The sequence below is a fragment of the Gluconacetobacter entanii genome (assembly GCF_003206495.1).
Taxonomy (GTDB): Bacteria; Pseudomonadota; Alphaproteobacteria; order Acetobacterales; family Acetobacteraceae; genus Novacetimonas; species Novacetimonas entanii.
This window is the reverse complement of the sequence record NZ_NKUF01000010.1, coordinates 1-53,923: the sequence shown is the minus strand read 5'-3', so window position 1 is coordinate 53,923 and position 53,923 is coordinate 1. Positions and strand designations below refer to the sequence as shown.

The window sequence follows — 53,923 nt, the reverse complement described above, 5'->3', positions numbered from 1 at the left end:
TCTGCACTCGCCGCACGGCTTTGCGCCTGTTGGCGCTGCCCTTCTTTTTGCGGGAGACGGCGCGTTGCGCCTTGCGGAGCGCACGCATGGCCTTCTTCCCGAAGTCGCCCGGCGCGACAGTCTCGCCATTACTCATGGCGGCGAACACGGCCACGCCCATGTCGATCCCGACTGCTGGCAAGCCAGACGGGGCAGGCCCTTCCACTTCGCGCTCCCACTGGACAGACGCGAACCACTTCCCGGCCCGCCGGGATAGGGTGATGTTGCGGATCATACCGGGCAGAGCATACCAGCCCCGGAAAGCAACCCATCCGAGTTTGGGGAGCTTGATGCGCCCGGTCTTCTTTCCGGTCCGCTCTACACGCAGCGAGGCCGGATCGGGAAAACGGAAACTGTCGTGCTGGCCCTTTCGACGGGGCGATGGATAGCCAGACCGCCCGGAGAAGAAGCTCTGATAGGCGCGGTCGAGATCACGCAGGGCCTGTTGTAGCGGGTGGATCGGCGCTTCGCGCAACCAGTCCACATCGCGGCGCAGATCGGTGAGTTCACGACATTGACCAGCAAACGAAATTGATTTGCCGGTTCTATCCTTATGGCGCTGCCACCAATCCCGCCTCTGTTCCAGCGCGAGATTGTAGACCGCGCGACATGCTCCGGCGATCCGGGCCAGCGCAAGCCTCTGCTCCGCGTCCGGGTAGAGCCGGTAGATGTTGGCCTTGCGCTGGATCATCTCTAAAAGATGACATGAGTCTATGGCTGATGACAACGATTATAGGCGTGGAAGACACTGTGTTTTTGCGCTTCATGCCCATTTGGTCTTCGTGACAAAATATCGCCGCCGTGTCTTCACCGCCGCGATCCTGAAGGATATGCAAATTGTCTTCGAAAAAGTTTGCACAGACTTCGAAACCCATCTGGTAGAATTCGATGGGGAGGATGATCACGTGCATCTTCTTGTGCACTATCCGCCCAAGGTGGCTTTGTCGGTTCTCGTGAACAGCCTCAAAGGGGTCTCTAGCCGCAGGTTGCGGCAGATGCATCCAACGCTGACGCGCCGCTATTGGCGCGGAGTTCTCTGGTCGCCCAGTTATTTTGCAGCGTCCTGTGGTGGCGCGCCGCTTTCTATCATCCGGCAGTATATCGAACAGCAGAGAACCCCTGACTAAATGGTCGGAACGGCCCTATCTCCGGCCTGAACGCCGGAGCTTGCGGGCCTGAAAAACGGGTCATGATGCCGCAGTGGTCGTCGTGCTGACCACTACACTGGAACCGCCCTGCAAGTTGACCACGAAGAAGCGGTTGATGCCCTGGTAGCGCACCTGAACATCGGCGCGGACATACCCCAGCTCGGTGCGGCTCTGCGGGTTGTTGGACGTGTCGCAGACCACGGCATAATCAGCCGTGCCGCCGAGGATGCCGCTGCTGACAATGTTGGACAGCGTGCCCAGCAGCACGGCGCGGATATCACCGAACAGCGTGTCGTTGATGACGTCGCCCGCAAACGACCCCATGCCAGAATTGATGGTTTCGGCGATGTAGTTTGTCAGGCGCGTGTAGCTGTCATCGTCAATGGCATCATTCGATGACGTATTGATGCCTCCACGCACGGCCCAGTAGCTGCCGCCCGGTGCCGGGTTGCAGATCACATCGATCCCGGCCTCGAACAGCGCGCCCAGTTCCGCGTCGGAATAGGTCTGCGTCGTGCCGCTGGACACCAGCCCGGCCTTCTGGCTGCCGATCACGCCGGAAAGCTGTTTGTTCAGGCTGGACTGTTCGGGAGACAGGCCGCCGAACAGGCCCGCAACGAACGCCTGCGGGGGCACCAGCATATCGCCGTTGGTGTCATCATCCCACCACAGCCAGTCGCCGAACATCAGTTTGACGCCATAGCTGTCCAGACCGGCGGCGTCCTTCATGCTGACTGCATTACTGATCGTGTCGCCAGATGGGCCGCACGCGATCATATACAGCCCTTCACCAAGGCCAAACGTCGCCTGCGTGGTCCATGCCGTGTTGTCGCTCAGGCCGTGCAGGACGCCAAGCGCACAGCCCTGCCCGCGCAGGGCATACATGCCGGTGCGGGTTGCGCCGTCCGTGCCGATGAACTGTGCCGTGGTGGGGGTGCCGCCGTCTGCACCGCCGGACAGGGTTGCACTGCCTGCCGCCAGATCGGGAACGGTTGTCGGAACCGTCGCCACGACCAGTGCGGACGTGTCAGCCGCGATTGCGGCGGCAATGGCCGTCCACGTCGCGCCGGTATAGGACCGGCTGCCCAGCGTGGCGTGGCTTGTGGTCAGCGTGTATAGGGTCGTGACGATGCTGTTCTGGGTCAGCGTGGCCGTGATGGCGTTGCCCGCGCTTCCCGTATATTTCGCGGTCAGTGTGGCGCCAGCCAGCGTGCCGGTGGCGGCGGCGTCCGTGCCATCGCTCACGCGCACACAGCGGAAATCGGATGCCCCGTTCAGGATGGCGATATTCACCGCCGTGCCGATGTCGGTGGCAAGCGCCTGCTTAGGGCCGAACGCTGCAAGCTGGTCGCCCATGGACCCGACAATCACGGGCGTGTTGACCGGCCACCATGCAGCCGTGCCGACCAGACCGACGCGCCCACTGGAAACGCCGTTGAGCGCCAGCGTGGTCGGCTTCTGGATCTGCACATACAGGTTCGGCACAATCAGGCTGTTCGTGCTCAGGTCGCCCGCCTGATAAATCTGCGGCATGGATTATTTCTCCTGCTTGAGCGCCACGCGCACGGTGAACCGGCCAAGGGTGCCATTGGCTTTCAGCTTGGCGATGGTCGCAGCGTTGGTGATCTGCGTGCCGAGCGGGTATCCGTATCCCGGCATCATCACGACATAGGCAGCGTCCGGTTTGGTCGTGGTCTGGGCAGCCGTGGGGGTTGCCGCGGCAGGGGATGCCGCAGTCTGGGGACTGGTCGTCATTTCTGTTCCTTGCGGAAGGGTCAGGAAGTGGCCAGAAGCGGCCCGTCTCCTGTGGTTATGGTCCGGTCGCCCGGCAGGCTGAACACCTCGGTGCCAAACAGCATCTGCGCCATGTTCTCGCGCAGGTCGGTGTCGTAGGTGGCAATGAACCGGAACGGTCGCATGAAAATCCCGCTGTTCTGCGCGGCGTCATTGTTCCAGTTGCCTCGGCTCTCGATCTGGAATGTCGAGCCGTTGGCGTCGGTTAGCCAGTCGATGAAGGCCATGCCATTGTCGATCGCCGTTCCAAGCGCATCGCGGGCCTTGGTCGATGCTGACCAGACCGTGACCTGGAATAGCTGTTGCTGCCGTCGCGCGACACGGACGGCCGGAGCATATCCACCTGCAGCGCCTGACAGATCGGTAGCACCTGGCACTGCGATCGTGGCCCCGCTCGACGTGGCGCCGGGGATCTGCGCAGCCAGTGCGGCAGCAATCGTGGTGGCCGTATCCGTGGCCTGCACGGCATAGGCCGCTACAGACCGGTCTGGAATGGTTGTGCCGTTTGACCGGATGCGCAGGCCGACAATGCCCGACGGGGTTGCATTGGCCTGTAGCGTAACTGTAGCCGTGTTGCCCTCGGTCGTGATCGACACGGTAGCCGGGATCGTGACCTCCTGCCGCCACGGTCTGCCCAGCGGTTCGTCAATACGCCGCCAGCCGCCCTTCAGGTCCATAACGGTGATGAAGTCAACGCCATTCCCCAGCGCGCAATCTGCGCCGGTATAGTCGGCCTGCGTGATCCATCCCCGGAATATCTTGGTGGGACGCCCCGTGACCGACGGATTGGCTTTCCCGCTCGGGTACGCGATCACCTCCATCTGCGACACAATAGCGCGGGAAATCGAGACGATATCGGCCATATCAAAGCTGCCTTGCGCCCATCAGGCACCTGTTGCCATACTGGCTCGGCTCAACCGCTGTCAGGGTGTAGGTAGTGCCAAGATCGGTCGTGACGGCCATCTGCACAGCCGGGATGAAATTGGGCATCAGGGGCAGGAACATTTCGTATTCCTCCGCCTTGATCGAACCAGGAATACCGTCGCCGGTCGGGCTGCCTTTTCTCTTGATCTGGATAAAGGCAGGCCAGCCCGAAGCCAGCGTGGTCTGTGCGCTGGTATCGCCTGCCGTGCCGTAGTCGTCCGATGCGCCTACGTCCGTGCAGACTGAATCATCGCCATCAGTGCTGCCCTGCCCCGGCTGTCCCGCGATGCTGATTGTGCGGTTGCACAGCATGCACAGTGGCGGCCGGAATGGCTCAAGGCGCGCCACGAAGTAGTTCTCACCCGCGCAGGTCAGCAGGTCGCCCGACTGCACGTCCGTGGTATCGAACAGGCCGAACACGGCGGGCTTGTCCCACAGGGCCGGGCCATCGAACCCGAACTTCCGGTCGTTGTTGAACGCTGCCAGAAGCGTCGCGTAAGCCGTAGTCATCGGCGCAGCCAGCGAGGCCGGGCGGTATTGCGTGGTCGTGGCCCCCAGCCGCAGGGCGGCCTTGGCATAGCCACTCGCCACCTTCTGCTGGACAAGGGCCTGATACATCAGTGACGCCGCCCCCTGGTCGAGGTGCGGTTGAGCAGCGAGACCATCTGCCGGTCAATCGCCTTGGCCTGGGCGGTCTTCTTGAACGCCGCCGTGGTCATGCCGACCAGTGCGGCGTTCTGGCCGTCTTCCTTGCGGTCGGTATTGGAGCGCAGATACTGCGCCATGGTCATGCGCTTTGCGGGGCGTGCCATCTATTTTCTCCGGCGTATGATGCTGTTCGCCTTGGCGTTGATCTTCGCCTGCGAGGATTTGGACAGGGTGCCCGCCTTCACCTGCTGCGTGGCGCGGGCCTTGGCGGCTATCGCGTGCGTGCGATCAGGCATCGGATAGCGCCGGGAACCAGGCAGCCCGAACGCGGATTTCGGCAGGGCCTTACGCCTGCGGGTGGTCAGCGTCGCCATCGGCAGCCTCCTGTTTCGTGGGACGGTTCTGCGGCCAGTTGTCGGGATGGTCGGGGTCCGTGCTCGGCTGGATCGCAGCCGACGTGAGCGCCACGCCCAGCGGACCGGACATCGGCGCGGGAACCGGCGGCCCTTCCAGATAGGCGGGCTGACCATCGGGGATCGGACCCTTGCGATTTTCGCGCGGGGTGACGTTTCCCATGCGATCAACCAGATATCCGACCTGTGCATAGGTGCCGGTTACCTCAACCACGCGCCCGGCATCCGGTCCGAAGGGCTGCGGCTGGCGCGCGAAGGCGGATTTGATGGCGACGATGACACCGGCCTTCACCTGCGCCCATAGTCGCGTCGGACGCGGGATATTGCTGTCAACAGCGAACATGCTGCCTCCTAGATTACAATGCGGTTCTGCGGGCGCAGTCCGGGTCCGGGCGGCACGCCAAGGAATGCGCACAACTGGCGACGCCACCGGTTGTAGAGGCCGAAACGGTCCTGAACTTCGAAGCGGTTGTGGTGCCACACCGCGGCCTGATCGGTGTCCAGATTGTCGGATGCGCCCATGATGGCCGTCTCCAGCGTCTGGCACTGCGTCAGGAAATTGCGGGCCTGCACGCATTCATCTGGCGCAAGGTTGCGCATGCGCCATTCGTTGAAGCCATAGACCCGAAAGAAGCGCCACGACTGCTGTCCGCTGTTGATGCCGCCCATCGCGGGGTAGCCCATATACCGGCGGCACTGCACCAGCTCGTCGTCGGTCAGTGGTGTATCGGCTACGGATGGGGGTGTGACGGTTCCTGACATTCCACCGGCTCTAGTTCCGCCCCACGCTCGCGCAGGTGGGCGATTTCGTCGGGATTGGTGATGACCTCACCGGCAGCCCAGTGATATCGACCCCGATTGAAACGGGTCTCGATATACCCGTGGGCACGCATCAGGCGGACGTGGGTGGCATTGCTGCCCTCCCCCTGCACCTTGCGGGGCCGCGCCATTACGCGCTGGCGCCAAGGCTTTCGATCACCACGCCGCGCTTGAGGTAGCTGTTGGTCGCGGTCGGGATGATCGTGGTGTCGGCCGTGATGTCGGTCGGCAGCGCAAAGCCGCCGATCCACGACCAGGACTGTGCGATGATCTGCCCCAGACGGTCGAGTGCAGGACGCGTCACCATGCACACGCCGTCCACGTCGGTCAGTTCGCCGCCGTTCAGATCCGCCGTGTAGTGGTTGCCCATGTTCTCGTAGTCACCCTCGATCAGCGCGCCCTGCCCGCAGATGACCGCGCGATGGATCGCCCCGGCGCCAAGGCTGGCCTGCTGCGGCGCTTCGGTCGTGGGAATGAAGCGGATACCCAGCAGGTCGAAAATCTGCCCGGTCTGGTAGGTGTCCGACCCATACTGACCGCGATACAGCAGCTTGAAATCCGGGTCACGGAACAGGCCGAGCAACTGCGCATTGTCGAGATAGCAGTGGTATACACCACCTTCGAGCGTCGGCACATTGTTGTCGCGCAGGGCAGACAGGGCGGCAAGCATCGCCTGAATGGTCAGGTAGTCGCCCGTCACCACGTTTCCATTGGCATCCTTCATGCCATTCGCCAGAAGCGCCAGCGTGGTCGCGCGGCCATTGGGCCGCAGGACCAGCGGAGCGGTCGCCGCGACCACGGCCATACCTTCGGTACCATCAGCCACCGCCACATTGCCGCTGAACGTCAGCGTGCCGGAAATGCCCTGCGGAGCGGTGGAGGTATTCGTCGCGTCCGCGGCCACTCCGGTCAGCGTATAGGCATTGGCACCGACCGTAACCGTCATGCCCGACGTGGTGCTTACGGGAATGACCTGCCCCTCGGACGAAATGACATTCTGGAACCCACGGATATCGTCCACCGTAATCGTAGTGCCAGCGGCGCCCAGCGTGGTTGTCACGCGGGTATTGCCGCCGAGGTAGCCACCGACGCCGTTTTCCGCGCCACCGAACAGTGCATTGCGGGCCAGACGGTCGAGGGTCTGACGCGCGTTGATGCCCAGGCGCGCCGCATTGGCGAGAAACTGGTTGGCGATGCCGACCCCTTCGGTGACCTGGTTCAGGTCCATCGTGTTGCCATACTGGTCGATGGTCAGCGTGTACTGTTCCACCGACCATTCGACCGGCGACATGCCGTTGTCGAAGTTGGTGTTGCTGCTGGGGTTCAGCGGCGTGGTCGCGGGCGGCAGCAGGCCGGCACGGGTATCGGTGATTGTCTGACCGATGCGGGCCGGGAAGTCCATGCGATCCGCGATCGAGCGGAAACCAAGGCGGGATTCAAGCGCGTCCTGGAACGCGCGCGACAGGTAGCCCTGCTGAATGATGGGCTGCAGCGAGGCGGGGAAATTGGCAATGGCCATGATTGTATTGTCCTTGTGATGCCGGATGGCGGCCCGGCATCAGCCAGGCGGTGAGGCCCACATCAGCGGGCGATGGGATGGTCAGACGGTTGCGGGCCAGCGCAGGCCGAGCGCACGGGCGTTGGCGGCGACATCCTTGGCGTCGGCCTTGGTCGCATCGAACTGGGCCGGATCGCCCGGCTTGGGCGCGGGCGTTGTCCTGGTCGTGCCGGTCTCGGTTCCGGGCTTGGGCGGTTCAGCGAACAGGTAGCCCCGGCTTTCCTTCGCCGAGGCCATCACCGCATCAAGGCCCTCGATCTGCCCGTCCTCGCCCATCTTGACGGTGCCGAGGTCGATCAACTTGACCACGTCCTCGGGATTGACTGCGCCAAGACGGACGGCGGCGGCCTTGGCTTCGGCGCGGATGACGGCCTTGCTGGCCTGCTCCTGCGCGCCCTTCGTTGCGGCTTCGGCATCGGCCTTGGCCTGCTCCACGGCGGCGTTCGCATCGGCCAGAGCCTTTTCGCCGTCGGCCTTCTGCCTGTCGAACTGCGCCTTGAGGCCGTCGCGCGACTTGATCGCCTCGTCGCGCTCACCACGGATGGTATCGCGTTCGGCGCGGGCGGATTTCAGTTCGCCGCGCAGCGTCACGAGGTCGGCGCGCGCCTTTTCCAGTTCGCGCACCATGTTGGGATCGATGGGCGTATTCGTCGGTTCGGTCATCTGACCCTCTGGTTTTGTGATTGATCCGGCATCAGTCGGGAAGCGTCAGGCCGTGACCTGACGTGTCTCTGTGCTCCCTGATCCGGCAGCCTTGCGGTCGGTCTTGGCGGCGCTGGCAGCCGCCTGCCGTTTGGCGATCAGGACCGGATCGGACAGTTCGTCCAGAACCCGGTTCCATTCGTCCTGCGGGCTGGCGGTGCCGACCTTGGCGGCATAGATGCTGCAGGCGGTCTCGTTGCTCATGAACCCGGACGCCACAGCCGTTGCGAGGCCCTGCGCAAGCTGCAGCAGTTCGGGGTCCGTGCTGGGAAAGTAGGGCGGCCATTGCAGGGCAAGCCCCGCATCATCCAGCGCCACATGATCCTGTCCGCCGATCCTGATGCCGCCTTTCAGCGCATGCGAAAACCGGCAGATCATGCGATACAGCGCCAGCAGCCCATATTCGCCGTATGACAGGCGCAGGCGATCGGCTAGCCACACCAGCGACTGGCACATCATTTCCATGGCACGCCCGGACTGCGCGGCGCTGATCTTGTCCGCATGCGCCCGGTTGCCGTGGATCTGCTCCAGCACGATGGCGCGCAGCTCACGATACTGGTTCAGCATCGCGCCCGAAGCATCGCCATTGATCTCCAGCAGTTTCGCATCGCCATCGAGGGGCAATGTCAGCGCGGATGCCGAACCGCCCGTCGTGCCGCCGTCGCCGTCAGCACCCGCCGGATCGCCTGCACTGGCCTTGATCACCAGCTTCGGATCGGCGCTGTATTTCAGGCCGCGACCGGACTGCGACAGCAGGTAATCGCACTCGATCACCGTATCGATCGCGCGCTCGAACGTGCACGGACCATCCACGGTGCCCGGCTGCGCCATGTTCGCCATCCAGACCCACGGCACGAACCCGAGGCCATGTTGCGTCGTGCGCCTGGTGTCCACGCGTTCCGGCAGGCCATCAGCCACGCGGGTCGGGACGTAGACCCGGCATTCCTGCGTTCCCCATTCGCGCCGCCACCAGAACACAGTCTGCGCATCATCTGCCGGGATTTTCCATCCCTGCGCGGACAGATCAGCCCCCTTGACCTTGTAGCATTCGGTCACGCGCACCAGGGCGTTCGTGGCGTCCCATTCCGGGGTCAGGTATCGGGTGTCGTGCATGGACACGCATGGAACGCGGTCCACCACCTCGACCAGCAGGGCGGATGATCCGACCGATCCGGCAATGACCGCCTCGATCATCACGGCCGGCAGGGCGCATTCCCGGTCCAGCGCGGCCATGACTTCACCCACTGACTGCTCATCAGCGATCAGCGACGGCCAGTGCATTTCACCGAACACCAGCGAGGCGCTTTCGTCCACCACGGTTGCACACAGGTTGGTACGGACGGATGGCCTGCGCTGGTCCAGCGGGATGTATTCCCCTGCCCCGTTATATTCGCTGCTGAACGGGTTTTCGATGTCGTCGTATTGCGTGCAGTCGCGCACCCGCATCAGCGCCGTCAGGCGGTTTGCGCGCACTGGCAGATCCTGATCCTTGGGATAGGTGTCCTTGAGTTGCTTCCAGTCCATGCGGCCCCGTGGCCGCTATCGGCCCAGATTGAAACGTGTTGGTGTCAGGCGTGCACGCTGCGGTGGGCACTTGACGCTGAACATCAGGTATCCGGTAGCATCAACGATGTGGTCATATCCGCTGTGCTTGTCAGGTTCGCCGGTGCCTTCGCGATAGGTCTGGCGCTCGTATGCCTCTATCGACTTCGCGCACTTTGGATCCACGAACGCAGACCGATGTCCGTCCGCTGAACAGAACATCGAATTGGTGACGTTGATCCGGTCGCGAACGAGCGGATGTGAAGCGGATGCGATGACGTTGAAGCCTTTCGCGCGCAGGATGCTGATATCCGTCCTCCCCTGCGCCGATGTCTTGCGCTGTGCGCCGGCCGGATCGGGATAGATCGTGATGTGTGAAACCTGATCGCCGCGTCGGTATCGCCGCGTTATCTCATCGGCCATTTCGTCCGTATTCGACGTCGGCAGGATGATTTCATCGACCTGGCCAAGCGTGCCGTCATCTTCGCGTTGCCATACCGTGGCGGACATCGGGTTGATGTTGAAGTCCATTCCCACCAGCAACGGACGCCCAATGATAAATGGACACGGCCTGACATTATCTGCCCGGCTGAACGCATAAATCACCCGGCCCGCGTAAGTCTCAAACGAGGCATCGTATTCCTGCCGGAACTGCCGGATGTCCATGTCACGGCGTGCGGCCTCGATTTCGGACGCCGGGATATTACCCCCAGCAAGTGACGTGTACAGGCACGACCACCAACCGTCCTCATGTTGCGGCCCCGGCTGCCCGCGCAGATAAGCGTCGCGGAAATGGTTGAAGCCTTTTGGCGTTCCGATGAACAGGCCATGGCCGCCAGCCGTTGACAGCATCGGGCGGATGGTTTCGCGCCATGCTTCAGGCTTGGTGTCGGCCCATTCATCACCAAGGAAAAACCACAGGCCAGAGCCGCGCAGGTTATCGTAATTGTCCAGCCCAACGATGCGGACGATATGCCCGCTTTTCATGGTCAGGTTGCATTCAGACTCATTCGGCTTCTTGGCCAGCCAATTTTCAGGAAACGCCTTTTTGAGACGGTTCCACATGACGCGCTTGGCCTGCTTGAACGTCGGAGCCCCATACCAGATTTCGTTTTCCGTGCCGATGTCGTGCTTGACCGCCATACGGACAGCGCGGCGCATTTCTTCCTGCGCCTCGAACGTCTTGCCAAACCGGCGGCCGCATACCGCAACCCGAAAACGACATTCAGGCCGCCAACCGTGCTGGTAAATATTCCACTGCGGACGTGTCAGCTTGGGACGTTCGGCCTTCCTAAGCCTCGCCACGATCTATCTGGTCCGGATCCGGGTCGTTTGCCATCTGGTCAAGAGCGTCATCGTCCTGCGGTTCCGGCCTATCCAAGCCAAGGTGCCGCGCCAGATGCCCAAGCGCCTGAATCTTGCTGTGCAGTTTGACCTTTATGGTTTTCCCGCCCTCACCCACCGTTTCGGATATCTCGGAAATGGCGCGGCGCGTATACTCGGATAGATAGGCCGTCCGTCGAACTGCAACGCCTTTGCCATTGACGGAAACAACCTCTGTCACATACGAAAACCCGATGCGCGCCATTTCACGCAGCACGTTTTCTTTTGTGATGGCGTATCGTTCCACAACCTTGTCCATTCGCACGGCGGCACGTTTCCGAGCCCGCTCGATAATCTGTACAACTCGCGTGTTTTTTAAAGTCCGGGAACCATTGGTCCATGCTGTTTTTTCATTGGCATTTGCGCTGTAGGCAGCACGGTAGGCCGCAACAACATTTTCACCGTTCGACAGGTATTCTTCCACGAACCGGCGCTGCTTTGGCGTCAGGTGCGCCATATCGGGCCTTTGTCATTTCAAAAGCACTCCCCGTCTTATCCCCTTCGTCTTGCGGGCTGACAGGATTTACCCACGCCGGCCGGACATCGCGTCCACAGGCACCGATCGGTTAGGGAGAGCGGGGTTATCGACTGCGTGCCACAGCCGGAAGATGATCAGCCGCCCGAACCATGGACCAGTGATGGCCGCATACGAAAAAACCTCCTGGAATGGCGGCTGACACAGTTGTTCTATCGTGGTTATATCCGTGGCATATCTGCCTGCAACATTCAAGTAATTTCTTTCCGCCGCGTGCGCACTTTCTCATAAAAATCCGCCAACTGCTCCAGTATCAGGGCGCACTGAGCGGATACGCGGCCACGAGATACGCTTGGAGACAGGCGTGGGTAGAGCGCAGGCCCCATCGCGGAGAACGATTTTTCCTCGACCAGCATGAGGCGCAGGCGATGATGTGCGCACATACCGAGCGCATCCCGCACGTCGGCGATACGTCCCACAGCTTTTGCACGGACGACCTGCCACGACACACTGTCGTGCCGAGTGCAGGTGTCGTTCTCGTGGTCAGGCGCGAACTCGACGTAGCCGTAGTGACCGAATACGAAATCCCGATACCACCGCTCTGCCGCATCAGCCGCGCCCTGGTCGATATCGCCAGCGTTGAGCAACGCCTGCACGGTCGTGCGCACACGCGGCACGCCCCCCTTTGTCACCCACTCCGACCGGCGCTGGCGTTCTGGCGTGACGACGGTGTCGAGGGTGCGCTGGACCTCTTTGGTGATGGTCTGGGTCATTCTTCGTCCTTCGCCTTCACATCCGGCAGAAAACCAATCACAGGCGCACCTTTCCATCCGTGCTCAAACACAAACCATGCGTAGGCAATAGCGCCACCCTTGGCGGGAATATCTGAATCGCCCGGCGGCATCGACATGCGACGAGACGAAACCCACACGCGCGCCAGCGGTACTGTAGCGAACCAATCGCGCCGCGCTATGCCCTCCAGAAACGCCAGACGTAACAGCACGCAGACGCGATCCGATGTGTGAGCAAGCGCGCAGTCAATAAACTCCCGCGCATCGCCGTAGGGGGGATTGCTGACGATGCTGTCAGGTCCGATCATGGGGATCGTGACCCGAAAATCATCAACCACCTCCACCGGCCATGTGCCACGATCAACCACATCAGCCGCAAAGGTCTTGCATCCGAGACTTGCCAACTGCCTAGGGACGTTTCCCCCACCACAGCACGGGTCCATCACGCCCCCAATGAAGCGCCGCTCGACAGAGAGCAGCGCATCAACTGCCCACGCGGGTTCGACATACCAGTCTGCCGCATTGCGTTCATATCCTGACGCCCTCATTCCCCATACCACCAGACAACGCCCCAAGCGACGGCGGAGACTGGCGCAAGCACGAGAATGAACAGGGTCCAGATGGCGGCTATTACGAGGGCGTCAGTCAATTTACAGTAATGCATCGATGGCTCGCTCATAAAACCTCGCCTGCTTGCGCCAAGCATCCCGATCCCGCTTAAGCCTCTCAATTTCCGACCACGGCCACACGCGGCGTTTCAGGAAGCGGATCATTGCATTTTCACCAGAAACCAAGCGATGGCCCACGCGACCCCGATAGCGCCGATTGCGCCAGAAACGTTCTCACCAATCGACGCGATGGCCTGCCATTCGTTCATCACCCCAACCCTCCGAATCCAATCTGCACGGCGCGCGGTTCTGGCCGGCCTTCCTTCTTTCTAAACGCCACGCCACCGACGTGCCAGTGCCCGCAAAACGAACACCCGAACACGTCCACGCGGATGTCTTGCGCGCGCATCTTGCGGGCCTGCCTGACGGCCACGGATCGCCGCGCGAACGGTGCGTGCCCCTCGCAGTCGTGGGGACGTTGGGCGCGGTAGGTCATGGCAATTCCCCCACTTCACCGTCGAACTGCTCCGCCTGGTGCTGACACCATTGCATGTGCGCGGGAATGGTCATTTCGAACTCCGGGATACGCACACGGAATGCGCCTACACCAACCAACCTTTCCCCACATGGCCTGATCAATCCACTTTCCAGCAAAGCCTTGATCGTCGCGGATGAAGCGGATGGAGAATTGTTCCCGCACCCAATCTCGTCCAGCACCGGACGCTGCGCTTTCGTCTTCCCCGGATGCGGTGTCCGCGTCATATTCGCCCGCACAGCGACCTTACCGCCCATCACGGTCAAAATCCTCGTCCAACACGTTACGTCGCCCTCCTGCGCAAACCTCGACGGCCTGAGCGGCATGTTGTGGCTACCATTCCGCCGCAGATCGCGGACGGCGCGTCGAAGCCAACATTCATGTCCGCCTCCATCGCGAGTTGATTGGTACTCATTTCCGCACCTCTGACGTGCCTGATTTCGGGAAAAACTCCTCGACGATAGGCAGGTTCTGGGTGGCGAAGCGCGTGACAGCCGCCGATAGCATCCCAGCGAACGACGCCGCCATCGGACTGGCCTGCACCTCACGCACCGACCGGCGAACAACGGCGGGATCGGCCCACGCCGCATTGTCCACGTCCGGCCGCGCTTTCCGCCCGGTGATATCCTCGAACGCCAGCGGGGACTGTTCGCGGATGAGCTGCAACGTCCGCGCTTTGCGGCTTTGCGCATCGCGGGGATCGACGCTGTGCTCGCCTTCCCCGATCCAGTTGGTCATGGAGCTCCGGTCGTAGTAGCGACGCCATTCCCGGTCCATGCCGGTCAGTTCCTGCCGATCGCCGTGCGATGGCCCTGCGATCTGGCGCGCCCGCCCGTCCATGCGCCGCAGCTTGGCTGCCTCCCAGTGCTCGGACAGAAGCTTGCGCATCGTGGCAAACGGCGGCCACCACTCGCAGTTGTCCGCGACGTAGTGCATCGCATCGGTCGAAAACGCTGGCTTCGGAAAGCTGCGGATCAGCATTTCGGCGTAGAGCGCGATCTGTTCGTCGGTTCCGTCCTCGCCGTTCCTGCGCACCAGGCACGACAGGCGGTTGAGCCACGCGGAGATGGCGTGCGCCAGTTCCGGGTTCTGCGTGGCGCGGATATCTGAAATCTCGTTCACAGGCCCATTTCCTTCCAGCCTTCCTCAGCCGACGCATCGAGGTCCACGCCATCCAGCGCCCATCTTCGTGTCCGGTCCGCAGTTCGTCCGCTGCCACGCGCCTTCACAGCCGCGGTGATCCACGCAATCGGGTCAGCGGGCCGCGTATCAGCCGACTCCTGGATGATCCCGTTGAGCACCGCGCAGTCGTCGCGCACATCCCGCAGCCACTTCCCGATCAGCGACTTCGTGGCCCGTGGGGGCTTTCCCGTCATCGAACACACGATCTGCGACCCGATGCCGAACAGCACCGATCGCTGGTCGGGGGGCGTGGGTGGTTTCGCTTCGGGGGCAACCGGCGTTGGCGCTGGAGTATCTTCGTCAGGCGACGACGGCGCAGCCGGTGTCCCGAACGAAGTGAGGGTAATATCTGAACGTAGTGAAGATATATCCTTACACCTTTCCATCGGCCCATGTGTTTCGATGTTTTGTCGGTGTTCATTCGGTGTTTGAGCATCGAATGACTGTTGCTCGGATGCCACCCGTTCGCCGATAGGTTTGTGTCTCCTCACAGTCTTATCACCGACAGAGCCGGGGTTTTTCTTGCTGCATGTGTGCGACTTCGCATCCAGAGCAACGAATTTCTCGACTTCTGGCGTGATAGCATGCACAGGTTTGGGGCGCTCAGGACGCTGGAATTTACGGAAATTCTTGACGGCTCCAAATGCTTTTCCGTCAGCCTCATAGCGCATAATCGCTCCCGTCCCTTCCAATTCTTCCAGAAGGGAAGTTGCATCGACGCCATCGGCGGGAAGAAGCCGCATTTTGAGCGTAAGCGGCTTCCATTGAAAAATACCGTTGTCATCTGCCTCATTCCAGAGGCCGATCAAAAACAGTCGCGCCAACGGCGAAACAGACACGAAACTTTCATCCGTCCATAGAGTTGGATGCACACTTCTGATCCGGGCCATCAGTTCAGCCCTCCTATAGCCATGCCATTTTCAATCGCGAACTGAATGGCCCAGTCAGGATCTATCCCCGCATCTGCCGCCAGCGCGCGAAGCAGTTCGACTGGCATTGGGATGTTGCGCGTGTCGCAATCTTCTGGCGTGAGGGGCTCTGGTAAATCGGTCATGAAAGATCCATCGCAATATCACTACGAAGCCGCTCGCAGCCCGCTTGGGTCAGGCATAAATCGTAGATTTTTTCAGGAAAGCGGGCATATTGCTCAGATCCGGGCAGGCAGAAAAATGTGCGCCTGAACTCCCGGAGCGTCATGTCCGCATGATGCACTACCGCATATTGCTTACTGACAATGTGGTGGCACATCGCCGCGACACTTACGTCATGCCTAAAGCAGAAATCAGCGACAGAAATATAACTCATGCCACCACCTCAGTAATCGTAACAACTGTCCGCTGCTCACACAGCCGACACTTCACGGCGCGCACCTCAAGCTGCATGTGCGCTGGCCCGTCATCCACGACGAAGCCCAGCCCTCGCTTGTTCTTCACACGCTGCCGTGCGCCCGGCGTACGGACGTTCAGCAGGCGCGGCGTGGTCATGGCATCGACCAGGAACTTCGCACCGCCATACAGGCCATCCTTGTCAGGCGTTCCCGCCGAATACCGCTCGATCACGACACGCGCTTTCTGGAATGGCTCTGGGTGGCGTAGGTGGAGCGCGGCGCACGCGACAGCCCGCGCCATCTTCCTACGCATCCCTGTCAGCGCAAACCGGCTCTGCCCAATGCTATGATTGAGCAGCGGGAAAGGTTTGGGGAGGGTGAAGGTGATCGTGTTCATTCCCCAGTCCTCAAAAAATACTCTTTCCGGCGTAGTCCAATGAATTTCAAAATTGCATCGGACAAGGGTTTGCGCCCACACAGCATGTCACTGAGGTATTGAGGCGTGATCCCTACTTCCTGCGCAAAAATACGCTGATTACCGTATTCCTTGATTTTCTCCCGAAGGATACGGAAGGCATCAATACGGTCGAGTTGTTCGCTCACTCCCCAGCCTCCCTCTTCAATTCATCGGCCCGGCGCTCAAGCCGATCAGCCCTCTCGCTCAGGTATTCGGCCCATCGACGCAGGGAGATTGCGCGTCGGAGTGCGCGGCTGGCGCGCCATCGGGCGATGGTAGCGCGTCGCAGGAGGATATATCGCCCCATTGGGTGTCCCATTCTTGACTGAGGGCGCGGTAAATAGCGGCCTGATGCTCGGCCTGCTGTTCTGCACGCACCATGTGTTTGCGGTAGGTTTTCTGGACAGCCAGGAACACATGCGCCGGTATGCAGTGACAGGCGGCTGAAAACTTCTTTCAGGCCAACGCGGGCGCCGAATGTTCCGGCGATCGCATGAAGTTTCGCCTGAATGTTGCTCGCGATTGCTTCAGGCGTGTTCATTTCCACCCTTTCTGCTCTCACGGAAAACTTTTCTCTCTTTACGGACAATTGCTGCTCCATCTTCCGAACAGCGATGAACGGAACTGGAGGAAACAGCATTGGAGGAACCCCACGCATATGACGACAAGGTGCGGTTCATCGGGATGAAGGAACCCACCATCAGCCGCACCCTACGCACGCTGGCCCGCACCTGGGCCATCCTGAACCCAGGCGCCACCACCGAGGAACGGCAATTCCTCGCGGCAATCGTGGCTGCGGAGCTGGCGGGGCGGTAGGGCATTGTCAGGCGAATGCACACGAGCGCGCCTGCGCTCCGCAGTCGTCACACAGCCGGTTAAAGCGGCCCTGAGCGGTAAAAGACTTAGTGCAGCGAAGGCAGGATCGCCGGATGCGTGTCGGTTTGGGATTATCGTCGCATATCGCACGCATGCGCATTTTATTGCTGATCGCATCAGCCGAGCATCCGACAATTGCAGCGATCGCGCGGAAGGTGTGCCCAGCACGGTGCATGCGGATGACAACCGGCAACTGCTCATCCCAGTTTATTGCATTATTTCTCTTGGTGCCCGCAGGTATCGTCCCCACTTTTCGCAGAGCAGAGATCCTGTGTCTGATGCCGCTGCTTTGACGGCTCGGAAAAAGATTCCGCAATTCCGTTTCAGGCAGTCGATAGTTGGCAATCAGAACGGCATCTTCCTCTGGCGTCCACTTCGGCTTGTATCCCCCACTGGACATCAGTACATGCCTCCTGCCACACCAGCGATGGGCGCGCCATCCAAAATCGCCCGCGACACGACACCAGATCCAATGCGCTTGACCGTGATCTGGACACCCAGGCCAATGAAAATCGCATGGTCTGGAACGTATCCATCCACCGATACAGCTCCGGTAGAAATCAGGCGACGTGCCGTATTCCGGTTACGAGAAAGACCGAGACCACACATGGCATCCTTGAGGTTTATGAGTTTCATCAGTGCCTCTCATGCCCAATAACGCGACCGATAGCGCGATCATATGCCCGGATCTCCGCAAACCCATGCAGACGCACAGAATTATCGGGAGTAAGGGTTTTCCCCTTAGCCAAGGCATTGCGAATGGACCGCATCAATCGGTCATGTTCAGTTTCAGGATTTTGGCGTTTCCGTACGGAGTTAATACCGAACGGTTTCCCGTGTCTGCGCGCTGCCGTTTCAGCAATTCGGCAGGTATTGCACTGCCGGGTTTTACCCTTGCGCAGGTCATATGACCCGCACGAAGCAGCAGCGCCACATTTCTGGCATATGCACTCCCAGAGTGTATCGCCGTTTTCACGGTATGCGCGCTCTGTTCGCCCAATTACATGCCAGGCGCCGAATGTTTTTCCGGAGATATCAAGAAAAGCACTCATGCCCGCGCCTCCTGCAACGCCCGACGAACGCGCGGCTCTGGATTTCCGCCGGGCTTGCTGCTTACGCGCAGTCCGCCGATCCAGCAGGTCGCACCGCCTGCACTGGGTCGCAGTGCCATTACGCAGTTCGAGCGACAGACGCTGGCCGTCGCGCCCACAGCGTTCGCACCGGCAGCGCCAGATGGAACTACCGACGTATTTCACCGCGACCAGGTGGCCGAACTGCTGCCCGGCTATGTCGATGTGGCGGGGCATCAGCGGGCGTCCTGCGTGGGGCGGCCATGCGTGCGACGGCATAGATCGCAAGTGCAGCGTGACACTACAGTTTCTGCGCCGGAGAGAGTCGCACCTCTCCCCGGCTTTTCTCCACCCTGTGCAGAGGATGAAGCCGTTGAACCAATCTCAGACAACCATGACGCTAAAACTTCTGGGCGTACGTCGTTCAGGCGAAAACCTGAAAACAGGCTGCGCAGAATTGGCTGTATCTCTTTCCGGAAACGATGGAGAGACGCCGTGGTCAGGCACTCTGACAATACAGATCCCGGATCAAGAATTGCGTCTTCACAACACTTTCGAAGTGAAGACGCTCGCTGAGAGAGCATTGCTTCGAGTTTTGACGACATATCAGCAGTCAGCGGCTGCAAAGAACCGGCTGACAGTGGAGTGAGGATCATTCCATGATCGAGGGCCGCGCGGTGGAGCGCATCTGCCGTGCGGTCCGTCTGTGTCGGTTCGTCGTTCACCGTGCGCCCTCTCCTTTTCGCCACATCGGTTTCTGAAATAAAAACGCCTGCGCCGCCCCTGATCGCCTCTGCGTTTATTTCGGACCACATCTTGGGGCGGCTCACCGCACCACCTTCCCTTCAGGTCGCACGACCGTCACGTTTTCGAATAGGGTGGGACGCAGTTCTTCTCTGGGGATTCCATATATCTGTTCAATCCTGATCAGGTGATGAACGGGTATCGCCTTCCACTTCAACACGGCGGAATGCGTTTTCATCCCGAGGGCTCGGGATAGCTTACAAGCGCCACCGGCTCGGGAGATGAGTTCTGCTGGTTCCATACCCAATATGTCTTCCAAAGAGACGTGCCGGGTCAAGCTAAAAATGTCTCTTAGAGGAACACATGATTTTTGAGATGATGAAATAATGTGCCAATGAGCGACACCATCGGTACACGACTGCGCAGAATCCGCGAGGAAAAGGGACTCAACCAAGTTGACGTTGGTGAGGCTGTAGGGATCAGTCGTTCCTACCTGTCCGATATTGAAGCAGGGAAGAAAGACGGCAGCATAAAGACGATCAGCGCCCTAGCCCAGTACTATGACATTTCCCTGGACTACCTTACGGGCCTTTCGGGCACGCCTGTCCAAAGCTCCGAGAACGCCGCGCATAATGATCTTGAGGTTCTCCTCCTCAAGATCTGGCGCGCTATGAGCGAGGAAGAGCGCCTTGGCCTGATGGCGCTTCTCAAGGCCAGAATCGACACCAATGCCGCCTGACCCCACCCCAAACGCCCGTAGGTCTTTTGCCGCGTTCCCGTCCATTGTTTCCCTTTCGTTCTCGTGGAACGATAGCAGAACAATCGGGATGATTGGCATACGGAATTTGGATATGGGTTATGCGATGATAATGGGAAATATCTGTGTCAAACCTCGTTCATAATGAACAAACGAAGCTATTAGCGAACTGGCTGAATGGCATTGCCGTCTCTGTCGCAGTCACAGGATATGTTGTCCCAGCGATAAGTCACTATTACGACCATAGTAAAAAGCTGCCGTTTTTGACATTCGTATCTGGGGCTGGCTTATGGACCCTGCTTTCGTATAGGATCAATCAGGCTGCACGGTCTGTTCTGGAGGCATTGAGAGATGACTGATTTTGAGATCGCCTATCTTGCCATCCCAATTATCGGACTGATTGTTTTGGCACCCTTTACCAAAAAGAGGATCAAGCGCTGGGTGAACAAGCGCATCTAACGACAACCCCGCTCCGGCGGGGTTTTTCATGCCTAATCCTCCATCTCCGGCACATCCCCCACGCTCTCAAGGATCTCCGGCTCGCCATAGTCCCCGGCATCCTCGTCCACGAACATGCGGACCAGAAGCGCCCCGTCCATAGACGTGCCGCCAGCGGCGATCTTATCGGCCCTGCGCCTGCCTTCCTCCACAGACCTGCATACGACAGGAGCGCCCGGCTCAAGCTGCGCACGGCCTCGTTTGGGCTTTCCCCACGCATAGGGCTGGAAGATGATTCTCTCGGTTGCTGGCATGGCGAATCCTTTCGCATGTGTTCTTATTATGTTCGTGATGATTCGCGAAGGCGGTTTTTGCATGGGTGATAATTTGTCTCCTTACGAGACATTTTCCGCTTGACCATATCCGTCTCTTTGGGAGACATTAACCCCATCAACAACACGGAGATGGGCCATGACACTCAACGAAATCAACTTCACGCGCAGCGGTGGCGACATGGATGTGCGGATGCGCGTCCTTCAGACGTTTCGCCTCGAATATGCCGCGAACGGCACCATCACCGTTGTTGACGAACAGAAAGAGCGTGCGGGCCACCCGAACCCTCGTTCGGGGTTTGGTTTCAAGTCGGCTTCCGACGCCATCGCAGCTTTTGAAAGCAAAGACTTTCATCGCACCCGGATGATCTGAAAAAACATATAAACACGGAGATGGGAAGTGACCAACGCATCGACCCTGTTTCGATTTGAGGGTAAGCCGCTGAACGTCCAGATGGATGAAAACGGCGACCTGATGTTCCCTGCACCAGAAGTTTGTCGGGTTCTGGATATCGTCAACGTGACGAATGCCCTGCGCGGCCTTGATGAGGACGAAAAGGGCCTTCGTATTGTGAAGACCCTTGGCGGTGAGCAGGAAATCAACTGCGTCACCGAACCTGGCCTCTACAAACTGATTGCCCGCAGCCGCAAGCCGGAAGCCAAACGCTTCGACCGCTGGGTTCGCCACGAAGTCCTGCCGACCATCCGTAAGACCGGCAGCTACAACATCGAGCAGCAGTTCGAGATCCCTAAGACCCTTTCCGAAGCCCTGCGCCTTGCAGCAGACCAGGCGGAAGAAATTGAGGAACTGAAGCACGAAAACGCTGCGCTGACGCCCAAGGCGCAGATCCACGACAAGATCGCAGACAGCGATGGTCTCTACAACCTGAACCTTTCGGCCAAGGCAGCAAACATGCCGCTGGGACAATTCACGCGTGTGGCTCACCAGCATGGCTTCATCTTCCGTCAGGGCAATAAATGGAATGCCTATTCCGACAAGGTAAAGGCCGGGCATTGCCATGTAAAGTTTGCGTCTTACCGCGACCGCGATGGGGAAGAGCACTTCAGCCCACAGGTTTTCTTCACACCCAAAGGCATTCAGAACCTCATTAATCGTATGGGAATGCACTAATAATGGAAACGAACATGAACAACACACAGATCGAGCAGCAGACTGCTCCCGAAAACAACCCCGCGCGGATCGGTTCCTCGGGCGACGGCGCGCAGATCGGCTCCTCGGGCAACGGCTCGCAGATCTGCTCCTCGGGCAACGGCTCGCAGATCTGCTCCTCGGGCGACGGCGCGCAGATCGGCTCCTCGGGCGACGGCGCGCGGATCGGTTCCTCGGGCGACGGCGCGCAGATCGGCTCCTCGGGCGACTACGCACGGGCCGGGTTCTCGGGCGACTACGCACAGGCCGGGTTCTCGGGCGACTACGCACAGGCCGGGTTCTCGGGCGACTACGCACGGGCCGGGTTCTCGGGCGACGGCGCGCGGATCGGTTCCTCGGGCAACTACGCGCAGGCCGGGTTCTCGGGCGACTACGCACGGGCCGGGTTCTCGGGCGACTACGCACAGGCCGGGTTCTCTGGCGACTACGCACGGGCCGGGTTCTCGGGCGACTACGCACGGGCTGAATGCACTGGTGACAACGTGACCGTTGCATTTGCTGGTTGTCGTGGGTCCGTCAGCCTGGGCAAGGGAGGCTGCGCATCGCTCGTCTGGCACGATGGCATCCGCGATCGCTTTGTCTGCCTCTACGAGGGCGAAGACGGCATTGAGGCAGGCGTTCTCTATCGCATCGAGAACGGGAAGGCGGTGCGCGCATGATCCCCGACACCCCCGCCACGCGCGGCCTCGCGATGCTGGTCCTTGCCATCCTGTGGCTGGCCGTCCTGTTCTGGGGATTTTCCCTGATCACCACGCCCTGACACGTCCGGGCCACCGGGACTGCGGTCCCGGCAGTCTGGCCGAGTTTGGCCGACCATTACAGGGGATTGAAAAATGCCTGATACGAACTGGATTGAAGACAACATGACCAGCGATGACTGGAACGACGATCTTGATCTGCAAGAGGCCAAAAAGCAGCTGGAGGCTATGATCAAGTTCGTGACGGAGTTCCGTTTGAGCGATGGTACGTATCTGGACAGCCTGAACGCGCTTGAAGACGACCTCGATACCGTCAAGAAGATGATCCGCGATTTCGACGACATCATGGAACAGCGCATCCGAGACCGGCGCGAAAACGCGGCGTTTGACCAGGCAGATTACCGCCGCGATCAGCGGGTGGAGTGCGCGGCATGAAGAAGTTCAGCGATCCGGTCGCATGGATGCGCCGGGAGGGTGATGCCATCGTGGTATCTCCGACCGAAAAGCCGGGGTTCGATCCTGTCTACGACCCGGAATATGTGCAGCATATCCAGCGGGAGATGCGCAATCTGATCGATATCGCGGTCAGCCGTTTCAGCATGGCGACAATACGCGGTGTCATCAATGAACAGCGGCCGCAGAACGATCGGTCTGATTGGACCGCCGAAGCTTACCGAAAGAACAGGACATGCGACGAATTTGTCAGAGCGTTTGAGCGCGTTGCATCAGGAGGCGCGGCATGAACCCCCTACTGACCACCCACCAGCGCGTGCGGATCAACCGGCGCGTGATGCAGAACCATGCGGGGAGGCGCGGGCTGTGACCTACCACGACCAGAACGAACGCGACCGCGACCTGATCCTGCGTCGTATCGCATGGGCCAATGGCGACGACCGGGCACTGATAGTCCGCGCCGACGCGCCCCGCGCGCAGAATGCAACCGCCATCCCACCGTTCGGGGTGTGGTTTCTGCCGGATGGGTCGCGTGTGCCGGTGGGGAGGGTGTGATGGATATCCTTGCCACCATCAACAAGGTCTATGCCGAGCAGATCAAGGACGACCTGACGCGGTTTACGTCGCGCCTGCTGGCGGCGCGCGTGCCTGGCGCGAACGTCGATGCCGAGGCCATCGAACTGATCGAAGCGATGGAAGCGGTCGAGAAGTCGATGAAGGCAGCGCGCGGGATACTGCGGGAGTCCGGAACGACGCCGCAGGACGCGTACCAGCGCGTGATCGGGGCTGATTATGTGGAGTTCTGAGGGTGTTGTGCCTGACGCGTGGCAGATCGACCTGGTGGACGAGATCAAGCGTGCCAGCGAACCGCAGGAGGGACAGACCATCGCGGTATGGTTCTCGTGCGGAGCAGCTAGTGCGGTCGCGGCGAAACTGGCGGTCAAGCGCTGGGGAAATCTGTGCAACGTGCGCGTGGTGAACACGCCCGTGCTAGAGGAAGATCCAGACAACCGGCGCTTTCTCGCGGATGTGCAGGATTGGCTGGGCGTGCAGATCGAGCAGGCGGTCAATCCACGGTTCCCGCACAACAGCGCGCGGGCCGTGTGGGAGAAGCGCCGGTTTATGTCCGGTCCTCGCGGAGCACCCTGCACGCTGGAACTGAAAAAACAGGCACGCCAGCACTGGGAGAACGCCAATCCCTGCGACTGGCATGTGCTGGGATTCACGGCAGATGAACAGCGGCATCACGCACGTTTCACACTGACAGAACGGCCCAACGTTTTGCCGGTGCTGATCGACGCTGGCCTGACGAAAGCGGCCTGTTTCGGCGTGCTGAAAAATGAGGGGATCGTGCTGCCTGCCATCTACCGGCGCGGATATCCAAACGCGAATTGCATCGGCTGCGTCAAGGCTACGTCTCCGACCTACTGGAACCACGTCCGCAGGGTTGACCCCGGTGTGTTCGCGGACCGGGCCGAGCAGTCACGACGCATTGGCTGCCGTCTGGTCGAGTATCGCGGCGAACGGATTTTCCTCGACGAACTGCCGCCCGACGCAATGGGGCGACCACTGAAATCATACGACCACGAATGCGGGTTATTTTGCGAAGAAAAGGAAATGGCATGAGCCAGAACGAACAGTATTACCTGGTGCGCCTGCCGCTGACGGATGGGGAGGAAACCAACATCCGAAGCGAATTGCTCGAGGGGTCCATTCTCGATCCCGCCCACATGTTTGCTCGGCTTGTGGGCATTATCGGAGCCCCCATCCAGCCGTGCGCGTATGTGGAGAACGTCACTGGTCCGGACGATTGGTGCCCCCTCGTCCGCCGCACCGACATGGAGGCGCAGGTTGATGCCGCTATCCTGCGCAGGCGTGAAGTGGAGCGCGCGGCTCTTTATACTGTGCCATTCGATGTAGCGCGGGCTGTTGCCGAATTACCTGACCGCACATCACCGGATGGGGATCCGGAAATGATGCGAGTCACGACCAAGGAACTGCTCGGCATCGTACGCTCTGCGATTGACGCAGCCATGAACGCGGAGAACGGCAATGGCTGAACGGTCAGAACACACCCCCAAAAGCCCCCTGACGTGGGGTGAATGGCTGGACAATCTCGAAAGCTACCATTCTGAACTGCGAAATACGATTGAGGGCTTCGAGGGGTATGGACCCAGCATTCTCGAAAGCACCGGCGAAGATTGCTGGGAGATTTATTGGCACGCTGGATATTCGCCTGTTGGGGCACTTGATGAAGATAGGGAGTATTGGGATTGAGCATCACAGACACTTCAATCCTCGACAGCGTTGATGCAGCGAACAAAGGCATGAAGCCCCATCACGCCGCACCGGGTCAATCCGACGAATGGTTCACGCCGCCGGAGATTTTCGAGGCGCTTGGGGTCACGTTTGATCTTGATGTGGCCCAGCCGGAAACGGGGCGTGCATTCCTGTCCGTCCCCTGCCGTCGGTTCCTGACAGTCAGTGACAATGGACTGACGGCCCCATGGGACGGCTTCGTCTGGATGAACCCTCCCTTTGGTGGGCGCAATGGCGTTGTGCCATGGCTGCGCCGGTTCATGGATCATGCCAATGGGATTGCCTGCGTGAACGCCCTGACCAGTTCAGGGTGGTTCCATGATTTCGCGCCACATGCAGATGCCCTGCTTTTCCCACGGGGAAAGACGAAGTTTCTGCGCCCTGATGGAACGCGGGGCAATTCTCCGGGGAATGGCGTCGTGTTGATCGGCGCTGGGATGCAGGCCGTAGAAGCGTTGGCCGATGCCCACAGAAAGGGATTTGGCCTGAACACGATGATTGTTGATGGAAATGCGGCATGAACATCTCCATATGCCTCGGCTTCTTCTACAAAGGCTACCGGGTGGAATGCACCCGGAAAGAGGCGCGGATCATCCTTCAGGGGCGCGTCGTTGGGAAGTCCAAGGCCATATCGCGGGCAGCTATCGAGCAGGATGTGGATCGGTTGATTGCACGGCGTGGGGAGGTGAGGAATGGGTGACCTTCTTGAACGGTGGGTCGGCCCCTCATCTCTCGCCAAGCGGTTAGATACCACAAAAAACAACCTACCCCGATACGTGGCTGAGGGGAAAATCCCCCAGCCCAGTTATCACCTTGGCCCCAAAACTCCACGATGGGACATTTATGCAGTGGATGCTCTGATGCTTAAACGGGCCGGGATTTCAACATCAAGGGATATGGACGCGACAGTTGCCAAAATTTGCGAAGAAAACCGCCAATACGGGAGACGTAAAGGTCGTTCGCAAGCGCCTCGCTGACGGGACAGTAAAGGAATATTACTATCCGAAGAAGCGTAATTCATCCCCAAGGCCAGAGCCACCTACGGGAACTGTAGGGCACGTCCTAAGTTTATATTATGTTAGTCCCGAGTTCACGATGGTAAAACCGACTACAAGGCAGAACCGACGCATATATCTTCGGGAAATGGAAAAGGTATTTGCGCTACCGCTGCGGGATATAACTCGAAGAATGCTGATCGAGATACGGGACAGTATTGCTTATGGCCGGGGGCCAGGTGCCGCAAACGGGTTCCTGTCCATTACCCGAACATTTTTCGGGTGGGCATTGGGACGCGAATGGGTTGATACCAATCCCGCTATGACAATTGCATTGTTGCCGCGCGGGTCTCTTCCCGCATGGACAAAAGATACCATTCGCCAGGCCGAGAAAACTTTGGATGAGTCGCTGTGGCGAGTTGTAGTTTTAGGGGTTTTTACCGGGCAGCGGCGAGGCGACTTATGTAGGATGAAGTGGTCAGATATTGACGGCGGTTTCATCAATGTCCAGCAGGAAAAAACGGGTGCTGTGCTAAGGATACCCATACATATCGATTTATCGTCTTTTCTCAAACAATGGCGCGGTCCATCTGATTATATTTTGACCAATAGAATAGGGTCAAAATGGAAGCCTGGCACCCTGTCATCAGCTATGCATAAAGCCGCCAGTGAAGGGAAGATACCTAAAGGGTTCAATGTTCATGGATTAAGAAAGCTGTCAGCAACATTGTTGGCTGAATCAGGATGCACAACCCATGAAATTGCCTCGATTACCGGGCATCGCACGCTTGCTATGGTGCAGCATTACACTCTATCTGCCGATCAGGAGCGGTTGGCAAAAGGAGCGGTAAGCCGAATGGAAACTGTTTTTTGGAAACCGCAGGAAACTGACGATTAAGCCATTGTTTAATAACAATTAAACCATCGTTATCGGAGAAGTTGATGCCCATGGCAAAACGGAATTTACCAAACCTGTTCGTATGCAGGGTATAATCGGCACTCAGGTCCCCGCCAAACGTCTGGGTGTTATAGAGATTGGCGTAATATGACAGCGACGTCGCGCTTGAAATATTGGCCGCGTCCAGCAGTCCCTTCAGCACGGTGTCATTCTGGTTGACTGTATAGGACTGCGTGCTGCCCAGACGGTCATTGATCGCGATGTAATACAGGTTGCCAGTGATGTGGAAATTATCCACCGGCGTCGCATCCAACCCGATCGTATAGCTGCGCGAATATTCGCCCTTCATGCTGCCAGCGCCAAGATATTTGGCAATCGCACTGTTGGCCGGCACCTGGTCCACGGTATAGCCGGGATAGGGCGCCGAGTAGAAATAGGACATCTCGCCCAGCGTTGGCGGACGGTATCCGGAATTGATATTCGCCCGGATGGCCCAGCGCTTGTTGAAATTGTAACGCGTGCCAACGGACCCGGTCGCGACAGTGGCCAGGTTGTTATAACTGTCAACACGACCGCCCAGTGTCCATTCCCATTTCTTCGTCAGGTAGAAATCAAGGTTGATGAAACCTTCATACACGTCGCGGTTCTGGTTCGTGACCGCCATGGGCACGTTGCCCGGATGGTCGGTCGCCCCCTGCCCGCCCCATGACGCGGTCTCGCCCTCGGTCATCTGGAAGGTGTCGTGACGGTATTCCGCGCCAAATTTCAGGTTGATGTCCCGGGGCAGCAGGCCGGTGTGGAACGAACGTGACGCCTTCAGCCCTGCCGTCAGTTCGGAGGAAATCGACTGGCCATCATAAAAGGACGTCTGGGTCGGGTCATAGACATATTCGCCGCCCGACGTCGTGGCGTTTTCGGAATCCTTGGTGCCGTATTTCTGCTGGTCACGCCCGTACGTGACATAGGCGTCCCACGCAAACCCGAATTTACGCGCACGAATTCCGTTATCCGTTTCGAAATCGTACTGGTCCATGGTAATGTAGGGCTGATCACCATTGGGATAAAGCGTCGGATTGACCCATATGTCCGAACCCGAATTGGCGCGGAATGTTTCCGGCACATTCGCGCGACGGTGGGAGAAGGTGGACGTGCTGTAGAAACTGAACCCGTGCGCCACGGGAATGGACATGTTTTCGCTCAGGGTCTCAAGCGTGCTTTTGGGCAGGCCAAGCCCGCGCTGCACATCACGGTCCGCCGTGGCGTTGCGGGTGGGATCGGCAAACATGGTGCCATAGAAGTCGCCACCCCGGGTCGTCGGCAACTGGTGCGTGACCTGGGCCGCAAGGTCGAGGTAGCCGCCCCGGTTCCCCAGCGCCATCGCATAGTTGGCCGAACCGTCAAGCCCCTGGCCATCGCCCGCGTAATAACCGCTGTTCTTGAAATTGACGGTGCCCCCGTGCGTATCGCGCTTGAGCACGATATTGACGGCACCCGCGATGGCATCCTGACCATACAGCGCCGAAGCCCCTTCGGTGATGACTTCGATATGGTCGATCGCCGTAATGGGAATGAGCGAGATGTCGGCCGGTTCACTGCCCCAGTTGGTGCCCGAGTTCGAATTGAAGTTCGCACCGATATGGCGGCGGTGGCCATTGACCAGGATCAGCGTGTCGTCAGGGGACTGCCCACGCAACTGCATGGTCTGGACAAACGAACTCGCGCCGCCACCGGGCAGGGCCGCGGTGGTGATGGCGGGATTGGCCTGCGCCAGGGCGGACAGCACGTTGGTCTGACCGGTCTTGAGCAGTTCGGCGCCGGTTACGACCGTCACCTGCGTGGTGCTGTGCTGGGCCGTGGCGGGCGAGAAGACGGAATTGGTCGAATGTCCCCCAACATGGATCACTTCGGGTTGCGCGGAGGCATGCACCGACGTGGGCGCGACATGGGCCGGGGTGGCTGCCTTCTTGCGCGTATCGACCTTGTAATGTTTTTCAGGGGATGAGACAGTTGCCGTCGCGGCGTCTCCCATAGCCGGCACGAACGTACCGAACGCAACCCCAGCCACCAGATATAACTTCCGCTTTGATAGGCGTGCCATCTGAATTCCCCTGCAACTCGACCCGACGTTTCGCAACGAACATGTGCAGGGTTATGATGCGCATCCGTTATGATTTGGCGTCATATGGATTATTGATATGTTGGGGAACAAGGCGGATTCTTACTTATCTATAATGAATTATACAATTGAAAATGCTACATATTTTGAAAGTGTCGCGTTTTTTGCCCACTCCCGCAAGTATCATGCCCCCTGTTTCACACCCAGGCCGTGGCAAAAACGCCAGGGGCCACCCGGAAAATACCCGCCCCCGAAAACATCCGCCCCAGGACGGCAACAGATTGACAATTCCGAAAATATCCTTATTATCAATACAATAAAGCCACACGCCCATAACATTTATGGAGTTCCAGTTGGATATACGACGACTGCAGGCTTTTGTTAAAATCATCGACCTTGGCAGCATTTCCCGTGCTGCTGACCTGCTCAATATCGCCCAGCCCGCATTGAGCCAGCAACTGGCGACACTTGAAAACGCCTTCAGGCAGAAACTCGTCATCCGCAGCAAGAGCGGCGTGACGCCCACCACCGCCGGGCAGGAACTGTACAGGCATGCCCAGACACTGACCAAGCAGTTCGACCGGGCCATGGTGGAAATCAGCCGTGGCGTCGGCCCACTGGTTGGCAAGGTTTCGGTCGGGCTGTCCCCCTACAGCGCGGGCTCCACGCTGTCGGTCAAGCTGCTGCAGCGCGTGCGTGAACACCTGCCCAACATCACGCTGCACCTGACCGAAAGCTTTGATGACATCTACAGCGAACTGATCATGACCGGGCGGCTGGACATGGCGGTCATCCATGGCGCGGGGCCGATCAAGGGCGTCATTTTCACACCCATGATGAAGGAGGAATTCTTCCTGCTCGCCCCTGACGGGCTGGAATTCCCGCAGGATGAAACCGGCGCCGTGCAACTGGCCGATATTGCCGACATACCCCTGCTGCTGCCACCCAAGCATAACTTTGTCCGCAAGAGCGTGGACATGGCCTTCATGCGCAGGCAGCTTGAACCATGCATCGTCGCGGAAATCGAGGCGCTGATCACCCTGCAGGGCGCGATAGAAGAAGGCATCGGCAGCACCATCCTGCCATGGTCCGTCGCCAGCCGGATTGTCGTGCCGGGCAGGTCGCGCATCTACCCGCTGCGCAATCCGGTCATTCAGGAAGACGTCTCGCTGTGCATTCCTGAAATCATCCCGGAAACGGAGGCCTCCGTCGCGGTGCGCGAACTGCTGATCGAACTGGCGCAGGCCATGGCGGCCGCGCATAACTGGCCCGGCACCCAGCCATTCGGCTGACGGATCAGGCAGGCTGCCGTCCGACATTGGGGCTGGTCAGCGCATCAGGTTGCAGCAGGACCGCAAGCTGTTCGGCACTGAGCAGCCGTTCCTCCACGATCAGGTCCGTCACCCTGCGGTTTTCCGACAGCGCACGCCGCGCAATGGTCGAGCAGGTGTCATATCCCAGCACCGGCACCAGCGCCGTGATGACCCCGATATTGATGTCGGACAGGTACTGGCACCGCGCCCAGTCCACCGAAATGCCATTGATGCAGCGCGTTGTCAGGGTTTCGATGGCCGCCCGCAATATCCTGATGGACGTGAACAGGCAGTAGCCGATCATCGGTTCGAACGGGTTGAGCTGCAACTGTCCCCCATCGGCGCACATGGTGATGGTCAGGTCATGCCCGGCAACCAGATAAGCAACCTGATTGACGGCCTCGGGGATGACCGGATTGACCTTGCCCGGCATGATGGAGGACCCGGCCTGCACCGCAGGCAGCGCAATTTCGCCCAGCCCGGTCCTCGGCCCACTCGACAGCAGGCGCAGGTCACTCGACATCTTCGACAGTTTCAGCGCCAGGCGCTTGAGCACGCCGGAAAACAGGACAAAGGCCCCCACATCCGATGTTGCCTCGATCAGGTCCGGCGCACCGGTCATGGGCCGCCCCGTCAGGGCACGCAGTTCCGCCACGACGGTGTGCGCATAACGCGGATCGGTATTCAGTCCCGTCCCGATGGCCGTGCCACCCAGATTGACCTGCTCAAAGGCGGTGGCATGTTCCCTTATGCTTCTGATTTCCGTGGCGATCATCGTGCGGAACGCCCCGAATTCCTGCCCCACCGTCATGGGCACGGCATCGCGCAACTGCGTGCGGCCGACCTTCAGGATCGCCCCGAACGCCCGCGCCTTTTCATCAAGTGCCGCATGCAACCCCTCCAGCGCCGCCACCAGCGGGTCAACCGCCAGCAGCAGGCCCAGCCTCAGGGCGGTCGGATAGACATCGTTGGTGGACTGCGCCATGTTGACATGGTCGTTGGGATGCAGCACCGAATATGTGCCCGGCTTTTCCCCCAGCAGCCCAAGGGCGACGTTGGCAATGACCTCGTTGGCGTTCATGTTCGTGGATGTGCCAGCACCCCCCTGCATGGCATCCACGACAAACTGCTGATGATAGGACGGATTTTCCAATATGCGCCGACATGCGGCATCAATGGCCCCGGCACGCACCGGGTCCAGATAGCCCAGCGCGAGGTTCTCCCCTGCTGCTGCCTGCTTGACCCGGACCAGTCCCTGCACCAGTTCCCCGAACGCGCCGACCGTCGTGCCGCTGATGGGAAAATTCTCGACCGCGCGCCATGTATGCACACCCCACAGGGCACCGGGGGGAATGGTGACCTCACCCAGCAGGTCGCGCTCGACACGGCTGCCGGGCTGTTCCGCCTTCTGTCCCGTGGGGCCAGACTTTGCTGCGGGCATGCAGGCCGTGGCATCTTTTGCCGGAAGGGGCATATCGGTCATTTCGGTCCATCCACATCAGGAAGAATATCATCGGGCCCGCACGAAACCGCGCAGGCGGCAGGCCCCGATCCGTTTCTGTCAGTCGGGGCGGATGTGCATGATCGTCGCGCCATACCCCAGCAGTACGCCGGGTTGCGCCACGACCTCCGTCACCGTGCCCGTCACCGGCGCGACGACGGAAAGCTGCAGGGTCTCCAGCGTCAGCAGTGCGATGACATCCCCCTGCGCCACCTTTGCCCCCACCGGGGCGAAGGGTGCATCGCGCAATGGATGGGTCAGGCACAGATGGCCGAAATACGGGGCCGTGGCCGCCACCGTCCCTGCCCCGCCATCAGGCGGCGGGGCGGCGACAGGGGCGGGAGGGGCAACACCCGGGGCGGCCTGTTCCACGCACAGGCGTAGCCGCAGGCCCGCGGCCTCATTCGTCAGTTCAAGGCTTTCCAGCCCCGCCTGCGCCAGCCATGTCGCCATCTGCACGATCTGGTCGGGGTCAGGCATCCGGTCGAAATGGGGCACCAACTGTTCGGAGCGGTTGTTCATGAGGCCGTCCTGTGCGCAAGCCAGCGTTCAAGGTAATGGATATCCACCCCACCGCGTTCGAACGCCGGGTCCGCCAGCAGGTCCTGATGCAAGGCGATGTTGGTGGCAACACCTTCCACCTTCATTTCCGCCAGTGCGACACGCATGCGCGCGATGGCTTCCGCCCGCGTTGCGCCATGACTGATGATCTTGCCGATCAGGGAGTCATAATAGGGCTGCACCGTATAGCCCGCGACCACATGCGTATCGACACGGATCCCCGGCCCGCCGGGCAGGTCCCAGCGTGTAATGGTCCCGGGCGAGGGCATGAAGGTGAACGGGTCCTCCGCATTGAGGCGACATTCGATGGCGTGGCCCCGCAAGGCGATATCGGACTGCGCGATATCCAGCGTCTCGCCCTGTGCGATACGCAACTGTTGCGCCACGATGTCGATGCCGGTCGTCTCCTCGGTAATGGGATGTTCGACCTGCACGCGGGTATTCATCTCGATGAAGGCGAAAACCCCGTCCTCATACAGGAATTCGAACGTTCCCGCGCCGCGATAGCCGATGCGCCGGCAGGCTTCGGCACAGCGTTCGCCAATCCGGGCGATCATCTCCGGCGCGATGCCGGGGGCGGACGCCTCCTCCAGCACCTTCTGATGGCGGCGTTGCAGCGAACAGTCGCGCGCGCCCAGCCACAGCGCCGTGCCGTGCGTGTCGCACAGGACCTGAATCTCGATATGGCGTGGCTTCTGCATGAAGAGTTCAAGATACAGCGTCGGATTGCCAAAGGCCTGCTGCGCTTCCTTGGCCGTCAGCATGACCGCCTGCGCCAGGTCGGCCTCACGCTCGACCACGCGCATGCCGCGCCCGCCGCCACCGCCCGACGCCTTGACGATCACGGGGAACCCCACCTCCAGCGCAATGGCCTTCACCGCGCCCATGTCGGCAGGCAGCGGCCCGTCCGACCCGGGCACGCAGGGCACCCCGGCCTCCCGCATGGCGCGCTTGGCGGTGATCTTGTCGCCCATCATGCGGATGGACGCGCCCGTCGGGCCGATGAAGGTCAGGCCCGCGGCCTCCACCGCATCGGCGAAATCGGCATTTTCCGACAGGAACCCGTAACCGGGATGGATGGCCTGCGCCCCCGTCAGTCGGGCCGCAAGCAGCAGTCCGTCAGGATCAAGGTAACTGCGCGCCGCGGCGGGAGGGCCGATACACAGGCTGACATCCGCCTCATGCACATGGCGGCTGTCCGCGTCGGCTTCGGAATGCACGGCCACCGTCTCCAGCCCAAGCTGGCGGCAGGCGCGCTGGATGCGCAGGGCGATCTCGCCCCGGTTGGCAATCAGCACCCGGCTGAAACGTCTCTTTTCACTCATGCCAGCCGCACTCATACCAGTCGGAACAGGGGTGTGCCTGCCTCCACCTCGGCGCCGTCATCCACCAGAACGGCGGCGATTTCACCCGCCTGCGTGGCGCGGACGGCATTGAATACCTTCATGGCTTCGACCAGTCCCACTTCCTGTCCAGCCTGCACCGCATCGCCCACCGCAACGTAAGGTGCGGCACCGGGAGAGGGTGAGAGGTGGAACACCCCATAAGACGGGGCCGTAATGACATGATCCGCCGCAGGCTCCGTCACCGCGGGCGCAACCGGATCGGCCACCCCTGGCGCGCGGCCCACCTCGACGGTGGGGGCCGGGAGGGCGGGAGCGACCACAGGCCGTCCCCCGCCATTGCCACGGGTGATGCGGATGCGGCAGCCGCCTTCCTCCACCTCAAGCTCCGTCACCGGAGCGCGGGCCAGAAGGTCGATCAGCCGCCTGACATGCGAGAGATCCACCGTGCCTACGCCGCGCCGGATGTCTTCTTGGCGAAGTTCAGGCCACCGACCACCTGCATGGTCGGCAGCACCTCCATGAAGCTGACATTCATGCGCTGCGGCGCCATGACGGCAAAGGCGACGGAATTGGCGATATCCTCCGGCAGAAGGGAGTCATATTCGTCAAAGAAACGCTTTTTCGCTTCTTCCATGTTGCCGATCAGGCGACCGAACACTTCGGTCTCGACCCGCGCGGGGGAGACTTCGGTCACGCGGATATGCCGCCCGAACAGGTCACAGCGCAACTGCTGCGACAGCGAATGCACGCCTGCCTTGGTGGCGTGATAGACCGTGTTGCCACCGGCAAAGGCGTAATGCCCGGCGATCGAGGTGATGTTGACGATATGCCCGCGATCACGCGCGATCATGCCCGCCACCACAAGCCGCGTCAGTTGCAGGACCGCGCGCAGGTTCACATCCACCAGCGCGTCGATATCCTCCGGCGTGGTGCTGGTGATGTTCCCGGTGCGCGACTGTCCCGCATTGTTGACCAGGATGTCGATTTCCAGTCCCTTTACCAGTGCCTCGATCCCGGCCTGGTCGGAGACGCTGACCGCATGGGGGACGCACCCGGTTTCCTGCGCCAGCGTTTCCAGTCGCGCCGCATCGCGCGCCACGGCATGCACTTCGATCCCTTCCGCTGCCAGGCGGCGGACGATCGCCGCCCCGATGCCAGAGGATGCGCCAGTGACGAGGGCGGTACGGTACGGCTGGTTGCTCATTGGTAAGAAGACCCGATTCTGAACAGAAAAACTGACACGGCCCGGCCCCACAACGGCTGCCGGATGCTCAGCCATTTCTTCATGTTACCGACCCTGCGCAACATGCGCCAAGAGCACTTCGTTCTCACGCCATAACATAATCTGATGGCCCGTCCGCATCCCCGGGCCATAAGATTATCCGATGGCCTCACAACCAGAATTGCACTGGCCATCGTTACGCAAAGCGACATAATTTCGACCGGGGCGCATGATGCCGCGAAACCTGTACCGCCATGGTTCCGGCCCCATACCTGCCCCTGGTTTTTTCGGGATGTGACCAGCACTGTTGCGGGGATTGTGTATCTTGAGCACGGATATGAGGCACGATGTGGCGCACGGTGCGGATGCACGCCCCGTTACCAGCATGATCGGCACGCGCGCCATGCTGTTCGAGGCACCGGGCGACTTCACCATGGCGCAGCAGCGCCGGATCTGGGCGCTGATGGATGCGGCGCAGGGCCGCCCTGACGTGTGTGAACTCATCCCCGGTGTCACCAACCTCATGCTGGTCTTTGCCGCCCCGCCCGCCGATCCGCAGGCCGTGGCCACATGGCTGTGCCATGCGTGGGACACCCTGCCCGAACGGCATATCGAGGGACGCCTTTTTGAAATCGGTGTGCGTTATGGGGGCGAACTGGGCGAGGATCTGGCCGCCGTCAGCGCGCATGCGGGCCTGCCGCCCGAAGAGGTCATCGCCATCCATCACGCCAATGACTACACGGTCTGCGCCATCGGCAGCGCGCCAGGCTTTGGTTACCTGCATGGGCTGGACCCGCGCATCGCAACCCCGCGCAAGACCGTGCCGTCACTGAACATGCAGGCCGGCACCGTCATCATCGGCGGCATGCAGGCGGGCATTTCCGCGCTGACGGGGCCGAACGGGTGGAACTCCATCGGCTATACCGACCTGCGGCTGTTCGATCCGTACAGACAGCCGCCCGCCCTGTTCGCCGTTGGCGATCGCATCCGCTTTTATCCGGAAAGCATCGAGCTGTGATCACGATCCTTGAAACATCGCCCCTCAATACGGTGCAGGATCTGGGGCGGCCCGGGTACCGTAACCTTGGCGTCAGCACGTCGGGCGTGATGGATCCGGTCGCCCTGCGGGCTGGCAACATCCTGCTGGGCAACAATGATGATGCCGCCTGCATCGAACTGCAGACCTACCCGTTTGTCCTGCGCCTTGATGCGGCGGCGACCTTTGTGGTGACGGGCATCGACGCCGCAATCGAACTTGACGGCCGTCCAGTCCTGCCATGGATGGTCGAGACCGCCGCCGCCGGGCAGGTCCTGCGTATCGGCCAGCCCGGCAGGGGCGCGCGGGGTTATGTCTGTATCGCGGGCGGGATTGACGTGCCCGTCGTGCTGGGGTCGCGCAGCACGCAGTTGCGCGGGGGCTTTGGCGGGCTGGATGGCCGGCCGCTGGAGGCTGGCGATACGCTGAAGACCACGGGCACCACGCTGGACATGGCGGGTTATGGCGCCCTTCCCCCTTCCGCCGTGCTGAAGGATGCCGCCGGGGAGGCGGACGGCAGGACCATCCACCTGCGCGCCATGCCCGCGACCGATTATGAACTGTTCACACCCGAAGCCCGGCAGCGTCTGTGGACGACGCCATGGCGCATCACCCCGCAGAGCAACCGCGTGGGCTATCGCCTGTCGGGCGCGCCACTGGAACTGCGCCATCGGGTTGAACTGCGGTCCTATGGTGTGATCGCGGGGATCGTGCAGGTCCCCCCGTCGGGCGAGCCGATCGTGCAGTTGTCCGATGCCAATACCGTTGGTGGCTATCCCCGGATCGCCACCGTGATCGAAGCCGACCTGTGGCGTCTGGGACAGGCGCGGATCGGCACGCATATCCACCTGCATGAATGCAGCTTCGCCGAAGGTGTGGCCGCCATGCGGCCGGTCAGCGCCTATCTGGATGACCTGCGCATGATGGCTGGCCGCTACCGCCAGTCCGCGCGCCGCCGCGCTGGCATGAAGTCAGGAGACAGGGCATGAAAATCGACCTCAATTCCGACATGGGCGAAGGGTTCGGCCGCTGGCGCATCGCCGATGATGACGGCCTGATGGATACCGTGTCGTCAGCCAATATCGCCTGCGGTTTCCATGCCGGTGACTACGCCATCATGGATCGCACCGTGCAATTGGCGAAGGAAAAAGGCGTCGGGATCGGCGCACATCCCGGCCTGCCGGACCTGATCGGTTTCGGGCGGCGCGCGATGGCGGTCTCCGATGCGGATATGGAAGCGATGATGTGCTACCAGATCGGCGCGCTGCAGGGGATTGCGGCACGGCACGGGCACCGCGTGACCCATGTCAGCTACCACGCCGCATTCGGCAACATGGCCAATGCGGATGAAGGACTTGCCCTGCGCCTGACCCGCGCCATTGCCGCGATGGACCGCGAACTGTCCGTATTCTGCATGCCCGGTCAGGCGACGGAGCGCGCGGCGGAAAAGGCAGGGCTGCGTCCGCATACCCTGTTCCTGGCGGATCGCGCCTATACGGCGGCGGGCATGCTGGTCCCACGCGGACGGCCGGGCGCGGTCATCCATGATCTGGCGGACGTGCGCGCGCGCGTGAAGCAGTTCCTGCATGACGGGTCCGTCACCACCATTGATGGCACACGCCTGCCGGTCCGTGCGCGCTCCATCCTGGTACATAGCGACACCCCCGGGTCACTGGAACTCGCACGCGCGATCCGTGCGGAAATCGAAGCCAGCGGCGGCATCCTGACCCCTGCGTGCCAGATCATGGACTGAGACATCCCTCAGCCATAAGAATTTATTATTGCCAAGAAACAAATGCCTATGACCCGAAATGCGCCCCGCGCGTTACGATGACGTAACGTGTGGCAGGCAGGGGCATGGAAAAATTGATCCTTCATGACGCGCGCCTTCGTTCATGTCGTGCATCGGGGTACGGACACAATGAAGCATGACCTGAAACGTGGTGCATTACTTCTGGCATCGGCAACATTCTTTACCGCAGCACTCAATGCCCTGCAGAAACTGACGGGTTCGACCCTGCCCGCGCTTGAAATCACCTTTTTCCGCAACCTGTTTTCCCTGCCATTCGTGCTGCTGATCGCATCACGCACGGGCATTGTCCTGAAAACGCATCATTTCGGCGGACATGTCCTGCGTTCGGTTGTCGGACTGATCAGCATGATCATGGTGGTGATTACCGTAACCCGCCTGCCACTGGCGGAACAGCAGGTCCTGTCCTACACGCAGCCACTGTTCCTGGTCCTGCTGTCCATTCCCCTGCTGCATGAACGCCCCTCCTTCCAGCGCTGGATTGCGGTGCTGATCGGGTTTTCCGGCGTGATCGTCGTCGCCCTGGGCAAGGGACTGCTGCATGGCGCCGACAGCGCGGTGCCCGCCTGGGCCTATTTCGTAGCGCTGGCGCAGGGCGGCGTAGGCGCGCTGACCACCATGCAGATCCGCCAGCTTTCGGCCACGGAGTCCAGCACCACCATCGCCCTGTGGCAGGCCATCCTGATGACGTCGATGACCGCGCTGCCGCTGCCGTTCATCTGGACCACGCCCGACCTGACTGAGGCCCTGTGCCTTGTCGCCGTGGGGGCCTTCGCCGGCATTGCGCAGGTGCTCCAGACCGAAGCCTTCGCATCGGCGCAGGTGTCCGCCATCGGTCCCTTTGCCTATTCGGGGCTGCTGTGGGCCGCACTGATCGGATGGTTCGGGTTTGTGGAAATCCCCGGCGTGGCCATGGTCATTGGCGGATTGCTGATTATTGGCTCTGGCGTGTGGATGCTGCGCCATGACCGCCCGACGAAGCAGAAAGCCGTGGCCGAGGGCACGATGGACGCCGCCACGGGCACCCCGCCATGACCCCTGCCCCATGCCTGCCGCCCCGCTGCTTCATCCCCAATTCACGGCACACCGGGAGTCCTGTCGCGTGACAACAGGTGAAATCACGACCAAGGCAAAAGGCAGGCGGGCAATTCCTGCCCGCCATGTGTTCTTCTTTCTCGTTTTCCTGATGTACGCCATCAGTTATGGCGACCGTGCCGCGCTGTCCATTGCCCTGCCGACGATGGGCAGGGAATTTTCCCTCACCCCGGTGCAGATGGGCTGGGTGTCCTCCAGTTTCCTGTGGTCCTATTTCCTGCTCAACCTGCCATCGACCATCGTGCTCGATATGGTGGGGGCACGGGCGATTGGCTCCCTGGCCGTGGGCATATGGTCCTTTGCCATGCTGCTGGGGGGCATGGCGCAGAACATCACGCAGTTCCTGCTGACGCGCATGCTGCTGGGCGTGGGGGAGGCCCCGACCTTTGGCGTTGGGGCGACGGTCGTGCGCAACTGGGCACTGCCGAAGGAGCGCGGATCGGTCATGACCATGCTCCTGACGGGCATGCAGCTTGGCCTGGCCGGTGGCACGATCGCGGGGGCCTATCTCATCACTTTCTTTGGGTGGCGCTGCGAATTCATGGCGCTGGGGGGCATTGGCATCCTGTGGGCGGTGGTCTGGTGGCTGATCTACCGCAACCCGAAGGAAAAGACCGATGCACCACGCCGGAAACCCATTTCAGTGCGGGAAATACGGAACCTGTTCCGCTCGTCTTCCTTTCTTGGCATCCTGGTGGTGCAGTGTACGCAGAATTACCTGAATTTCCTGGTCATGTCGTGGATGCCGCTCTACCTCATCCATGAACTGCATATCGACATTACCGGCACGGGCAACAGCACGGCCCTGTGTTACCTGAGTGCGGCGGCCGGCGCGGTCATCATCGGGCGGATACTGGAACAGCTTGTCTTTCGCAATGGCATCCACCCGCCCTACCGGCGTTTCATCGTCGCCATCTGCCTGGCCGGGGCCGCCACGATCGGACTGCTGCCGCAGTGCCATACCATGCTGCCCATCCTGCTGGTCCTTTCCGGCGCGCTGGCCTGCCTGATGGCAGCCAATGGCGCAAATACCGCCCTGCTGACCGACATGGTCGAAGATGGTGGGAAAATGGGGGCGGTTACGGGCGTCACGCTGACATGCAGTAACGCGCTGGGACTGCTGTCACCGATCCTGACCGGATATATCGTCGCCTGGACCGGCAGTTTCGACATGGCCTGGTATATGTGCGCCATTGCCCTGATCGTTGCGGCCCTGCTGTCGCTGGCGATGGTGCGCAACCCGATCCGGATGGACATGCAGGACGGATAACCGCCCTTTCATAGGATTGTTGTATGGGGCCAGACGATTTTCGTCGGTATCGAACCTATCGTGAAACGATCTACGATACGTTACAGGCATGTATTGTGTTGCATGAGCAGAAGTGGAGAGAGCGTCCGATGCCCGGGTTTGCGGATCGACTGAATGGAATTGGGATTTCGGCTTCCGCCGCGATGACCGACAAGGCGTCGGTGCTGAAGGCGGAAGGGGTGAAGATTATCAGCCTTTCCTCTGGCGAACCGGACTTCCCCACGCCGGAGCATGTGGTGGAGGCGGCCTTTGCCGCAGCGCGCGCGGGAGATACCAAATATCAGCCCCAGGACGGCAAACCCGCCCTGAAGAAAGCGGTGCAGGCCAAATTCCAGCGTGAAAATCACCTTGATTACGCACTTGATGAAATCCTGGTGGCCAACGGCGCCAAGCAGATCATCTATGACGCCATGATGGCCACCATCAATCCCGGTGACGAAGTGGTCCTGCCCACCCCAAGCTGGATCAGCTATGCCGATATCGCCCGCCTTGCCGGTGCGAATATCGTCTCTGTCCCCTGCCCCGCCGAAAGCGGATTCCGCCTGTCGGCCACCGCCCTTGACGCCGCCATCACCCCCAAAACGAAGTGGCTGGTGCTCAACTTCCCCGGCAACCCGACCGGTGCATGCTGCCCGCGTGAGGATATGGAGGCCATCGCCGCCGTCCTTCTGAAACATCCCCATGTCTGGATCCTGACCGACGATATCTATGAGCACCTGATCTATGACGGGTTTACCTTCTGCACGATCGCCGAAGTGGAGCCACGACTGAAAGATCGCGTCCTGACCGTCAATGGCGTGTCGAAGGCCTATGCCATGACTGGCTGGCGCGTGGGCTATTGCGGTGGTCCCCGCGCACTGATCGCGGCGATGAACAACATGCAGGGCCAGACGACGAGCGGCATCAACACGCTGGCGCAGGCGGCCGCTGTCGCGGCGCTGAACGGCCCGCAGGATTTCCTTCAGGCCCGCGCCGCCGAATATCAGGCCCGTCGCGACCTTGTGGTCAGCCTGCTCAACGCCATTCCCGGGGTGGAGTGCCATACGCCGCAGGGTGCGTTCTATGTCTATCCCGACATCAGCGGATGCATGGGCAAGACGTCGGCAGGTGGCCGCCTGATCGCGACCGATGCCGATTTCGTCATGGCCCTGCTCGAAGAGCAGCAGGTGGCCTCCGTACAGGGCGCGGCCTATGGCATGAGCCCCTTCTTCCGTATCTCCTACGCAACCGATACCACAACCCTTCGCGAAGGCTGCCGTCGTATCGCGGCTTTTGTGGATGGGCTGAAATAAGGCGCTCTCCCCCACGACAGAAGCCGGGATATCGCAGGGCATCCCGGCTTTTTTTATGATCCGCCACAGGGCATGGGTATTTCCCCCGCCCACAAGAAATTGCACAAATCATTCAAAATTTTCTGGCGAAGCTTTTTTTAAAAGCCCCCAAAAAATACCATTCCATAAGTCATTTATTTCCCATGACCGCCTCGACAAGTTCCAGCGCATTCCGCGTGGCGGCGCCATAGGTGGTATTGTCGAAAATCGTCCAGACCTCCGTGCCACGCGCATTCAGTGCCGCAATGCGCTCTGCCTGCGCCACAATGACGTCGTTCCCATAAGGCGACACATAGATGCGCGGGGAACCATGCAATCGGAAATAGGCAAGACCGTCCCATCCCCCGGGGTGCGCCGCGGATAATAATGGACGCGCCGGATCCGCCGCGACCCGTGATACCTGCTGCCGCTGCAGCATGCGTTCCACCTCCGGCTGGAACCAGCTTGCATGCCTTGGTTCCAGAACGACGGGACCGGCGATGATGGCCTTCAGATCTGTGAAGAAACGTTCTGCGACCTCGCCGGGATAGGCGAAGCCCGGAGGCAACTGAACCAGGATGGGACCACGTTTTGCACCCAAGCCCTCGGTTTCCTCGGCAAACTGCTCCATCAGCGCCCCGCAACCACCCAGGCAGCGGTCATGCGTGATGGCCCGGGGCAGCTTTACGGAAAAGCGGAACCCGGACGGCACGCCTGCGGCCCAGCGTTCATAAGTCGTGCGCCGGTGCGGGCGATAGAAGCTGCTGTTGATCTCGACAGCCAGAAGCCGCCCGGCATAGCGTTCAAGATGCGTGCCAGCCGAAGGAAACTCCCCCACCAGCGCAGCGGGGATCGACCAGCCAGCAACACCGATGCGTATGGACATGAAGGGCTGCCTTTCCATGGGGCGGAACGATTGAGGACACGTGGCGTCCGGCGGGATCCTGCCTGCCCGGTCAGGCGTTCAGACGCAGTCCCGCCTTTGCATGTGACGGGCAGGCCGAAACCTTTCCAGCCCTGCTGCTGGAGGCTAGGCCATGACGTCACGCGAGATCAAGCATCCTTCCGGCCCACGAACGTACTCCTGTTCATACCCATGACAGTCGGGGCCTTTCCATCATCGAACCAGACCAATTCTTTCCGTCATGCAGATCGTGGCATGCCATGGACCATCGCGCACCATTTTCTGATATGTCCGCATCCGGGTTCATCATGAAAATATAGATTAATACCATTCGTTTCCCTCAATTAACGAATCCCCTTCCCCTTAACCAAGGGCTAATACGACCCCATCATTTTGGAATTGACACAATATGTCTTGAACTGGAATATTCTGAAACGAAACAAGTAGTCATGATGAGAACCCGATCATGCGACTGCCATTCACATATATACGGCATGATATCTGCCATCGGCACAGGCATTGTGTTCGTATCGTTTCGGTATCGTCTCTTGTTTCCACCTGCCTTGTGTTCCCCTACCTGAAAAATACAGGCATCAGGACTTCTGGCAGCGTTCGCAATGACGACCACGTTGATCTCCTCCCCATAGGGCTGCATCCCCCATGACAGGGTGAGCGTATTCCGTAATAAAACCCGCTTTTATTACAGGCATTTACTGCCATATCATATCCGCTGTCCAAAACATGACGGAAAAACCACCATTTTCTGCAGGCCAGGCTTATCGTGTGCATGGCATCCAGGATTCTGATTTAGAAAATCCGTGGCATTTGTGATGAATTTGCAACTAAAAAATGAATTCATCAGAATTACTTGATGGCTTTTAAAACTTCTGCATTTTATTAAGTATAATACCAATACGCTGAATCCAAAATATCATCACAGCCCCCTTAAACAAAAGTTATGCACGAACAACTTTTTTGAAATTGACGATATTACGTTTCGGAAACGATACATTATACCGCTCGATATGATGTGTTTCCGAATAAATACATAGGGCGCAACGAGGAAGGAGCATTAAACGATGTCATTCCGCATAAGTCGTTATACGACTTGCCTTTCTATACTGACGACTCCTGGCCTGTGTATCCTCGGCACCGCAGCGGGCGAATTACTTTCGAGTAAATCCGCACATGCGCAGATCATTTCCCTGCCGGGGACGACGTCGGGACAGGTCATCCCGGCGAAGAAAAGCAAGAAAACACAAACAAAGGTTTATCAAAAGAAAGGAAGCGACAATAGCGAAAACATAATGGTCGTCGGCACCCATCTGGGTGCACGCGAAACGGAACAGATACAGCCAGTCGCCCTCATCACGTCGGACCAGATCCAGCAATCGTCCGCCATGACGATGGGGGAAGTGTTTTCACGCATTCCGTCCATGAACTTCTCCGGGAATTCCTACAGCAATTTCGGCGGTTCATGCATCAATATCCGTAACCTGGGTACGGCACGCACCCTTGTCCTGGTTGACGGACACCGCATGGTCGAAGGGCCCGGTGGCTGCGTGGACATGAATGCGATCGCGCCCGCCATGGTTGACCGCGTTGAAATCCTCAAGGACGGATCATCAACCACCTATGGTTCCGACGCCATTGCGGGTGTCATCAATATTACCCTGAAAAAGGACTATACGGGCACGACCCTGACCGCCAATGGCGGCATCAGTGATTCAGGAGACGCCGAAACCAGCGCACTGACCGCCACGCATGGATGGGATATCATGCATGGGCGCGGCAACTTTATCCTGAGCGGTTCCTATAACTACCAGGCTCCCGTGGATGCGAATGCCCGCAAATGGGCCATGCACGACCGTGCAGGGTGGGACAACTCCCCCGGGGCACCACAGTATTACGGCTCCACCTATACGCCCAATGGCTATTTCGTGGCCGCCAACGGTGGCGCCCCCCTGACATCCCAGCCGGGACAGTTGGGCAATTATTCCGTAACCCCCAATGGCAACGGGGGTTTCAGCCCGTTTGGCTATGCCGATGATTATGACTATTCACAAGGCAACCAGATGCTTGCGCAGCAGAGCATCCAGACTGTTGCGGGCAGCGGACATTTTGACATCACCAAGAATGTCCAGTTCTACATTGATGGCAACTGGACACACACGGCTGGCTGGTCCAAGGGCGTGCCGATGTTCATCGGCACCCCGGCAACGACACTGACGGGCAATTCGGGGGAAATGATCATTCCTTCGGGGAATCCCTACAACCCGTTCGGTGAAGACGTCGCCATGTACAAACGCATGATGGGACTTGGTGAACGTTACAGTGACCTGCAGAATGACCAGTATCAGGCCACCGTCGGCCTGCGCGGATCCATCCCGCATTCAGGCTGGTGGACATATGACGCCTTCTACTCCTTCGGCAAATCCGTTGGTGAAGAAAGCCAGAATGGCCAGATCAACTGGGTCAAGATGGAAAACGCCCTGGGCTTCCACCAGACGGGCGGTGGCGGTTCCACAACAGGATATTACGATCCTTCCGTCTGTACAAGCCAGCCGGGCTGCGTCCTGATCAATCCATTTTCGCAGACCCTGTCGCCGGCTGCGAAAAAGTATATCGGCGTCACGGACGATTATCCGTCCGGTTATGAACTTCGCGACGTGCAGGTCACATTCGCCAACAAGCATATCGCCCGCCTGCCCTATGGGCCGCTGGGTATCGCCGTAGGCGTCGAACATCGTGGACTGGACGGTTACTCCTACGCCAGTAACTTTGCTTCGAGCGGACAGGCCTCGAATTACTATTACACCAGCACATCGGGCGGATATAATGTGACCGAGGTGTTCGGTGAACTCAGTATTCCGCTCCTGAAAAACCTCCCTGCGGCCAAAAGCCTGAGTGCACAGGTTTCGGGACGTTTTTCCAATTACAACACGTTCGGACAGACATATAACTGGCATGCCGGCCTGATCTATGCGCCGACAGACAGCATCCGCTTCCGTGCCAACCTTGCGACCGGTTTCCGTGCACCGCAGATCGGTGACCTGTATGCCGGCCAGACAATCAGCCTGAGCGGCGCGCATGATCCGTGCGGACAGATTTCCGAATATGGCGCACTTGCTGGCATCGTTGCCGCCAACTGCCGTGCACAGGGCCTCAATCCCTCGACCTTCAAGCAGGTCAACAACGCCATGAAATATATCAGTGGCGGTAACCCGAGCCTCCAGCCGGAGGAATCAAGAACCTATACGATCGGGACGATCCTTTCGCCGACCTTCCTCCCCGGTTTTTCCGCGACGATTGATTATTTCCACACTTCCATCACACATGCGCTGAGCACCCCGTCCCTGCAGACCGAACTGGATGGATGTTACGAAAGCGTCAATATGTCCAGCGCCTACTGTAACGTCATTCATGGACGCGATGTGTCGGGACAGCTTAACCCCGTTTCCAACTATGAAGAAAATGTCGGCGCTTTCAAGGAAGACGGCCTCGACATCTCCGCACAGTACAACTACGACATCGACTATGCCAACTCGCTGCATTTCGGCGCGGACATTCAGGATGTCATGGCTTACAAGGAACAGAATACACCCAGCACGCCGTTTGTAAGCTACCTCGGGTCGGTTGGTACTCCGAAATGGCTGGCCAACGGCACCGCCACCTTTACCCATGGACGGTGGAGCTTCACCTATATGCTGCGCTTCATCGACGGGATGTATTATTTCCCCTCGTCCGATTATAATGCCAGCTTCACGCAGTGGTACAAGATCAATCAGACCTTCTATCATGACGTGTCCATCACCTATCGCGGCAACAAGTTCACCGTGACCGGCGGCGTGCGCAACATTGGCGGCAAGCAGCCCCAGTTCGACGCCTTGGGAGATTACAATACCGATCCCGGCATGTATGACTGGCAGGGACGCTATATGTATCTCAAGGCGCAGGTCAATTTCTGATGGGGTCTGCTTTCAAAAGATAATTCCCCGTGGAGTGCGAATTGCCTCGGCATTCAAGCCGGGGCAATTCTCGCCGACATACAGACTACAGGTGTATTCGATAACGCCTGAAACGGGCATATCCGTTGCAATAATCCCGGATAATGCCCATCCCGAACAATGGGACGCACAGGTTCCATATGAAAACCGAACCCGACCCATATCCGGATCCCTAAATGAATAGAGCAGGAAATCCGGAAGACCCTACCGGACATGCTGCGCAAACTTATGCGTGACCGATAATATGACTGGCCACACCGAGACGTCCGTCAGGGATATCCTTTTTCGATGCTGCCCTGATGTCCCGGCCTGCTGCGACATGACATCAAATTCTGGTCAGCATGGGATATATCCATGACTGGAGGGGCGAGAGAGGAAATCCCGCCCGGCTTCCCTGCCCGTATTCATCAGGAGTGCGTGCCGTCATCCCATACGCCATGCTGGCCGCATATCACGGCAATCCGGTTACGCTGGCGGCTCCAACCAGTCATGGGCACCCCATATTCAGGGACCGACCTCATATTGCATTGATGGACTTCTATTGCTCCGCAGACCCAGGCTGTTCGATGACAACCCTCATACCCCATGTTTTCCCACCGTCATTCGTTGTCAGGACAACCTGATACGTCCCGTTATTCGGGATTATAATATGGTCGAGGGGCGTATCCGTTGTCGGCCAGGTGATATTCTTGTCATCATAATGTTTCAAAGACACCGTCATCGGCATAACAGGTGTCGAAGTGATCCCGCTTATGATCGCAGCTTTCTGAATATCTTTGGGTAGCAGGGTTTCGAGAGACCTGACATCCACATCACCACCACGATTGGATGGGATACTCAGGATGGCTGAAATACATGTTTCATATTCTTTATAACTATTACTTGTGCATGGCGTCTGGATGGTGACACTCGCCGGCGTCCCATCCGGAAGCTTCACGTCTGTTGCATATGCATGGTTGGCCATCATGAGTGCTGGAACAAGGAAGAGAAAACTTTTTCTCATGGCAAGAGATACCTTACGGGAAATTAAGACAAACTCGCAGTCGGATTTGATAGCTTATGTTCTTCCCCTTTGCACAGGACATGATGAACCAGCAGTGATCAGTTAACATACTCTCCTACAATAACATATTCCCCTTAAAAATTGCGCTCATGCATCGCGCAAGGCGGCTTGGATCCACGGCCGGCCTTGGGCGCCATTTCTGGAAATGGGGCATAGCACCCGGTTATCAATGACGATCCCGCATAAATTCAGCCACAGGAAATCCTGTCATTTTGACATGAAGGGCCGTTCAGACATCAGGAATTCAACGATGCCTGCCATCATCCATCGCGGGATCTGCCGATAAGCCGCCTTCCCTGACATCTCATCTTCACAACAGGTCACATTCCATTGAACGCTGTTTTCAGATCCTGATGTCGCGGATCGACATTATCCCGGCGATAAGGCCAGATATGGAACAAGGGAGGATTTTCGTATCATTCACGAAAAAATAACAGGGAATGAGCAGGCTTGATAATAGCTGCATCTTTGGAAGATAGAGTTGGCATGATGATGGAACAGATAAAATTCAATGTAGATATAATTTAACAAAAGCGCATGCTATCATGACATCCAGCAACTGGGTTACTTCATGAAGACAAACGCGCAACCGTCATCAAAAAAGTCGAAATACAAGATAATACGCCATATTCAGAGATGCAGAGTTACACTTTTATGAAAAAAATTACAGTTATTTCGCTCTCCTTTTTGTTGAGCGGCTGTTATGGCGTTGGCTCTCAAAGACTGGACCATGATCAGCTTGATTATTCCCAAGCATTAATCGGATCTTCCAAGCAACAGACGCTCCTCAATGTTGTCCGTTTGCGATATGCTGATACCCCTGGTTTTCTGGATACGACCCAATTGATCTCTGGATACCAGTTGCAACGTAATATTTCCATCGGTGTCGGATCGGATTCCAGTCCCCTCAGGCCTGCGGGAGCCATCGGGGCGCAGATACAGGAAAGCCCGACCTTTACGTTCCAGCCTGTCACGGGGGACGCATATGCCCAGAGTTTCCTCCGCCCGCTTCCTCCCGGCAGCCTCCTGCCTCTGGCCATGGGCGGACTGCCCATAGATATTTTGTTCCGCCTGTCGGTTCAGGCGGTTAATCTCATCAACAACGTGGGGGCCATAGGTGGGGATGTGGGGAGAGGCTCTCCAGAATTTTTTGAACTCATCTACGATCTCCGCCGGTTGCAGATTGCAGGCCTCCTGGGCATACAGCTTGAACATAGCGAGGAAATACCAGGAAAAACTCCGGCTTTTGACCGGGTCTTCCTTACGATATCGTCAACCACGGATCCAATTTTGTCAAAAATTGTACAGGCGACACGTCGTTTCTTTGAAATGGGTCCAAAAGATGAGCGTGTAGAAGTCATATATGGGGCCGGAAGACCGCAACGCGGCCAGATCAGGCTCCTGACCCGCACAATGCTTGGCGTTTTAGGGCAGATTGCGTATCAAATCGACGTTCCACAAGAAGATATTGATTCAGGACGCACACTCCCCAAGGTCATCCTGATTGGAAGAAATACAAAACCAACAGTTTTTGTTCATGTCAGCGATGAACACCCACGATCATCTTTTGTGGAGATAAAATATAACAAAAAGTTTTACTACATATCCGATACGGATTTTTCCAGCAAGCTTGGCTTTACAATGCTTCAGATCCTCATGGAACTCTCAAAAACGACCAAGAATCCCGGCGCGGTACTTACAATACCCGTGAATGGGTAAAGTATACATGTGCATTCGTCACCATCAATATTTCTTTTGTAGCATCGCATAAGGCAACCGGACGTATATCTGCTGCATCATGAACAGGGTCGATACCTGCTGGCGCGCAATCATCTTTGCATATGCATGACAGCCCCCGCATAGGCAGCGATGGAGTGATCGCGCCCTGCATGCCAAAGGCACGGTTGCAGAAGGGCGCATTACCGCCAGCACGGTATTCCCGGGCACTACGCCCCCTGACAGCAGCAGGACGGTTGCGCCGCCATCCTGCATCCCCATTCCCGGTTCGCCGCAATTCACCCCTTGGCGAACTGCATCAAGACCGTGGCATAATCAGGCAATCCGGCATCAAAGCTTGCTGACATCGACCCATTGTGCACCAACGAGTTCCGCAAGCCGGTCCGGCGTCAGGCACACCGAACTGTTCCGGTCCCCCGCTGCCGGCCAGACTTCCTCAAATGCGCGCAGTGATGCATCACAGAATACCCTGACCGGATGCGGCAGTCCGAACGGGCATACACCCCCAACCTGATGGCTGGTCAGTTCCAGCACCTCCTCCGCAGGCAGCATGCGGGGCCGGTTGCCGAATGTATCCTTCGTCTTGCGGTTATCCAGCCGCCCCGTTCCTGCCATCACGACCAGAATCCGCTCCTCTCCGACCTTCAGCGCCAGCGTCTTGGCAATCTGCCCTTCCTCCACGCCCAATGCCCGCGCGGCTTCCGCAACGGTCGCCGTACTGTCCGCCAGCACCACAGGTTCGATGTCGGGGGCATGTATTTCCAAAAATGCCTGCACGGATTCCCGGCTCATCCCTATCTCCTTTGCCAATGATGGGGGGATGATTACACCTCACACGTTTCCCGAAGACAATCGCGGACCAGTGCCGCACATCCCGTCTGCATCCGGTTCCGGACAGGAGCGAACCCGCCTCCATGAAAAGCATTAAGAGCCAAGCCATATCATGTGAGGACGCGATGACAGCCACCCGACGCAACCTTCTCGCCCTTTCCGCCCTTGGCGGGGCCGCGGCCCTGATGGCGCGGCCCCTGCGTGCCCAGGATGCGCAGCATGCCGGGGACGTTACACCGACCATGGGACGGATGGCCCGAAATACGATACCGCTGAACACGGCAGCGCAAGGCCAGCGCTTTCGCCCTCCGACACGCCTCGGCATTGGCGGGGTCCCGATTGGCAACGGCTTTGCGGCAGGTACGGATGAAGATGCCGAAGCGGCCCTGGAGGCCGCCTGGACTGCGGGGGTACGCTATTTCGACACATCGCCCTGGTATGGCCTTGGCCTGAGCGAGCGGCGGTTCGGTCACTTCCTGCATACACGACCACGGGATGAGTTCGTACTATCGACCAAGGTCGGTCGTCTGCTGACGGCCGCGCCCAAGCCTCCCGACGGGACGATGTGGCATGATCCCTCGCCTTTCGCCTATCGCTATGACTATACCGCAGACGGGGTCCGGCGCTCGATCGAGGACAGCCTGCAAAGGCTGGGCCTGTCCCGGATCGACATTGTCTATATCCATGACCTGTCCCCTGAAAACAGGGACATGGGTGACAAATGGACCAGCTATTTCGACCAGGCCGCCAAGGGGGCGATTCCGGCACTGACCAGGATGCGCGAGGACGGAGTCATCAGGGCCTGGGGGCTTGTGGTCAACACGCCCCAGGCCGTCCTGCGCACCCTTGAAATCGGTGATCCCGACATTGTCCTGCTGGCAACGCAATATTCCATCCTGCGACATGACGAGGCCCTGTCGCACACGCTCCCTGCCCTCGCGCCACGTGGTATTTCAGTTGTCGTCGGGGCGCCGCTGAACGCAGGCTATGCCGCGGGCCGCAATCGTTATGATTATCAGGGCACGATCCCGCCCGGAATGGCGCACAAACGGGACGCGATGGAGGCTGTCGTCAAACGGCACGGGATTGACCTGCGCACGGCCGCACTTCAGTTCGCGGCGGCCCATCCTGTGGTTGCTGCCGTGATTCCGGGGGCACGCAATGCCGCACAGATGCAGGCCAATGCCCGTTCCATGGAGGTCTCGATCCCATCTGCATTATGGGATGAACTCAAACACGAAAAGCTGATTGCACAGGCTGCTCCGGTCCCCGTCCCCCTGTAAGAAAGCCATGATGCAGCCAGCAGGGTTTGGGATTGGCCCGACAAAAAGTCCAGAAATCATATAAAAGTTTTTGGGTGCCGCCTTTTTTCAAAAAGGCGGCGTTCTTTGAAGCTTTTTGGGAAAAAGCTTCACCAAAAACTTCTATTCCCCATCAATCCTACCCAAACTGCGAAAAGGCCCAAGCCGGGACGAAAGGTAAAGCCGGTTCATCCGGCGCAGTTCATCCGGTGCCCCCGGTGCCGTGGGCGCATCGCCATGGATCATGCCCACCATGACTTTCATATTGTTCAGAACAACAGCGGCAATGTCATCCGCCGTTTTCTGGTCCAGTCGAGGGGCACATGCCCGAAGCGCCGTTGCGATTTCAAGGAGCGCCTGGCCGCGCAAGCGCGCACGAAGTTCCGTCCTGTCCGTGTGCGCGCCCATCAGCGCCGGGAGCGATTGCACACGGGGATAGAGCCTTGCCATCAGGTCAATCAGGCCATCGGCCAGTTCATCGGGGGGCAGGCCTGACGCGCGACATCCGATCGCTTCGTATTCTTCCTGCAGGATCGCCATATGCTGCTGCAGCAATGTCTCGGCAATGGCCTCCTTGTTGGGAAAGAAGCGATAGAGCGAACCGATCTTCGCCCCGGCCCGCGCGGCTATTTCTGCCATTGTCGTCGCATCGTAGCCACGTTCCGCGATGAGGTCGGATGCGGCCGCCAGCAGTTCGGCCACGCGTTGCCGCCCGACGGCCCGCCGGGGTTGAAGGGGCGCACGCTTTTCGCTTGACGTACTTGAGTCCATCCTCAAATAGTGTCCCTGTTTGAGTGTATGCTCAACTTCTATCAACTCCTTCCATCCCGGACAACGCCCCGGCATGCAGGAGCCTGATAACAGGAGAAGACCGCCATGACATCGTTTTCTGCGTCCCGGACCGCCCTGATCCTGATCGACCTGCAGAAGGGCATCGTCTCCCATCAACTGGCCCCCTACACGGGAGGGACGATTGTCGAACGTTCAAAAACCCTTGCCGCACGCTTCCGCGCCGCCGGTGCGCCGGTCATCCTGGTCAATGTCGCCTTCGCCCCCGATTTTGCCGACGCCCTGCATACCCCCGTCGATCTGCCGTTCGCACCACCGCCGGGTGGCTTTGCTCCTGACTGGACCGATCTGGCCGAAGGGCTGGCGCAGCCGGGCGACCTGCACGTCACAAAGCGGCAGTGGGGCGCTTTTTACGGGACGGATCTCGACCTTCAGTTGCGGCGGCGCGGCATCACCACCGTGGTCATTGGCGGCATTGCGACGAACCTTGGCGTGGAATCCACCGCCCGCGCGGCGCATGAACATGGCTACGCCGTTGTCCTCGCCGAAGACATCACCTCCACCTTTTCCGAAGAGATGCAGCGTTTCGCATATGACTGCATTTTCCCCCGGCTTGGCCGCGTGACGACAAGCTCCGCGATCGAACTGGCATCCTGAAGCCAGAAGACCGAACCTTGCAAGACGCATCCCCTTCCGCCCGGCTGCCTGCCGGCATCTGGAAAATCGTCAGTGTTGCGGCCATCGGGTCCTTCATGTCGCAACTGGATGCGACGATCGTCAATGTCTCGATCCCGGATCTGGTCACCACGCTGCACGCGCCATTTTCCACGGTCCAGTGGGTGGTCAGCGGGTATCTGCTGGCGCTGGCCCTGACACTCCCCCTGAACGGATGGCTTGTTGACCGGTTTGGGGGGCGGACCATCTATCTGGGGTGTTTTGCCGGGTTTACGGTGACATCCGCCCTGTGCGCACTGGCATGGTCTGCGCCGTCGCTGATCGCGTTCCGCGTCCTGCAGGGCATGGCGGGCGGCCTGCTGGCCCCCATGGCGCAGATGACGATTGCCCGCGCCGCCGGAAAGCAGCTTCCCCGGGTCGCGAGCGCCGTCACGCTTCCCATACTGCTGGCCCCACTTCTCGGTCCCGTCGTGGCCGGTGGCATCCTGTCGGTTGCGTCCTGGCGATGGATTTTCCTGCTCAACCTGCCATTCGGGCTTGTCGCGCTGCTGCTCGCCAGTATGTTCCTGCCCGATGACAGACAGGAATGCCGTCCGCGCAGGCTCGACATTGCCGGGCTGGCACTGCTGTCCCCGGCCCTGATCGCGCTGCTTTATGGCACCGATCATATAGGGCAGCGAACGGGTCAGGTGCTCCTGTGCCTGGCTGTCGTCATGGGCATTCTCTATCTGCGATAGGCGCATCGGAAAGGAGCGCATGCGCTGATTGATCTGGCGCTGTTCCGGGCTCCGGTCTTCTCCGCGAGACTGTGTAGAATTTTGTGCGGTGGCACTTTTTCAGGCCATTGGGAAACGATCATCGAACATGATGGCGAGCTGGCATCTGACAGCATACCATTCGC

Annotated in this window: 67 protein-coding genes and 2 pseudogenes (1 of these 69 cut by a window edge); 29 read left to right on the top strand and 40 right to left on the bottom strand. The window is 59.5% G+C overall.

All coding sequences use genetic code 11. The features are described 5' to 3' along the window. Window positions 1-730, bottom strand: partial view of an RNA-guided endonuclease InsQ/TnpB family protein gene (locus CFR72_RS06605; protein WP_110913206.1) — the 5' portion only. Its footprint begins 491 nt before the window's first position; only the first 730 of its 1,221 coding nucleotides appear in the window; it begins with the start codon at window positions 728-730; its stop codon lies off the left edge, out of view. A 22-nt stretch (window positions 731-752) separates the two neighbouring features. Between CFR72_RS06605 and tnpA the strand changes: the two genes are divergently transcribed. Then, a complete protein-coding gene (tnpA, locus tag CFR72_RS06600) occupies window positions 753-1,166 on the top strand; it encodes an IS200/IS605 family transposase (RefSeq protein ID WP_110913205.1) in 414 nt (137 codons plus the stop codon). Between the two features lie 60 nt (window positions 1,167-1,226). On the opposite strand, the gene CFR72_RS06595 is transcribed toward tnpA, so the two are convergent. The 24 genes from CFR72_RS06595 to CFR72_RS06485 form a co-directional block, all read right to left on the bottom strand. Beyond that, complete coding sequence (locus CFR72_RS06595; protein WP_110913204.1) at window positions 1,227-2,720, bottom strand: phage tail sheath protein; 1,494 nt, start codon at window positions 2,718-2,720, stop codon at window positions 1,227-1,229. A 3-nt stretch (window positions 2,721-2,723) separates the two neighbouring features. Beyond that, window positions 2,724-2,942, bottom strand: coding sequence for a hypothetical protein (locus CFR72_RS06590; RefSeq protein WP_110913203.1), 219 nt, complete (start codon window positions 2,940-2,942; stop codon window positions 2,724-2,726). 20 nt (window positions 2,943-2,962) lie between these two features. Further along, entirely contained in the window at window positions 2,963-3,844 is an 882-nt protein-coding gene (locus CFR72_RS06585; protein WP_110913202.1) for a hypothetical protein, read from the bottom strand. Between the two features lies 1 nt (window position 3,845). After that, the gene (locus CFR72_RS06580) at window positions 3,846-4,523 is read right to left on the bottom strand and encodes a hypothetical protein (RefSeq protein WP_110913201.1); all 678 of its coding nucleotides are present in this window, start codon (window positions 4,521-4,523) and stop codon (window positions 3,846-3,848) included. Beyond that, complete coding sequence (locus tag CFR72_RS17145; RefSeq protein ID WP_146220666.1) at window positions 4,523-4,717, bottom strand: hypothetical protein; 195 nt, start codon at window positions 4,715-4,717, stop codon at window positions 4,523-4,525. The genes CFR72_RS06580 and CFR72_RS17145 overlap by 1 nt, the downstream gene beginning before the upstream one ends. Continuing rightward, window positions 4,718-4,927 (bottom strand): hypothetical protein, encoded by a 210-nt coding sequence (locus CFR72_RS06575; protein ID WP_110913200.1) that lies wholly within the window; start codon window positions 4,925-4,927, stop codon window positions 4,718-4,720. Next, the gene (locus CFR72_RS06570; protein WP_110913199.1) at window positions 4,899-5,309 is read right to left on the bottom strand and encodes a hypothetical protein; all 411 of its coding nucleotides are present in this window, start codon (window positions 5,307-5,309) and stop codon (window positions 4,899-4,901) included. Before CFR72_RS06570 ends, CFR72_RS06575 begins: the two co-directional genes overlap by 29 nt. An 8-nt stretch (window positions 5,310-5,317) precedes the next feature. Further along, a complete protein-coding gene (locus CFR72_RS06565; protein WP_110913198.1) occupies window positions 5,318-5,728 on the bottom strand; it encodes a hypothetical protein in 411 nt (136 codons plus the stop codon). Then, window positions 5,698-5,916, bottom strand: a complete 219-nt coding sequence (locus CFR72_RS06560; RefSeq protein WP_110913197.1) for a hypothetical protein — start codon at window positions 5,914-5,916, stop codon at window positions 5,698-5,700. The genes CFR72_RS06565 and CFR72_RS06560 overlap by 31 nt, the downstream gene beginning before the upstream one ends. After that, window positions 5,916-7,304, bottom strand: a complete 1,389-nt coding sequence (locus CFR72_RS06555) for a DUF4043 domain-containing protein (protein ID WP_110913196.1) — start codon at window positions 7,302-7,304, stop codon at window positions 5,916-5,918. Before CFR72_RS06555 ends, CFR72_RS06560 begins: the two co-directional genes overlap by 1 nt. A gap of 81 nt (window positions 7,305-7,385) precedes the next feature. Continuing rightward, the gene (locus CFR72_RS06550; protein WP_110913195.1) at window positions 7,386-8,006 is read right to left on the bottom strand and encodes a phage scaffolding protein; all 621 of its coding nucleotides are present in this window, start codon (window positions 8,004-8,006) and stop codon (window positions 7,386-7,388) included. Window positions 8,007-8,051: 45 nt separating this feature from the next. Beyond that, window positions 8,052-9,569 (bottom strand): phage portal protein, encoded by a 1,518-nt coding sequence (locus CFR72_RS06545; protein ID WP_110913194.1) that lies wholly within the window; start codon window positions 9,567-9,569, stop codon window positions 8,052-8,054. A gap of 15 nt (window positions 9,570-9,584) precedes the next feature. Next, on the bottom strand, window positions 9,585-10,892 hold the full coding sequence (locus CFR72_RS06540; RefSeq protein WP_208629978.1) for a phage terminase large subunit family protein: 1,308 nt from the start codon (window positions 10,890-10,892) through the stop codon (window positions 9,585-9,587). Next, on the bottom strand, window positions 10,879-11,427 hold the full coding sequence (locus tag CFR72_RS06535) for a terminase small subunit (RefSeq protein ID WP_110913192.1): 549 nt from the start codon (window positions 11,425-11,427) through the stop codon (window positions 10,879-10,881). The genes CFR72_RS06540 and CFR72_RS06535 overlap by 14 nt, the downstream gene beginning before the upstream one ends. A 269-nt stretch (window positions 11,428-11,696) precedes the next feature. Further along, entirely contained in the window at window positions 11,697-12,218 is a 522-nt protein-coding gene (locus CFR72_RS06530) for a hypothetical protein (protein WP_110913191.1), read from the bottom strand. Next, window positions 12,215-12,784, bottom strand: coding sequence for a TRM11 family methyltransferase (locus CFR72_RS06525; RefSeq protein ID WP_110913190.1), 570 nt, complete (start codon window positions 12,782-12,784; stop codon window positions 12,215-12,217). The genes CFR72_RS06530 and CFR72_RS06525 overlap by 4 nt, the downstream gene beginning before the upstream one ends. A gap of 328 nt (window positions 12,785-13,112) precedes the next feature. Further along, entirely contained in the window at window positions 13,113-13,340 is a 228-nt protein-coding gene (locus CFR72_RS06515) for a hypothetical protein (RefSeq protein WP_110913188.1), read from the bottom strand. Then, a complete protein-coding gene (locus tag CFR72_RS06510; protein WP_208629977.1) occupies window positions 13,337-13,639 on the bottom strand; it encodes a hypothetical protein in 303 nt (100 codons plus the stop codon). Before CFR72_RS06510 ends, CFR72_RS06515 begins: the two co-directional genes overlap by 4 nt. Before the next feature lie 151 nt (window positions 13,640-13,790). Beyond that, window positions 13,791-14,501, bottom strand: a complete 711-nt coding sequence (locus CFR72_RS06505; RefSeq protein WP_110913187.1) for a hypothetical protein — start codon at window positions 14,499-14,501, stop codon at window positions 13,791-13,793. After that, window positions 14,498-15,400, bottom strand: a complete 903-nt coding sequence (locus tag CFR72_RS18000; protein WP_244182194.1) for a hypothetical protein — start codon at window positions 15,398-15,400, stop codon at window positions 14,498-14,500. Before CFR72_RS18000 ends, CFR72_RS06505 begins: the two co-directional genes overlap by 4 nt. Before the next feature lie 50 nt (window positions 15,401-15,450). Beyond that, window positions 15,451-15,615: a hypothetical protein gene (locus tag CFR72_RS17505; RefSeq protein WP_167400316.1), complete on the bottom strand. Its 165-nt coding sequence runs from the start codon at window positions 15,613-15,615 to the stop codon at window positions 15,451-15,453. Next, window positions 15,612-15,866 (bottom strand): hypothetical protein, encoded by a 255-nt coding sequence (locus CFR72_RS06495; protein WP_146220665.1) that lies wholly within the window; start codon window positions 15,864-15,866, stop codon window positions 15,612-15,614. The genes CFR72_RS17505 and CFR72_RS06495 overlap by 4 nt, the downstream gene beginning before the upstream one ends. Then, complete coding sequence (locus CFR72_RS06490; protein WP_244182193.1) at window positions 15,863-16,189, bottom strand: hypothetical protein; 327 nt, start codon at window positions 16,187-16,189, stop codon at window positions 15,863-15,865. Before CFR72_RS06490 ends, CFR72_RS06495 begins: the two co-directional genes overlap by 4 nt. 92 nt (window positions 16,190-16,281) lie before the next feature. After that, complete coding sequence (locus CFR72_RS06485; protein ID WP_110913184.1) at window positions 16,282-16,491, bottom strand: transcriptional regulator; 210 nt, start codon at window positions 16,489-16,491, stop codon at window positions 16,282-16,284. Window positions 16,492-16,984: 493 nt separating this feature from the next. On the opposite strand from CFR72_RS06485, the gene CFR72_RS17500 reads away from it, so the two are divergent. After that, entirely contained in the window at window positions 16,985-17,161 is a 177-nt protein-coding gene (locus CFR72_RS17500) for a hypothetical protein (RefSeq protein ID WP_167400313.1), read from the top strand. A 7-nt stretch (window positions 17,162-17,168) separates the two neighbouring features. Here CFR72_RS17500 and CFR72_RS17140 read toward each other — a convergent pair whose 3' ends face one another. Genes CFR72_RS17140 through CFR72_RS17130 form a run of 3 tightly spaced genes read right to left on the bottom strand, consistent with a single transcriptional unit; the run spans window position 17,169 to window position 18,273 of the window. Then, window positions 17,169-17,621 carry a hypothetical protein gene (locus CFR72_RS17140; protein ID WP_146220664.1) on the bottom strand — a complete coding sequence of 151 codons (453 nt, stop codon included), beginning with the start codon at window positions 17,619-17,621 and terminating at the stop codon, window positions 17,169-17,171. Next, complete coding sequence (locus CFR72_RS17135; RefSeq protein WP_146220663.1) at window positions 17,621-17,857, bottom strand: hypothetical protein; 237 nt, start codon at window positions 17,855-17,857, stop codon at window positions 17,621-17,623. Before CFR72_RS17135 ends, CFR72_RS17140 begins: the two co-directional genes overlap by 1 nt. Further along, on the bottom strand, window positions 17,857-18,273 hold the full coding sequence (locus CFR72_RS17130; RefSeq protein ID WP_146220662.1) for a hypothetical protein: 417 nt from the start codon (window positions 18,271-18,273) through the stop codon (window positions 17,857-17,859). The genes CFR72_RS17135 and CFR72_RS17130 overlap by 1 nt, the downstream gene beginning before the upstream one ends. A 391-nt stretch (window positions 18,274-18,664) precedes the next feature. On the opposite strand from CFR72_RS17130, the gene CFR72_RS17125 reads away from it, so the two are divergent. After that, window positions 18,665-18,940: a hypothetical protein gene (locus CFR72_RS17125; RefSeq protein ID WP_146220661.1), complete on the top strand. Its 276-nt coding sequence runs from the start codon at window positions 18,665-18,667 to the stop codon at window positions 18,938-18,940. Window positions 18,941-19,429: 489 nt separating this feature from the next. Then, the gene (locus tag CFR72_RS06475) at window positions 19,430-19,774 is read left to right on the top strand and encodes a helix-turn-helix transcriptional regulator (RefSeq protein WP_110913182.1); all 345 of its coding nucleotides are present in this window, start codon (window positions 19,430-19,432) and stop codon (window positions 19,772-19,774) included. Window positions 19,775-20,104: 330 nt separating this feature from the next. Here CFR72_RS06475 and CFR72_RS17495 read toward each other — a convergent pair whose 3' ends face one another. Next, entirely contained in the window at window positions 20,105-20,281 is a 177-nt protein-coding gene (locus tag CFR72_RS17495) for a hypothetical protein (protein ID WP_167400315.1), read from the bottom strand. Between the two features lie 2 nt (window positions 20,282-20,283). Further along, window positions 20,284-20,544, bottom strand: coding sequence for a hypothetical protein (locus CFR72_RS06470; protein WP_110913181.1), 261 nt, complete (start codon window positions 20,542-20,544; stop codon window positions 20,284-20,286). Window positions 20,545-20,701: 157 nt separating this feature from the next. Here CFR72_RS06470 and CFR72_RS06465 point away from each other — a divergent pair, with 157 nt between their 5' ends. From CFR72_RS06465 to CFR72_RS06405, 13 genes are all read left to right on the top strand, one after another. Then, a complete protein-coding gene (locus CFR72_RS06465; protein ID WP_110913180.1) occupies window positions 20,702-20,935 on the top strand; it encodes a hypothetical protein in 234 nt (77 codons plus the stop codon). 27 nt (window positions 20,936-20,962) lie between these two features. Beyond that, entirely contained in the window at window positions 20,963-21,694 is a 732-nt protein-coding gene (locus tag CFR72_RS06460; protein ID WP_110913179.1) for a BRO family protein, read from the top strand. 14 nt (window positions 21,695-21,708) lie between these two features. After that, entirely contained in the window at window positions 21,709-22,392 is a 684-nt protein-coding gene (locus CFR72_RS06455) for a hypothetical protein (protein WP_146220659.1), read from the top strand. Window positions 22,393-22,566: 174 nt separating this feature from the next. Next, window positions 22,567-22,866: a hypothetical protein gene (locus tag CFR72_RS06450; protein ID WP_110913177.1), complete on the top strand. Its 300-nt coding sequence runs from the start codon at window positions 22,567-22,569 to the stop codon at window positions 22,864-22,866. Continuing rightward, window positions 22,863-23,174, top strand: a complete 312-nt coding sequence (locus tag CFR72_RS06445) for a hypothetical protein (RefSeq protein ID WP_146220658.1) — start codon at window positions 22,863-22,865, stop codon at window positions 23,172-23,174. Before CFR72_RS06450 ends, CFR72_RS06445 begins: the two co-directional genes overlap by 4 nt. 76 nt (window positions 23,175-23,250) lie before the next feature. After that, window positions 23,251-23,439 carry a hypothetical protein gene (locus tag CFR72_RS06440; RefSeq protein WP_110913175.1) on the top strand — a complete coding sequence of 63 codons (189 nt, stop codon included), beginning with the start codon at window positions 23,251-23,253 and terminating at the stop codon, window positions 23,437-23,439. Beyond that, on the top strand, window positions 23,439-23,690 hold the full coding sequence (locus CFR72_RS06435) for a hypothetical protein (RefSeq protein WP_110913174.1): 252 nt from the start codon (window positions 23,439-23,441) through the stop codon (window positions 23,688-23,690). Before CFR72_RS06440 ends, CFR72_RS06435 begins: the two co-directional genes overlap by 1 nt. A gap of 7 nt (window positions 23,691-23,697) precedes the next feature. After that, complete coding sequence (locus CFR72_RS06430; protein ID WP_208629976.1) at window positions 23,698-24,510, top strand: hypothetical protein; 813 nt, start codon at window positions 23,698-23,700, stop codon at window positions 24,508-24,510. Then, window positions 24,507-24,944, top strand: coding sequence for a hypothetical protein (locus tag CFR72_RS06425; RefSeq protein WP_110913173.1), 438 nt, complete (start codon window positions 24,507-24,509; stop codon window positions 24,942-24,944). The genes CFR72_RS06430 and CFR72_RS06425 overlap by 4 nt, the downstream gene beginning before the upstream one ends. Next, window positions 24,937-25,161: a hypothetical protein gene (locus tag CFR72_RS17120; RefSeq protein ID WP_146220657.1), complete on the top strand. Its 225-nt coding sequence runs from the start codon at window positions 24,937-24,939 to the stop codon at window positions 25,159-25,161. The genes CFR72_RS06425 and CFR72_RS17120 overlap by 8 nt, the downstream gene beginning before the upstream one ends. Next, entirely contained in the window at window positions 25,158-25,724 is a 567-nt protein-coding gene (locus CFR72_RS06420) for a DNA N-6-adenine-methyltransferase (protein WP_208629975.1), read from the top strand. Before CFR72_RS17120 ends, CFR72_RS06420 begins: the two co-directional genes overlap by 4 nt. Then, the gene (locus tag CFR72_RS06415; protein WP_110913171.1) at window positions 25,721-25,903 is read left to right on the top strand and encodes a hypothetical protein; all 183 of its coding nucleotides are present in this window, start codon (window positions 25,721-25,723) and stop codon (window positions 25,901-25,903) included. Before CFR72_RS06420 ends, CFR72_RS06415 begins: the two co-directional genes overlap by 4 nt. A 488-nt stretch (window positions 25,904-26,391) precedes the next feature. Further along, the gene (locus CFR72_RS06405) at window positions 26,392-27,096 is read left to right on the top strand and encodes a tyrosine-type recombinase/integrase (protein WP_244182192.1); all 705 of its coding nucleotides are present in this window, start codon (window positions 26,392-26,394) and stop codon (window positions 27,094-27,096) included. A gap of 25 nt (window positions 27,097-27,121) precedes the next feature. Here CFR72_RS06405 and CFR72_RS06400 read toward each other — a convergent pair. Continuing rightward, window positions 27,122-29,194, bottom strand: a pseudogene (locus CFR72_RS06400) (TonB-dependent receptor plug domain-containing protein); the annotation flags it as partial. A gap of 371 nt (window positions 29,195-29,565) precedes the next feature. On the opposite strand from CFR72_RS06400, the gene CFR72_RS06395 reads away from it, so the two are divergent. Continuing rightward, a complete protein-coding gene (locus CFR72_RS06395) occupies window positions 29,566-30,504 on the top strand; it encodes a LysR substrate-binding domain-containing protein (RefSeq protein ID WP_193713629.1) in 939 nt (312 codons plus the stop codon). A gap of 4 nt (window positions 30,505-30,508) precedes the next feature. On the opposite strand, the gene CFR72_RS06390 is transcribed toward CFR72_RS06395, so the two are convergent. The 5 genes from CFR72_RS06390 to CFR72_RS06370 all read right to left on the bottom strand — a co-directional run bounded on the left by CFR72_RS06390 (window position 30,509) and on the right by CFR72_RS06370 (window position 35,137). After that, window positions 30,509-31,966 (bottom strand): aspartate ammonia-lyase, encoded by a 1,458-nt coding sequence (locus CFR72_RS06390; RefSeq protein ID WP_244182199.1) that lies wholly within the window; start codon window positions 31,964-31,966, stop codon window positions 30,509-30,511. Window positions 31,967-32,086: 120 nt separating this feature from the next. Further along, on the bottom strand, window positions 32,087-32,548 hold the full coding sequence (locus CFR72_RS06385; RefSeq protein WP_110913166.1) for a biotin/lipoyl-containing protein: 462 nt from the start codon (window positions 32,546-32,548) through the stop codon (window positions 32,087-32,089). After that, complete coding sequence (gene accC, locus CFR72_RS06380) at window positions 32,545-33,912, bottom strand: acetyl-CoA carboxylase biotin carboxylase subunit (protein ID WP_110913165.1); 1,368 nt, start codon at window positions 33,910-33,912, stop codon at window positions 32,545-32,547. The genes CFR72_RS06385 and accC overlap by 4 nt, the downstream gene beginning before the upstream one ends. 11 nt (window positions 33,913-33,923) lie before the next feature. Further along, the gene (locus CFR72_RS06375; RefSeq protein WP_110913164.1) at window positions 33,924-34,376 is read right to left on the bottom strand and encodes an acetyl-CoA carboxylase biotin carboxyl carrier protein; all 453 of its coding nucleotides are present in this window, start codon (window positions 34,374-34,376) and stop codon (window positions 33,924-33,926) included. Between the two features lie 5 nt (window positions 34,377-34,381). Further along, window positions 34,382-35,137, bottom strand: a complete 756-nt coding sequence (locus tag CFR72_RS06370; RefSeq protein WP_110913163.1) for an SDR family oxidoreductase — start codon at window positions 35,135-35,137, stop codon at window positions 34,382-34,384. Window positions 35,138-35,492: 355 nt separating this feature from the next. Between CFR72_RS06370 and pxpB the strand changes: the two genes are divergently transcribed. The 6 genes from pxpB (at window position 35,493) to CFR72_RS06340 (ending at window position 41,697) form a co-directional block, all read left to right on the top strand. After that, window positions 35,493-36,173: a 5-oxoprolinase subunit PxpB gene (gene pxpB / locus CFR72_RS06365; RefSeq protein WP_110913162.1), complete on the top strand. Its 681-nt coding sequence runs from the start codon at window positions 35,493-35,495 to the stop codon at window positions 36,171-36,173. Further along, window positions 36,170-37,180, top strand: coding sequence for a 5-oxoprolinase subunit C family protein (locus tag CFR72_RS06360; protein WP_110913161.1), 1,011 nt, complete (start codon window positions 36,170-36,172; stop codon window positions 37,178-37,180). The genes pxpB and CFR72_RS06360 overlap by 4 nt, the downstream gene beginning before the upstream one ends. Continuing rightward, window positions 37,177-37,944: a LamB/YcsF family protein gene (locus CFR72_RS06355; RefSeq protein WP_110913160.1), complete on the top strand. Its 768-nt coding sequence runs from the start codon at window positions 37,177-37,179 to the stop codon at window positions 37,942-37,944. Before CFR72_RS06360 ends, CFR72_RS06355 begins: the two co-directional genes overlap by 4 nt. 168 nt (window positions 37,945-38,112) lie before the next feature. Then, a complete protein-coding gene (locus CFR72_RS06350; protein ID WP_110913237.1) occupies window positions 38,113-39,036 on the top strand; it encodes a DMT family transporter in 924 nt (307 codons plus the stop codon). 151 nt (window positions 39,037-39,187) lie between these two features. Then, on the top strand, window positions 39,188-40,366 hold the full coding sequence (locus tag CFR72_RS06345) for an MFS transporter (protein WP_110913236.1): 1,179 nt from the start codon (window positions 39,188-39,190) through the stop codon (window positions 40,364-40,366). A 128-nt stretch (window positions 40,367-40,494) separates the two neighbouring features. Then, a complete protein-coding gene (locus CFR72_RS06340) occupies window positions 40,495-41,697 on the top strand; it encodes a pyridoxal phosphate-dependent aminotransferase (protein WP_110913159.1) in 1,203 nt (400 codons plus the stop codon). 169 nt (window positions 41,698-41,866) lie between these two features. Here CFR72_RS06340 and CFR72_RS06335 read toward each other — a convergent pair whose 3' ends face one another. Further along, complete coding sequence (locus tag CFR72_RS06335; protein ID WP_110913235.1) at window positions 41,867-42,601, bottom strand: DUF72 domain-containing protein; 735 nt, start codon at window positions 42,599-42,601, stop codon at window positions 41,867-41,869. Between the two features lie 1,325 nt (window positions 42,602-43,926). Here CFR72_RS06335 and CFR72_RS06330 point away from each other — a divergent pair. After that, on the top strand, window positions 43,927-46,587 hold the full coding sequence (locus CFR72_RS06330) for a TonB-dependent receptor plug domain-containing protein (RefSeq protein WP_167400314.1): 2,661 nt from the start codon (window positions 43,927-43,929) through the stop codon (window positions 46,585-46,587). Between the two features lie 577 nt (window positions 46,588-47,164). Here the strand turns inward: CFR72_RS06330 and CFR72_RS06325 are convergent. Continuing rightward, complete coding sequence (locus CFR72_RS06325; RefSeq protein ID WP_110913157.1) at window positions 47,165-47,629, bottom strand: hypothetical protein; 465 nt, start codon at window positions 47,627-47,629, stop codon at window positions 47,165-47,167. Window positions 47,630-48,343: 714 nt separating this feature from the next. On the opposite strand from CFR72_RS06325, the gene CFR72_RS06320 reads away from it, so the two are divergent. Continuing rightward, window positions 48,344-49,408, top strand: a complete 1,065-nt coding sequence (locus CFR72_RS06320) for a hypothetical protein (RefSeq protein ID WP_110913234.1) — start codon at window positions 48,344-48,346, stop codon at window positions 49,406-49,408. Window positions 49,409-49,756: 348 nt separating this feature from the next. Here the strand turns inward: CFR72_RS06320 and CFR72_RS06315 are convergent, their stop codons facing one another. Then, window positions 49,757-50,218: a YbaK/EbsC family protein gene (locus CFR72_RS06315; RefSeq protein WP_110913156.1), complete on the bottom strand. Its 462-nt coding sequence runs from the start codon at window positions 50,216-50,218 to the stop codon at window positions 49,757-49,759. A gap of 164 nt (window positions 50,219-50,382) precedes the next feature. Between CFR72_RS06315 and CFR72_RS06310 the strand changes: the two genes are divergently transcribed. After that, window positions 50,383-51,540, top strand: coding sequence for an aldo/keto reductase (locus CFR72_RS06310; RefSeq protein ID WP_110913155.1), 1,158 nt, complete (start codon window positions 50,383-50,385; stop codon window positions 51,538-51,540). Between the two features lie 141 nt (window positions 51,541-51,681). Here the strand turns inward: CFR72_RS06310 and CFR72_RS06305 are convergent, their stop codons facing one another. Continuing rightward, window positions 51,682-52,329, bottom strand: coding sequence for a TetR/AcrR family transcriptional regulator (locus CFR72_RS06305; protein WP_110913154.1), 648 nt, complete (start codon window positions 52,327-52,329; stop codon window positions 51,682-51,684). A gap of 105 nt (window positions 52,330-52,434) precedes the next feature. Here CFR72_RS06305 and CFR72_RS06300 point away from each other — a divergent pair, with 105 nt between their 5' ends. Continuing rightward, window positions 52,435-53,004, top strand: coding sequence for a hydrolase (locus CFR72_RS06300; RefSeq protein ID WP_110913153.1), 570 nt, complete (start codon window positions 52,435-52,437; stop codon window positions 53,002-53,004). Window positions 53,005-53,048: 44 nt separating this feature from the next. Then, window positions 53,049-53,923, top strand: a pseudogene (locus CFR72_RS06295) (MFS transporter); the annotation flags it as partial.

What these genes read in the sequence shown, in the direction of transcription:
- CFR72_RS06300 (WP_110913153.1), top strand. Translation starts at nt 52,435, where the DNA reads ATGACATCGTTTTCTGCGTCCCGGACCGCCCTGATCCTGATCGACCTG.
- CFR72_RS06580 (WP_110913201.1), bottom strand. Translation starts at nt 4,523, where the DNA reads ATGTATCAGGCCCTTGTCCAGCAGAAGGTGGCGAGTGGCTATGCCAAG.
- CFR72_RS06320 (WP_110913234.1), top strand. Translation starts at nt 48,344, where the DNA reads ATGAAAAAAATTACAGTTATTTCGCTCTCCTTTTTGTTGAGCGGCTGT.
- CFR72_RS06535 (WP_110913192.1), bottom strand. Translation starts at nt 11,427, where the DNA reads ATGGCGCACCTGACGCCAAAGCAGCGCCGGTTCGTGGAAGAATACCTG.
- CFR72_RS06565 (WP_110913198.1), bottom strand. Translation starts at nt 5,728, where the DNA reads ATGTCAGGAACCGTCACACCCCCATCCGTAGCCGATACACCACTGACC.
- CFR72_RS06445 (WP_146220658.1), top strand. Translation starts at nt 22,863, where the DNA reads ATGAAGAAGTTCAGCGATCCGGTCGCATGGATGCGCCGGGAGGGTGAT.
- CFR72_RS06350 (WP_110913237.1), top strand. Translation starts at nt 38,113, where the DNA reads ATGAAGCATGACCTGAAACGTGGTGCATTACTTCTGGCATCGGCAACA.
- CFR72_RS17505 (WP_167400316.1), bottom strand. Translation starts at nt 15,615, where the DNA reads ATGACCGATTTACCAGAGCCCCTCACGCCAGAAGATTGCGACACGCGC.
- CFR72_RS06545 (WP_110913194.1), bottom strand. Translation starts at nt 9,569, where the DNA reads ATGGACTGGAAGCAACTCAAGGACACCTATCCCAAGGATCAGGATCTG.
- CFR72_RS06340 (WP_110913159.1), top strand. Translation starts at nt 40,495, where the DNA reads ATGCCCGGGTTTGCGGATCGACTGAATGGAATTGGGATTTCGGCTTCC.
- CFR72_RS06585 (WP_110913202.1), bottom strand. Translation starts at nt 3,844, where the DNA reads ATGGCCGATATCGTCTCGATTTCCCGCGCTATTGTGTCGCAGATGGAG.
- CFR72_RS06490 (WP_244182193.1), bottom strand. Translation starts at nt 16,189, where the DNA reads ATGGCGCGGGCTGTCGCGTGCGCCGCGCTCCACCTACGCCACCCAGAG.
- CFR72_RS06570 (WP_110913199.1), bottom strand. Translation starts at nt 5,309, where the DNA reads ATGTTCGCTGTTGACAGCAATATCCCGCGTCCGACGCGACTATGGGCG.
- accC (WP_110913165.1), bottom strand. Translation starts at nt 33,912, where the DNA reads ATGAGTGAAAAGAGACGTTTCAGCCGGGTGCTGATTGCCAACCGGGGC.
- CFR72_RS17130 (WP_146220662.1), bottom strand. Translation starts at nt 18,273, where the DNA reads ATGAGTGCTTTTCTTGATATCTCCGGAAAAACATTCGGCGCCTGGCAT.
- CFR72_RS06330 (WP_167400314.1), top strand. Translation starts at nt 43,927, where the DNA reads ATGGTCGTCGGCACCCATCTGGGTGCACGCGAAACGGAACAGATACAG.
- CFR72_RS06345 (WP_110913236.1), top strand. Translation starts at nt 39,188, where the DNA reads ATGTACGCCATCAGTTATGGCGACCGTGCCGCGCTGTCCATTGCCCTG.
- CFR72_RS06530 (WP_110913191.1), bottom strand. Translation starts at nt 12,218, where the DNA reads ATGACCCAGACCATCACCAAAGAGGTCCAGCGCACCCTCGACACCGTC.
- CFR72_RS06515 (WP_110913188.1), bottom strand. Translation starts at nt 13,340, where the DNA reads ATGACCTACCGCGCCCAACGTCCCCACGACTGCGAGGGGCACGCACCG.
- tnpA (WP_110913205.1), top strand. Translation starts at nt 753, where the DNA reads ATGGCTGATGACAACGATTATAGGCGTGGAAGACACTGTGTTTTTGCG.
- CFR72_RS06495 (WP_146220665.1), bottom strand. Translation starts at nt 15,866, where the DNA reads ATGAGTTATATTTCTGTCGCTGATTTCTGCTTTAGGCATGACGTAAGT.
- CFR72_RS06385 (WP_110913166.1), bottom strand. Translation starts at nt 32,548, where the DNA reads ATGAACAACCGCTCCGAACAGTTGGTGCCCCATTTCGACCGGATGCCT.
- pxpB (WP_110913162.1), top strand. Translation starts at nt 35,493, where the DNA reads ATGAGGCACGATGTGGCGCACGGTGCGGATGCACGCCCCGTTACCAGC.
- CFR72_RS06425 (WP_110913173.1), top strand. Translation starts at nt 24,507, where the DNA reads ATGAGCCAGAACGAACAGTATTACCTGGTGCGCCTGCCGCTGACGGAT.
- CFR72_RS06370 (WP_110913163.1), bottom strand. Translation starts at nt 35,137, where the DNA reads ATGAGCAACCAGCCGTACCGTACCGCCCTCGTCACTGGCGCATCCTCT.
- CFR72_RS06560 (WP_110913197.1), bottom strand. Translation starts at nt 5,916, where the DNA reads ATGGCGCGGCCCCGCAAGGTGCAGGGGGAGGGCAGCAATGCCACCCAC.
- CFR72_RS06590 (WP_110913203.1), bottom strand. Translation starts at nt 2,942, where the DNA reads ATGACGACCAGTCCCCAGACTGCGGCATCCCCTGCCGCGGCAACCCCC.
- CFR72_RS06335 (WP_110913235.1), bottom strand. Translation starts at nt 42,601, where the DNA reads ATGTCCATACGCATCGGTGTTGCTGGCTGGTCGATCCCCGCTGCGCTG.
- CFR72_RS06455 (WP_146220659.1), top strand. Translation starts at nt 21,709, where the DNA reads ATGAACAACACACAGATCGAGCAGCAGACTGCTCCCGAAAACAACCCC.
- CFR72_RS06325 (WP_110913157.1), bottom strand. Translation starts at nt 47,629, where the DNA reads ATGAGAAAAAGTTTTCTCTTCCTTGTTCCAGCACTCATGATGGCCAAC.
- CFR72_RS06595 (WP_110913204.1), bottom strand. Translation starts at nt 2,720, where the DNA reads ATGCCGCAGATTTATCAGGCGGGCGACCTGAGCACGAACAGCCTGATT.
- CFR72_RS06525 (WP_110913190.1), bottom strand. Translation starts at nt 12,784, where the DNA reads ATGAGGGCGTCAGGATATGAACGCAATGCGGCAGACTGGTATGTCGAA.
- CFR72_RS06550 (WP_110913195.1), bottom strand. Translation starts at nt 8,006, where the DNA reads ATGACCGAACCGACGAATACGCCCATCGATCCCAACATGGTGCGCGAA.
- CFR72_RS17495 (WP_167400315.1), bottom strand. Translation starts at nt 20,281, where the DNA reads ATGAAAAACCCCGCCGGAGCGGGGTTGTCGTTAGATGCGCTTGTTCAC.
- CFR72_RS06475 (WP_110913182.1), top strand. Translation starts at nt 19,430, where the DNA reads ATGAGCGACACCATCGGTACACGACTGCGCAGAATCCGCGAGGAAAAG.
- CFR72_RS06470 (WP_110913181.1), bottom strand. Translation starts at nt 20,544, where the DNA reads ATGCCAGCAACCGAGAGAATCATCTTCCAGCCCTATGCGTGGGGAAAG.
- CFR72_RS17145 (WP_146220666.1), bottom strand. Translation starts at nt 4,717, where the DNA reads ATGGCACGCCCCGCAAAGCGCATGACCATGGCGCAGTATCTGCGCTCC.
- CFR72_RS06575 (WP_110913200.1), bottom strand. Translation starts at nt 4,927, where the DNA reads ATGGCGACGCTGACCACCCGCAGGCGTAAGGCCCTGCCGAAATCCGCG.
- CFR72_RS06435 (WP_110913174.1), top strand. Translation starts at nt 23,439, where the DNA reads ATGGATATCCTTGCCACCATCAACAAGGTCTATGCCGAGCAGATCAAG.
- CFR72_RS06450 (WP_110913177.1), top strand. Translation starts at nt 22,567, where the DNA reads ATGCCTGATACGAACTGGATTGAAGACAACATGACCAGCGATGACTGG.
- CFR72_RS06390 (WP_244182199.1), bottom strand. Translation starts at nt 31,966, where the DNA reads ATGCCCGCAGCAAAGTCTGGCCCCACGGGACAGAAGGCGGAACAGCCC.
- CFR72_RS17135 (WP_146220663.1), bottom strand. Translation starts at nt 17,857, where the DNA reads ATGAAACTCATAAACCTCAAGGATGCCATGTGTGGTCTCGGTCTTTCT.
- CFR72_RS06555 (WP_110913196.1), bottom strand. Translation starts at nt 7,304, where the DNA reads ATGGCCATTGCCAATTTCCCCGCCTCGCTGCAGCCCATCATTCAGCAG.
- CFR72_RS06355 (WP_110913160.1), top strand. Translation starts at nt 37,177, where the DNA reads ATGAAAATCGACCTCAATTCCGACATGGGCGAAGGGTTCGGCCGCTGG.
- CFR72_RS06415 (WP_110913171.1), top strand. Translation starts at nt 25,721, where the DNA reads ATGAACATCTCCATATGCCTCGGCTTCTTCTACAAAGGCTACCGGGTG.
- CFR72_RS06405 (WP_244182192.1), top strand. Translation starts at nt 26,392, where the DNA reads ATGCTGATCGAGATACGGGACAGTATTGCTTATGGCCGGGGGCCAGGT.
- CFR72_RS06465 (WP_110913180.1), top strand. Translation starts at nt 20,702, where the DNA reads ATGACACTCAACGAAATCAACTTCACGCGCAGCGGTGGCGACATGGAT.
- CFR72_RS06310 (WP_110913155.1), top strand. Translation starts at nt 50,383, where the DNA reads ATGACAGCCACCCGACGCAACCTTCTCGCCCTTTCCGCCCTTGGCGGG.
- CFR72_RS17140 (WP_146220664.1), bottom strand. Translation starts at nt 17,621, where the DNA reads ATGTCCAGTGGGGGATACAAGCCGAAGTGGACGCCAGAGGAAGATGCC.
- CFR72_RS06315 (WP_110913156.1), bottom strand. Translation starts at nt 50,218, where the DNA reads ATGAGCCGGGAATCCGTGCAGGCATTTTTGGAAATACATGCCCCCGAC.
- CFR72_RS06305 (WP_110913154.1), bottom strand. Translation starts at nt 52,329, where the DNA reads ATGGACTCAAGTACGTCAAGCGAAAAGCGTGCGCCCCTTCAACCCCGG.
- CFR72_RS17120 (WP_146220657.1), top strand. Translation starts at nt 24,937, where the DNA reads ATGGCTGAACGGTCAGAACACACCCCCAAAAGCCCCCTGACGTGGGGT.